At 72.3% G+C, this 55,419-nt stretch carries 55 protein-coding genes (2 of these 55 cut by a window edge); 18 read left to right on the top strand and 37 right to left on the bottom strand.

All coding sequences use genetic code 11. The features are described from left to right. The 5 genes from D0Z06_RS15920 to D0Z06_RS15900 form a co-directional block, all read left to right on the top strand. Nucleotides 1-851: the 3' portion of an NAD(P)/FAD-dependent oxidoreductase gene (locus D0Z06_RS15920; protein WP_199522350.1), read on the top strand. The gene continues 376 nt to the left of window position 1, outside the view; 851 of the gene's 1,227 nt are visible here — the last part of the coding sequence; its start codon lies off the left edge, out of view; its stop codon occupies nt 849-851. 87 nt (nt 852-938) lie between these two features. Further along, complete coding sequence (locus D0Z06_RS15915) at nt 939-1,418, top strand: STAS domain-containing protein (protein WP_158579998.1); 480 nt, start codon at nt 939-941, stop codon at nt 1,416-1,418. Between the two features lie 498 nt (nt 1,419-1,916). Further along, entirely contained in the window at nt 1,917-2,201 is a 285-nt protein-coding gene (locus tag D0Z06_RS15910; RefSeq protein WP_147332064.1) for an STAS domain-containing protein, read from the top strand. Continuing rightward, on the top strand, nt 2,198-2,557 hold the full coding sequence (locus D0Z06_RS15905; RefSeq protein ID WP_117378529.1) for a DUF488 domain-containing protein: 360 nt from the start codon (nt 2,198-2,200) through the stop codon (nt 2,555-2,557). Before D0Z06_RS15910 ends, D0Z06_RS15905 begins: the two co-directional genes overlap by 4 nt. A 45-nt stretch (nt 2,558-2,602) precedes the next feature. After that, a complete protein-coding gene (locus D0Z06_RS15900; protein WP_117378528.1) occupies nt 2,603-3,304 on the top strand; it encodes a hemerythrin domain-containing protein in 702 nt (233 codons plus the stop codon). Here the strand turns inward: D0Z06_RS15900 and D0Z06_RS15895 are convergent. Beyond that, nucleotides 3,285-3,527 carry a hypothetical protein gene (locus D0Z06_RS15895; RefSeq protein WP_117378527.1) on the bottom strand — a complete coding sequence of 81 codons (243 nt, stop codon included), beginning with the start codon at nt 3,525-3,527 and terminating at the stop codon, nt 3,285-3,287. The two genes, D0Z06_RS15900 and D0Z06_RS15895, sit on opposite strands and share 20 nt — an antisense overlap. Before the next feature lie 138 nt (nt 3,528-3,665). Between D0Z06_RS15895 and D0Z06_RS15890 the strand changes: the two genes are divergently transcribed. Continuing rightward, nucleotides 3,666-3,947, top strand: coding sequence for a hypothetical protein (locus D0Z06_RS15890; protein ID WP_117378526.1), 282 nt, complete (start codon nt 3,666-3,668; stop codon nt 3,945-3,947). Further along, nucleotides 3,944-4,483, top strand: coding sequence for a MarR family winged helix-turn-helix transcriptional regulator (locus D0Z06_RS15885; protein ID WP_233517728.1), 540 nt, complete (start codon nt 3,944-3,946; stop codon nt 4,481-4,483). Before D0Z06_RS15890 ends, D0Z06_RS15885 begins: the two co-directional genes overlap by 4 nt. Nucleotides 4,484-4,838: 355 nt before the next feature. Here the strand turns inward: D0Z06_RS15885 and D0Z06_RS15880 are convergent, their stop codons facing one another. Further along, on the bottom strand, nt 4,839-5,237 hold the full coding sequence (locus D0Z06_RS15880; protein WP_147332063.1) for a hypothetical protein: 399 nt from the start codon (nt 5,235-5,237) through the stop codon (nt 4,839-4,841). A 137-nt stretch (nt 5,238-5,374) separates the two neighbouring features. Here D0Z06_RS15880 and D0Z06_RS15875 point away from each other — a divergent pair, with 137 nt between their 5' ends. After that, nucleotides 5,375-6,637: a PucR family transcriptional regulator gene (locus tag D0Z06_RS15875; RefSeq protein WP_117378523.1), complete on the top strand. Its 1,263-nt coding sequence runs from the start codon at nt 5,375-5,377 to the stop codon at nt 6,635-6,637. 101 nt (nt 6,638-6,738) lie between these two features. Here the strand turns inward: D0Z06_RS15875 and D0Z06_RS15870 are convergent, their stop codons facing one another. From D0Z06_RS15870 to D0Z06_RS15840, 7 genes are all read right to left on the bottom strand, one after another. Next, nucleotides 6,739-7,467, bottom strand: coding sequence for a sulfite exporter TauE/SafE family protein (locus D0Z06_RS15870; RefSeq protein ID WP_117378522.1), 729 nt, complete (start codon nt 7,465-7,467; stop codon nt 6,739-6,741). Next, a complete protein-coding gene (locus D0Z06_RS15865; RefSeq protein WP_117378521.1) occupies nt 7,464-8,882 on the bottom strand; it encodes an amidase in 1,419 nt (472 codons plus the stop codon). Before D0Z06_RS15865 ends, D0Z06_RS15870 begins: the two co-directional genes overlap by 4 nt. Nucleotides 8,883-9,129: 247 nt before the next feature. Then, a complete protein-coding gene (locus D0Z06_RS15860) occupies nt 9,130-10,746 on the bottom strand; it encodes an ABC transporter substrate-binding protein (RefSeq protein ID WP_117378520.1) in 1,617 nt (538 codons plus the stop codon). A 261-nt stretch (nt 10,747-11,007) separates the two neighbouring features. Next, on the bottom strand, nt 11,008-12,012 hold the full coding sequence (locus tag D0Z06_RS15855) for an ABC transporter ATP-binding protein (RefSeq protein ID WP_117378519.1): 1,005 nt from the start codon (nt 12,010-12,012) through the stop codon (nt 11,008-11,010). After that, nucleotides 12,012-13,058 (bottom strand): ABC transporter ATP-binding protein, encoded by a 1,047-nt coding sequence (locus D0Z06_RS15850; RefSeq protein WP_117378518.1) that lies wholly within the window; start codon nt 13,056-13,058, stop codon nt 12,012-12,014. The genes D0Z06_RS15855 and D0Z06_RS15850 overlap by 1 nt, the downstream gene beginning before the upstream one ends. A gap of 8 nt (nt 13,059-13,066) precedes the next feature. Next, a complete protein-coding gene (locus D0Z06_RS15845) occupies nt 13,067-14,161 on the bottom strand; it encodes an ABC transporter permease (protein WP_117378517.1) in 1,095 nt (364 codons plus the stop codon). Continuing rightward, complete coding sequence (locus D0Z06_RS15840) at nt 14,154-15,107, bottom strand: ABC transporter permease (RefSeq protein WP_117378516.1); 954 nt, start codon at nt 15,105-15,107, stop codon at nt 14,154-14,156. Before D0Z06_RS15840 ends, D0Z06_RS15845 begins: the two co-directional genes overlap by 8 nt. Nucleotides 15,108-15,449: 342 nt before the next feature. Here D0Z06_RS15840 and D0Z06_RS15835 point away from each other — a divergent pair, with 342 nt between their 5' ends. Then, nucleotides 15,450-16,217: an SDR family oxidoreductase gene (locus D0Z06_RS15835; protein ID WP_117378515.1), complete on the top strand. Its 768-nt coding sequence runs from the start codon at nt 15,450-15,452 to the stop codon at nt 16,215-16,217. 55 nt (nt 16,218-16,272) lie between these two features. Here D0Z06_RS15835 and D0Z06_RS15830 read toward each other — a convergent pair whose 3' ends face one another. The 6 genes from D0Z06_RS15830 to D0Z06_RS15805 all read right to left on the bottom strand — a co-directional run bounded on the left by D0Z06_RS15830 (nt 16,273) and on the right by D0Z06_RS15805 (nt 24,212). Next, nucleotides 16,273-17,085: a MaoC/PaaZ C-terminal domain-containing protein gene (locus tag D0Z06_RS15830; protein ID WP_117378514.1), complete on the bottom strand. Its 813-nt coding sequence runs from the start codon at nt 17,083-17,085 to the stop codon at nt 16,273-16,275. A 76-nt stretch (nt 17,086-17,161) separates the two neighbouring features. Beyond that, nucleotides 17,162-18,274 carry an acyl-CoA dehydrogenase family protein gene (locus tag D0Z06_RS15825; protein ID WP_117378513.1) on the bottom strand — a complete coding sequence of 371 codons (1,113 nt, stop codon included), beginning with the start codon at nt 18,272-18,274 and terminating at the stop codon, nt 17,162-17,164. Between the two features lie 88 nt (nt 18,275-18,362). Further along, nucleotides 18,363-19,529: an acyl-CoA dehydrogenase family protein gene (locus tag D0Z06_RS15820; RefSeq protein ID WP_117378512.1), complete on the bottom strand. Its 1,167-nt coding sequence runs from the start codon at nt 19,527-19,529 to the stop codon at nt 18,363-18,365. A gap of 28 nt (nt 19,530-19,557) precedes the next feature. After that, on the bottom strand, nt 19,558-21,213 hold the full coding sequence (locus tag D0Z06_RS15815; RefSeq protein ID WP_117378511.1) for an AMP-binding protein: 1,656 nt from the start codon (nt 21,211-21,213) through the stop codon (nt 19,558-19,560). Continuing rightward, entirely contained in the window at nt 21,210-22,487 is a 1,278-nt protein-coding gene (locus D0Z06_RS15810) for an NADH:flavin oxidoreductase (protein WP_233517727.1), read from the bottom strand. Before D0Z06_RS15810 ends, D0Z06_RS15815 begins: the two co-directional genes overlap by 4 nt. 141 nt (nt 22,488-22,628) lie before the next feature. Next, nucleotides 22,629-24,212, bottom strand: coding sequence for an ABC transporter substrate-binding protein (locus D0Z06_RS15805; protein ID WP_199522349.1), 1,584 nt, complete (start codon nt 24,210-24,212; stop codon nt 22,629-22,631). Between the two features lie 293 nt (nt 24,213-24,505). Between D0Z06_RS15805 and D0Z06_RS15800 the strand changes: the two genes are divergently transcribed. Together D0Z06_RS15800 and D0Z06_RS15795 are read left to right on the top strand one after the other, a co-directional pair. Continuing rightward, nucleotides 24,506-26,149, top strand: a complete 1,644-nt coding sequence (locus D0Z06_RS15800; protein WP_117378510.1) for a class I adenylate-forming enzyme family protein — start codon at nt 24,506-24,508, stop codon at nt 26,147-26,149. Nucleotides 26,150-26,188: 39 nt separating this feature from the next. Beyond that, the gene (locus D0Z06_RS15795) at nt 26,189-27,175 is read left to right on the top strand and encodes a phosphotriesterase family protein (protein ID WP_117378509.1); all 987 of its coding nucleotides are present in this window, start codon (nt 26,189-26,191) and stop codon (nt 27,173-27,175) included. 322 nt (nt 27,176-27,497) lie between these two features. Here D0Z06_RS15795 and D0Z06_RS15790 read toward each other — a convergent pair whose 3' ends face one another. Genes D0Z06_RS15790 through D0Z06_RS15745 form a run of 10 tightly spaced genes read right to left on the bottom strand, consistent with a single transcriptional unit; the run spans nt 27,498 to nt 38,038 of the window. Then, entirely contained in the window at nt 27,498-28,628 is a 1,131-nt protein-coding gene (locus D0Z06_RS15790) for an acyl-CoA dehydrogenase family protein (RefSeq protein WP_117378508.1), read from the bottom strand. Nucleotides 28,629-28,630: 2 nt separating this feature from the next. After that, nucleotides 28,631-29,848 carry an acyl-CoA dehydrogenase family protein gene (locus tag D0Z06_RS15785; RefSeq protein ID WP_117378507.1) on the bottom strand — a complete coding sequence of 406 codons (1,218 nt, stop codon included), beginning with the start codon at nt 29,846-29,848 and terminating at the stop codon, nt 28,631-28,633. A 45-nt stretch (nt 29,849-29,893) separates the two neighbouring features. Continuing rightward, nucleotides 29,894-32,113 carry an acyl-CoA dehydrogenase gene (locus D0Z06_RS15780; protein WP_117378506.1) on the bottom strand — a complete coding sequence of 740 codons (2,220 nt, stop codon included), beginning with the start codon at nt 32,111-32,113 and terminating at the stop codon, nt 29,894-29,896. A 43-nt stretch (nt 32,114-32,156) separates the two neighbouring features. Continuing rightward, nucleotides 32,157-33,299, bottom strand: a complete 1,143-nt coding sequence (locus D0Z06_RS15775; protein ID WP_117378505.1) for a steroid 3-ketoacyl-CoA thiolase — start codon at nt 33,297-33,299, stop codon at nt 32,157-32,159. After that, the gene (locus tag D0Z06_RS15770; RefSeq protein WP_117378504.1) at nt 33,296-34,135 is read right to left on the bottom strand and encodes an SDR family NAD(P)-dependent oxidoreductase; all 840 of its coding nucleotides are present in this window, start codon (nt 34,133-34,135) and stop codon (nt 33,296-33,298) included. The genes D0Z06_RS15775 and D0Z06_RS15770 overlap by 4 nt, the downstream gene beginning before the upstream one ends. After that, on the bottom strand, nt 34,132-35,367 hold the full coding sequence (locus tag D0Z06_RS15765; protein WP_117378503.1) for a DegT/DnrJ/EryC1/StrS family aminotransferase: 1,236 nt from the start codon (nt 35,365-35,367) through the stop codon (nt 34,132-34,134). The genes D0Z06_RS15770 and D0Z06_RS15765 overlap by 4 nt, the downstream gene beginning before the upstream one ends. A 19-nt stretch (nt 35,368-35,386) precedes the next feature. After that, entirely contained in the window at nt 35,387-36,571 is a 1,185-nt protein-coding gene (locus D0Z06_RS15760) for a lipid-transfer protein (protein WP_117378502.1), read from the bottom strand. Further along, complete coding sequence (locus D0Z06_RS15755) at nt 36,568-37,011, bottom strand: hotdog family protein (protein ID WP_233517726.1); 444 nt, start codon at nt 37,009-37,011, stop codon at nt 36,568-36,570. The genes D0Z06_RS15760 and D0Z06_RS15755 overlap by 4 nt, the downstream gene beginning before the upstream one ends. Next, nucleotides 37,008-37,445: a Zn-ribbon domain-containing OB-fold protein gene (locus tag D0Z06_RS15750; RefSeq protein WP_117378501.1), complete on the bottom strand. Its 438-nt coding sequence runs from the start codon at nt 37,443-37,445 to the stop codon at nt 37,008-37,010. Before D0Z06_RS15750 ends, D0Z06_RS15755 begins: the two co-directional genes overlap by 4 nt. Continuing rightward, nucleotides 37,442-38,038, bottom strand: coding sequence for an FAS1-like dehydratase domain-containing protein (locus D0Z06_RS15745; protein WP_199522348.1), 597 nt, complete (start codon nt 38,036-38,038; stop codon nt 37,442-37,444). Before D0Z06_RS15745 ends, D0Z06_RS15750 begins: the two co-directional genes overlap by 4 nt. A gap of 50 nt (nt 38,039-38,088) precedes the next feature. On the opposite strand from D0Z06_RS15745, the gene D0Z06_RS15740 reads away from it, so the two are divergent. Continuing rightward, the gene (locus D0Z06_RS15740; protein WP_370453368.1) at nt 38,089-38,793 is read left to right on the top strand and encodes a TetR/AcrR family transcriptional regulator; all 705 of its coding nucleotides are present in this window, start codon (nt 38,089-38,091) and stop codon (nt 38,791-38,793) included. Between the two features lie 20 nt (nt 38,794-38,813). Here D0Z06_RS15740 and D0Z06_RS15735 read toward each other — a convergent pair whose 3' ends face one another. From D0Z06_RS15735 to D0Z06_RS15725, 3 genes are read right to left on the bottom strand one after another with little or no spacing between them, the layout of a single operon-like run. Further along, nucleotides 38,814-39,449, bottom strand: a complete 636-nt coding sequence (locus tag D0Z06_RS15735; RefSeq protein WP_117378499.1) for a PaaI family thioesterase — start codon at nt 39,447-39,449, stop codon at nt 38,814-38,816. Continuing rightward, nucleotides 39,446-40,318, bottom strand: a complete 873-nt coding sequence (locus D0Z06_RS15730; RefSeq protein WP_117378498.1) for a MaoC/PaaZ C-terminal domain-containing protein — start codon at nt 40,316-40,318, stop codon at nt 39,446-39,448. The genes D0Z06_RS15735 and D0Z06_RS15730 overlap by 4 nt, the downstream gene beginning before the upstream one ends. 4 nt (nt 40,319-40,322) lie before the next feature. Beyond that, nucleotides 40,323-41,483, bottom strand: coding sequence for a steroid 3-ketoacyl-CoA thiolase (locus D0Z06_RS15725; RefSeq protein ID WP_117378497.1), 1,161 nt, complete (start codon nt 41,481-41,483; stop codon nt 40,323-40,325). 276 nt (nt 41,484-41,759) lie between these two features. Between D0Z06_RS15725 and D0Z06_RS15720 the strand changes: the two genes are divergently transcribed. After that, nucleotides 41,760-42,692 (top strand): 3-oxoacyl-ACP reductase, encoded by a 933-nt coding sequence (locus D0Z06_RS15720; RefSeq protein WP_117378496.1) that lies wholly within the window; start codon nt 41,760-41,762, stop codon nt 42,690-42,692. A gap of 80 nt (nt 42,693-42,772) precedes the next feature. On the opposite strand, the gene D0Z06_RS15715 is transcribed toward D0Z06_RS15720, so the two are convergent. The 3 genes from D0Z06_RS15715 to D0Z06_RS15705 are packed head-to-tail and all read right to left on the bottom strand — an operon-like array spanning nt 42,773 to nt 44,710. Next, nucleotides 42,773-43,546 (bottom strand): SDR family oxidoreductase, encoded by a 774-nt coding sequence (locus tag D0Z06_RS15715; protein WP_117378495.1) that lies wholly within the window; start codon nt 43,544-43,546, stop codon nt 42,773-42,775. Nucleotides 43,547-43,574: 28 nt separating this feature from the next. Further along, a complete protein-coding gene (locus D0Z06_RS27170; RefSeq protein WP_117378494.1) occupies nt 43,575-43,997 on the bottom strand; it encodes an SDR family oxidoreductase in 423 nt (140 codons plus the stop codon). Between the two features lie 44 nt (nt 43,998-44,041). Beyond that, nucleotides 44,042-44,710 (bottom strand): TetR family transcriptional regulator, encoded by a 669-nt coding sequence (locus D0Z06_RS15705; protein ID WP_117378493.1) that lies wholly within the window; start codon nt 44,708-44,710, stop codon nt 44,042-44,044. 154 nt (nt 44,711-44,864) lie between these two features. Here D0Z06_RS15705 and D0Z06_RS15700 point away from each other — a divergent pair, with 154 nt between their 5' ends. Beyond that, nucleotides 44,865-46,412 (top strand): FAD-dependent oxidoreductase, encoded by a 1,548-nt coding sequence (locus tag D0Z06_RS15700; protein ID WP_199522345.1) that lies wholly within the window; start codon nt 44,865-44,867, stop codon nt 46,410-46,412. Nucleotides 46,413-46,475: 63 nt separating this feature from the next. Here the strand turns inward: D0Z06_RS15700 and hsaA are convergent, their stop codons facing one another. Further along, nucleotides 46,476-47,654 carry a 3-hydroxy-9,10-secoandrosta-1,3,5(10)-triene-9,17-dione monooxygenase oxygenase subunit gene (hsaA, locus tag D0Z06_RS15695; protein WP_117378492.1) on the bottom strand — a complete coding sequence of 393 codons (1,179 nt, stop codon included), beginning with the start codon at nt 47,652-47,654 and terminating at the stop codon, nt 46,476-46,478. Between the two features lie 163 nt (nt 47,655-47,817). Between hsaA and D0Z06_RS15690 the strand changes: the two genes are divergently transcribed. From D0Z06_RS15690 to D0Z06_RS15680, 3 genes are all read left to right on the top strand, one after another. Next, nucleotides 47,818-48,996 (top strand): Rieske 2Fe-2S domain-containing protein, encoded by a 1,179-nt coding sequence (locus D0Z06_RS15690; protein WP_117378491.1) that lies wholly within the window; start codon nt 47,818-47,820, stop codon nt 48,994-48,996. After that, the gene (locus tag D0Z06_RS15685) at nt 48,996-49,271 is read left to right on the top strand and encodes a ferredoxin (RefSeq protein WP_117378490.1); all 276 of its coding nucleotides are present in this window, start codon (nt 48,996-48,998) and stop codon (nt 49,269-49,271) included. Before D0Z06_RS15690 ends, D0Z06_RS15685 begins: the two co-directional genes overlap by 1 nt. 87 nt (nt 49,272-49,358) lie before the next feature. Further along, nucleotides 49,359-50,147 (top strand): SDR family NAD(P)-dependent oxidoreductase, encoded by a 789-nt coding sequence (locus tag D0Z06_RS15680; RefSeq protein ID WP_117378489.1) that lies wholly within the window; start codon nt 49,359-49,361, stop codon nt 50,145-50,147. A 7-nt stretch (nt 50,148-50,154) separates the two neighbouring features. Here the strand turns inward: D0Z06_RS15680 and D0Z06_RS15675 are convergent, their stop codons facing one another. After that, entirely contained in the window at nt 50,155-51,078 is a 924-nt protein-coding gene (locus D0Z06_RS15675) for a LysR substrate-binding domain-containing protein (RefSeq protein ID WP_117378488.1), read from the bottom strand. A 71-nt stretch (nt 51,079-51,149) separates the two neighbouring features. On the opposite strand from D0Z06_RS15675, the gene D0Z06_RS15670 reads away from it, so the two are divergent. Further along, complete coding sequence (locus tag D0Z06_RS15670) at nt 51,150-52,184, top strand: YeiH family protein (protein WP_117378487.1); 1,035 nt, start codon at nt 51,150-51,152, stop codon at nt 52,182-52,184. A gap of 138 nt (nt 52,185-52,322) precedes the next feature. Here D0Z06_RS15670 and D0Z06_RS15665 read toward each other — a convergent pair whose 3' ends face one another. The 4 genes in view from D0Z06_RS15665 to D0Z06_RS15650 are tightly spaced (at most 27 nt apart) and all read right to left on the bottom strand, a layout consistent with a single transcriptional unit that may run on beyond the window. Continuing rightward, the gene (locus D0Z06_RS15665; RefSeq protein WP_199522344.1) at nt 52,323-52,982 is read right to left on the bottom strand and encodes an SDR family NAD(P)-dependent oxidoreductase; all 660 of its coding nucleotides are present in this window, start codon (nt 52,980-52,982) and stop codon (nt 52,323-52,325) included. Beyond that, a complete protein-coding gene (locus D0Z06_RS15660; RefSeq protein WP_233517724.1) occupies nt 52,979-54,439 on the bottom strand; it encodes an FAD-dependent oxidoreductase in 1,461 nt (486 codons plus the stop codon). Before D0Z06_RS15660 ends, D0Z06_RS15665 begins: the two co-directional genes overlap by 4 nt. Before the next feature lie 17 nt (nt 54,440-54,456). After that, nucleotides 54,457-55,368 (bottom strand): VOC family protein, encoded by a 912-nt coding sequence (locus D0Z06_RS15655; protein WP_117378485.1) that lies wholly within the window; start codon nt 55,366-55,368, stop codon nt 54,457-54,459. Nucleotides 55,369-55,395: 27 nt separating this feature from the next. Beyond that, on the bottom strand, nt 55,396-55,419 hold the 3' end of the coding sequence (locus tag D0Z06_RS15650; RefSeq protein WP_117378484.1) for an acyl-CoA dehydrogenase family protein. The gene runs 1,161 nt beyond the window's last position; only the last 24 of its 1,185 coding nucleotides appear in the window; the start codon falls outside the window, past its right edge — the gene reads right to left on this strand; its stop codon occupies nt 55,396-55,398.

The raw sequence follows: 55,419 nt of genomic DNA, 5'->3' as shown, positions 1-55,419 counted from the left end.
CCCCGACCCACCGGGCGACCTCATTCCTGGCCTGCTTCCGCCACGAGCGGGAGGCCGGGCACCTCCGCACCGAGCTGGAGCGGATTCGCGACACCGGCCAGGACGTCCGCTTCGACCCGATCACCGCCCGGCAGGCCCGTGCGCTGGAGCCGACGCTCACCGACCAGGTCGGTGCGGCGGTGCAGCTCCACGGGCAGCGCTACCTGCACCCACCCGAGTACGTGCGCTCCCTGGCGCTGGCCGTCCGCGCCCGCGGCGGCGAGCTGGTCGAGGGCGTCGACGTGGCGACGCTGCAGGCCCGGATGGACGGGGCGACCGTCGTCACGACCACCGGCGAGCACCAGCGGCACGACGCCATCGTGGTCGCCACCGGCGCCGAACTCGGCCGGCTGGCCGGGCCGTTCGGCGTGCGGCAGCCGGTGCAGGCCGGCCGCGGCTACAGCTTCAGCGTGCCGGTGGAGCAGATGCCCCGCGGCCCGCTGTACTTCCCGGCCCAGCGGGTGGCCTGCACGCCGCTGGGCAGCCGGCTGCGGGTGGCCGGGATGATGGAGTTCCGCCGGCCCGACGAGCCGCTGGACCCCCGCCGCATCGCCGCCGTCGTCGATGCCGTCCGCCCCTTCCTGACCGCGGTGGACCTCGACGACCGGCGCAACGAGTGGGTCGGCTCCCGGCCGTGCACCCCCGACGGTCTGCCGCTGGCCGGCGCCACCGCCTCCCCGCGGGTGTTCGTCGCCGGCGGCCACGGCATGTGGGGCATCGTGCTCGGCCCCCTCACCGGGCAGCTGGTCGCCCAGACCGTGCTCAAGGGGGAGGCCCCACCCGAGCTGGCGCCGCTCGACCCGCTGCGCTGATCGTCCCGTGCCCCTACCCGTCGGCGGCCTACCGCCCCCTCCCACGGTCCGCCGGCGGGTAGGTCCCTGTGTTCACCTGGAGCCCCCGTGCTGCACTCCCCCGTCCACCGGTCCGCACCCGATACCGACCAGCTGCTGTCGGTCACCACCGTCCCCGACCCCCGCCCGGGCCGCGTGGTCGTCGAGGTCGCCGGCGAGGTCGACACCTGCACCGCCCCGGCGCTGGACCTCTGCCTGCACTCGCAGGCGACCCAGCCCGGCCTCCGCGAACTCGTCGTCTTCCTGGGGCAGGTGACCTTCCTCGGCGCCGCCGGGGTCACGGCGCTCGCCCGGACCGACCGCCGGTGCCGCATGCGCGGCGCCCGACTGGTCATCCGCACCGGTGGGCGGCCCGCCGTGCTCCGGTGCCTGCACCTGACCAGCCTGGCCGATCTCGTCGCCGTCGATCCGGCCGATGCCGACCCGCAGCCACGGAGACCACGGACCGGTGCACGGCCACGGACCACCCCGCGACGCCCGTCGACGCCGCGCCGCGGGACGGCCGCCACCGGTCACCACCTCAGGTGACGCCGGATGTGGCCACGTGCGTTTCCTCCCTGCCCCCACTCGGGCAGATTGCGGATCCGAACCGGCGAGGCGATCACCATCGAAGTCGCCTCGGCCGGTGAGGAGGTCCCCTGACCTCGTGGATCGGCCCAGTACGGCGACGCATCGGCGACCGGTCTTCGCGGTTACCACCGGCTCCTCTCGGGGTCCACTTCACCACGTGGCAAAACTATCGTGACACGATATTCTCATCTCGACGGTCGAACGCGGGCGTTGCATGTCGAGACGTTCTGCCGGCCGTGTCGCCGAGCGGGTCCGCCGCCAGGGAGGAAGCACGATGTCCGACGCGTCGACGTCCGGATCACCCACAGCCGCGACCGGTGATCCGGCGGCACACCCGACCGAGCAGGGAGGAGACCCTGCCTGCTGGTTGAACGATGTCTGCCCCGTGTGCGGCTCCGTTCCCGACGATCCGCGCGCCCGGCGCTGCCCGACGTGCGGCTCCCCCGGTCGGTCCGCATGACGACCGCATCCCGGCGCTGGACCTGCACCGAGACGGTCGACGTCCATCGGGCTGTCATCCGGGTCCACGGTCGTGTCGACAGGGCGGGCGCCGACCTGCTCCGCGGCACCATCCGAGCGTTGCAGCGGCAAGGTCACCGAAGCGTCACGCTCGTCCTGCCGGAGGCGACGGACGTCACGCAGGATGCTTCGGCCGTGCTGGCCGGCGTGGCCGACGAACTGGCCGACGGCCACGCGCAGCTCATCATCACCGACCGTTCGCCCCAGGTAGGCCGGCGTTGATCCGGACCGTCCGCGTGCACGAGCTCAAGCGCACCGACCGAGGGCGCCGATACCTCGTCGACCGACTGTGGCCACGGGGCGTGGCGAAGCGGAGCCTGCCACTGAGCGGCTGGTTGCCGGATGTCGCACCCAGCGACGAGCTGCGTCGGTGGTTCGGGCACGACGTCACACGATGGGCCGAGTTCCGACGCCGGTACACGGCCGAGCTCGACGCGCACCGCGATGCCTGGCTGCCGCTGCGCGATGCCGCGCGGAAACGTGACGTCCTCCTGCTGTACGCCGCCCGCGACCCGGAGCACAACAACGCCGTCGTGCTCCGGGAGTACCTGGCTCGGCAGGTCCGAGACGACCGATGAGCGTCTCCACCTGGAACTGACACATCGACCGCGGAGGGATCTGCGATGACTCGGACGAGGTCGGGACGTCGCCTGGCCGACGAACACGCCGGCCTTCTCGAGGAGGTGGACCGGCGTGTGCACCGCGCCCTCACGGCAGCCGACTCGGGACGACCCCACGTCCCGGAGCTGGAGTCCTTGGTCACCTACCTGCGCTGCGAGGTCATCGATGAAGCGGTGCACACCGAGAGCCTGCTCTACCCGCTCATCGCGGGCACGCCGTCAGCCGATCACGTCCCGGCGCTGACCCACGACCATCGTCGACTGCGAGACCTGATCGACGAGCTGGCACGAGTCGCGAACGGCGGCTCCCCGCAGCGGGATGCCGACCCGGTTCCGCTCCTGCTCGGGCTCCGCCGTGTACTGGCCGAGCACCTGCACGCCGAGCAAGCAGTGGTCGCTGCCATGACCGACGCGTGCATCGAGGACCTGCGGCAGCCACGACGCTCTCACGACTGGTTCGTCCTGACGGAGGGGTCTGTGGTCGACGTGGACCGGATGCCGTTCCGGGAGGACGAGGCACCGGCCGTACTGGACCGTCTCACGCGCCTGCGAGTCGGGGAAGAGGTCGAGGTCCGCTCGAGTCGTCACCTCGGCAGGCTGCGGGCGGCCTTCACCAGGCGTCGGATGTACACCGACTACGGCTGGGTCTACCTGGAGGAAGGGCCTCTGCGGTGGCGCGTGCAGATCACGCGACGGGGGTCATGACCGGCAGCTCGCCCGAGCCCCCGGACGCCTCGCCGACGACGCGGACGCAGCGCCGGTCCGGACACCGGGTCTGGTGCAGCTCCCGGCGAACCACCCGCACGTCGACGACGCGCTCGACCTCTGCGTCGCGGAACCGGTCGCCCACGCGGCACACCCGAGAAAGCCGGACCGACGCGATCACGGCGGCCGTCCGGCTCGTGATCGAGTCATCGTCGAGGGTCATGCCACGCTCGCGGCGAGCGGCTCCGAGATCGGACGTATATCGTATTGCGATGAATGACCGGCGCCCTGGGGCGACCGCGAGAACCAAGGTGACTGGACCGCTCCGCCGGGCCACCGTCCGAAGGGAAGATCGATCGGCATGACCGACGTCCTCGCCATCGAGCCGCAGGGCGAGCACCAGTTCGTCGTCCGCATGAGCCGGCGCGAGGAGACGGCCGAGTCCTGGTCCAACCTCTCTCCCGGCATCCTGGACGACCTGGGCGTCCGGGAGGACGACGAGGAAGTCCTGGTGCGACGAACCGTCGCCTACCTCCTCGAGCACCAGGACGTCGCCGACTTCCCTGACGTGGTCGAACTCGAGGACGTCGTCGCGACCTATGCCGACTACCTCGACGTGATCAGGTCCGCAACGAGTCGATGAGCGCCGACGTCGTTCGCCATCCTTCATCCATGGCCACCGGCACGGGGCCACATGGTGCCCCGCCAGCTGACCTGCCAGAGGACGTCGCCTCACTCGAGGAGCCCCTGACCAAGGAGGACTTCGAGGCGCTCGCCCGCTTCCGCTTCGCCATCCGACGGTACCTGCGCTTCAGCGAGGAGGTCGTCCGGAGCCACGACGTCACGCCACAGCAGTACCAGCTGCTCCTGGCGCTCAAGGGATTTCCCGGCCGGGAGTGGGCGACGATCCGAGAGCTGGCCGAGCGCCTGCAACTCCGGCACCACAGCGTCGTGGAGCTGGTGTCGCGGGCTCAGGGTCAGGGCTTGGTCCAGCGCTGCGCAGACCCCGACGACAGGAGGGTGGTGCGCGTGACTCTCACCGACGGGGGCGACCTGCTCCTCGGCCGGCTTGCCGCTCTGCACCGCGACGAGCTCCGCCGGATGGATGCCGCGCTCAGTCCGCCGACCTGGCATGACCCCGCCGATACGGTGCCACAGGAGTTGGGGCATCGGTGGTGAACGAATCGGCACCGGAGTGGCTGCTCGTCGACGACCACGCCGTCCTCGTCGAGCAGGTGACCCCCGTCCGGCATTCAATGGCCGATCAGCGGGCACGGCGCCACAGCGACGCTCGCTCCCTGTCGAACGGTGCTGAGCGACCGCGGGTCCGGCGGACCGGGAGCCGCCCGTCGTCGTAGCCGCGACATCCATCGGCGTGTACGACGCCGATGGCTCTGGTCGGCCACCGGAGGGCGGCAACCCATCACCTGAAGGCCGCCCGCAGGCCGGACACGGCTCGGCGGGCCGCCCGCGATCGCCCGCGCGGTGCCCGGTCTCCCCCACCGCCACAGCTCCGACGCCCGCCCGCTCGCCGCTACTCGGCCCGCGACTGGTCATCGCCGCCCTTCTCCCGAGGATTTCCCCGCTGAGTTCTGCTCAGGCGCCGGAGCCAGGGCTCCTCAGCTCCAAACCGTGCGACCGACCCGCGGTCGCCACCGCCTTGCCGTGGCCAGTGCCGCCACAGCATCCAGCCCAGCGCCGTGGTAGCGCCGACCGCGAGGCCGGCCGCCGGGGCACCGAAGACGATCAACAGGATCGCGATCCAGACACCGGCCACCACCGCGGCCGGCAGGTCGTCCAGGTCGTCCAGGTCGTAGGCGTCGCATCCACGCCGTCGCGCCGGCTGGGGGCCCGGCAGGACGGGTTCCTCGGCCTCGCTGGCCCAGAACCGTTCGATGTCGTCCCAGATCCGCTGTTCGTGACTGCTGAGCACCGTGCACCTCCTGCTGATCCGGACCATGCCCGCGGCGACGTCGACCCACCAGGGGCGGCGTCGGAGAGCTGGTGCATCCTGACGTTGCCGACCGCGGGCAAGGCGCCCCGCTCGACCGGTCGGTCCCAGGAGGGCAGATGACGAGCAACCGGCAACCTGCGGCCGGCGGACGGCCCGATGGGCAGGCTGCGCCCGACGACTGGCTGGCCGCGGTGGCGACGTCGGCGGCGAGCGCCGTGCACGCGCCCGTCGACCTGCTCGGCGAGTACCTGCCGATGCTCGCCGACGCCGCCATCCACGGGCGGCGTCCCGATGCGTGGGAGCTCGACGCCGTCCGGGAGCTCGGCCGGCACGCGGCCGCGCAGGGCGTGGGAGCCCGCCGCGCGGTCGACCTGTACCTGTCGGCGGCCTGGCGGCTGTGGCGCCGACTGCCCGTCGTCGTGCGCTCGAACGACCCGGAGAAGGTCCGCGCCGCCGCGGAGGCGGTGCTGCGCGTTCTCGACGACGCCGTCGGCGTGCTCGTCGACGGTCACCAGGCCGAACGCCGCGAGGCCATCCGCCGGGAGGAGGCGGTGCGGGCCGAGTTCGTCGACGACCTGCTCCGCGGGGACGCCGACGTGTCCCGGATGGTCGAACGCGCCGAACCGTTCGGCATCGACCTGGGCAAGCCCCACCACGTCGCGCTGGTGGCTCCGCGCGACGGCGAGGGCAACCTCGACCGCGCCGCTACCGCGCTCGAACGCGCTGTGGTCGACCGGTTCGGCGACCGTGAGGTGCTGGTGGCGACGAAGGACGGGCGCGTCGTCGTCCTCGTCCCCGCCGGCAGGACGCCCGCCGGGACCGCGCCACCGGAGGTCACGGCGCGCGGCGCGGACATCGGCGTCCTCCTGCAGCAGGATCTCCGGCGACTGCGGGTCCCCGGCCGCTGGCGGGTGGCCGCCGGGCGGGCGTTCCCCGGGGTCTGGGGCGTGCCCCGCAGCTACGAGGAGGCCCGCGAGGCGCTGGCCTTCGCCGACCGGCTGGGCCTGGACGACGACGTGGTGCACGCCCGCGAGCTGCTGGTGTACCGGGTGCTCGGCCGCGACCAGATGGCGATCGTGGACCTCGTCCGCGACGTCCTCGGCCCGCTGAGCCAGGTCCGCGGCGGCCCGCAGGTCCTGCTCGAGACCCTGCACGAGTACTTCGACGCCGGCGGCGTGGCCACCGAGGCCGCGCGGCGGCTGCACGTCTCGGTCCGCACCGTCACCTACCGGCTGGCCCGCGTGGCCCAGCTGACCGGGCACGGCGTGGCCCGGCCCGACCAGCGCTTCGCCCTGCAGGCGGCGGTGCTCGGCGCCCGGCTGCTCGAGTGGCCCACCAGGCCGCTGCCGGCAGCGGGAGCCGACGCCCGGTCGGGATGACCCCACCGGGCACCGTGCCGCCGTGAGCACCGCTCCTCCCGCGGTGCGGTCGTGCCGGGGGACGCGTGCGGGCGGGCCGGGCACCGTCCCGCCCGCGCGGGTCAGGCCACCGCCGCCGAGAGAGCGACGAGCGCGGTCACGGTCAACGTCGAGAGCACCACGCCCCGAAAGCGCTCGGGCGGGAGCAGGCCGAACAGGCGGTCACCGACCCACCACCCCGCCGGGACCCCTGCGACACCGGCGAGCACGGCCGTGGCGATCACCGGGTCGACGTGGCCGAGTGCGACGAACGCGACCACGGCCACCAGGTCCTGCGCGCAGAACACCACCTGCAGCGTCCCGCGGAAGCGGCGGGGCGGCAGGTGCAGTGCCTGGAGGGAGAGGACCACCGGGGGCCCGTTCATGCCCGTCGAGGTCAGCAGCATCCCGCTGACCACGCCGGCGCCGTACTGGGTGACCGCGCCGGCAGGTAGCGGGACCCGGACGAGGAGCAGACCGACGAGCAGCAGCAGACCGACGGCGATCACCAGTTCCAGGGACCGCTCGTCCAGCAGCGTCAGGGTCAGCAGCCCCAGGGGCATGCCCAGCAGGGCCGCCCCGGTGAGCCGCGCGGCGACCGGGGCCTCCACGTGCTGGCGCTCCCGGTACGAGGCGAGACCGGTCAGCACCAGGCCGACCATGGTTGTGACCACCACGGCCGCGACCGGGTCGATGATCACGGCCATCAGGGGGACGGCGACCAGCGCGAGCCCGAATCCCGTCACCGCCTGAGCCGCCGCGGCCACCGTGAAAACCAGCAGTGCCACGGCGCCGACGTCCAGCAGCGTCATCCCTGTGCGTAGCCCGGGGCTTGGAGGGGCCACGGCGCGGCCTGCTCCAGCTGACCGGCCAGCCTCAGCAGCAGCCCCTCCCCGCCCAGGTCGGTGACGAACTGGGCACCCACCGGGAGGCCGGCACCGTCGGTGCCGAAGGGCACCGACATCGCCGGCAGGCCAGTGACGTTGAACACGCTGGTGCACAGCGAGAACGTGGTGCCGTGCTCGTAGATCGTCTCGGGCCGCGTGGTGTCGAGGGTACCCAGCAGCGGCACCGGCTGGGCGACCGTCGGCAGGAGCAGCAGGTCGTGGTCGGCGAACTGCCGGCCCAGCCGCCAGCCGGCCTCCTGGGCGGCACGGAGCGCCTCGACCACCTGGACCCCGCTGATCGTCCGGCCGTGCTCGAGCAGCACCCGGGTGAACGGCTCGAGGTCGTCGTCCCGCAGTTGCCGACCCAGCTCGGCCGACCGCCGGTCGACGGTCGACACGAGGCTCGCCGCCATGATCGTGCCCGATGCGGCCATGACCTGGGCGGGGTCGTAGTCCAGGGTCACCTCGGCGACCGCGTGCCCGAGGTCCCGGCAGACGGTGGCGGCGCGCTCGACGGCGGCAGCGCAGTCCGGGTGGACCGGGATGCCGCCCGGAACGGCGGTGGCCCAGCCGATCCGCAGCCGGCCGGGAGGCCGAGCCACCTGCTCGAGGAAGGACCGGTCCGGGGTGGGTGCGCCCAGCGCGTCCCCCGGAACGGGCCCGGCGACGATGTCCAACAGCAGGGCGCTGTCCCGGACGGTCCTGGTCACCGCGTGGTGGGCCGTGACCGGGGAGGCCAGGGCACCGGAGTAGGGCCAGGTCGGCACGCGGCCGCGGCTGGGCTTGAGACCGAACAGGCCGCACATGGACGCCGGGATCCGGATGGACCCGCCGCCGTCGCTGCCGTGCGCGACCGGCACCATGCCGGCGGCCACGGCTGCCGCCGACCCCCCGCTCGACCCGCCGGTGGAGTACGCGGGGTTCCAGGGGTTGCGCGCCGGACCGTGGAGCACCGGCTCGGTGCTGGCGTTCTTGCCGAGCTCCGGGCTGTTCGTCATGCCGAGGACGACCATGCCGGCGCGCCGGTAGCGCGCCACCACCTCGCTGTCCCGGGTGGCGCGGGCCTCGGCGAAGAGCCGGCTGCCCCCCGTCCGCGGCAGTCCGGCGACGTCGGCGTCGAGGTCCTTGACCAGGGTGGGCACGCCGCGGAGCGGACCGTCGGGCAGACCGCGGTCGACCTCCGCCAGCGCCTCGTCGAAGCGGGTGGCCACCACCGCGTTGAGTCCGGGGTCGTACTTCTCGATCCGGCGGATGGCCTCCTCCACCACCTCACGGACGGAGATCTCGCCGCTCCGGATGCGCGCTGCGGTGGCGATCGCGTCGTTCGGCTCCGCTGTCATCTGCCTCACCTCTGCTGTGGGATCCGTCCGGGCGTCCATCGCTGCGCCGATGGCACGGTAGGGCCAGGTGCCCTGCGTCACGGTGGCTCTCCCGGTGGGCGGGACGGGCGGGTCCCAGGTCCGAACGGCCACGGGCCGGCTGCGAGCGGTCGCACGCAGCCGGCCCGTGCCCGCGTGGGCGGGAGTCAGAGGACGGGGGTCAGGCCCGGCCGTCCGGCTCCGCCGACGCGCTGGGTTCGTGGCTCGATCAGGAGCACTCCCCGATCCAGGCCTCGTCGAACAGGAGCATCCCCTCGTTGATCGGCTGGATGCCGTGCACGTCGTCCTGCCAGGGCACGAACGGGGTGACCGGGGACAGCGGGAGCACCGGCACGTCCTCCTGGTAGAGCTCCTCGATGCGGGTGACGACCTCCTGGCGGTCGTCCCCCTGAGTGCCCTGGAGCTCGGTGATCAGCGCGTCCATCTCCGGACTGGCGTACCCGCTGGCGTTGGACTGGGACTGGCTGTGGAAGCTGGTGTAGAGCCGCTGGAACGGGTCTTCCTCCGAGACCGACAGGCCCGACTGGGACATGTCGTAGTCCCGGCTGACGAACACGCGCTGGATGATGTCCGCCGTCGTCTGCAGCAGCTCGGTCTCCACGGTGAATCCGGCGTTCTCGAGCATGGCCTGCACCGCCAGCGCCTGGTCCCGGCCGGCCGGGGAGGCATTGCCGAGGTAACCGATGGTCCCGTCGAAGCCGTCGGCCTTGGCCTCCTCGACGAGGGCGCGCGCCTCCTCCACCTCGTTCGGCACCACCTCGACGTCCGGCGAGTGCCACCGGGAGAGGTCCGAGAACAGCGCCTTGCTCGCGATGTCCACACCTCCGTAAACCCGCTGGTCGAGGACGGCGGGATCGGTGGCGAGGGCGATGGCCTGCCGCACCCGCGGGTCGGCGGCCGGCCGCCCTTCGGCGTTGTTCAGCATGACCACGTTGCCGAGGTTCTGCACCGTCAGGTACCCCGAGTACCCCGCGTCCCGCGCCCGCTGGACCACCGCGGGATCCCGCAGCACCGTGACGTCCGCGCCGTCGGCCTCGAGGGTCTCGAACCGGGCGTCATCGTTGTTGAGCCAGACGAACCGCAGCTGGTCGAGAGGCAGGTCTCCGCCCCAGTAGTCGTCCCGGGCGTCGAGCACCAGCTCTTCCTGCGGGGCGTAGTCGGCCAGCGTGAACGGCCCGGCCCCGATCGGCTGGAACTCCTGACCTGCGATGGCGGCCGGCGCGACGATCATGCCGACCGCCTGGCCCAGCATGGCCGGGAACGTGGCCCACGGCGTGTTGAGGTCGAAGACGACGGTCCGGTCGTCCTCCGCCCGGACTCCGCCCAGGTTGGGGGCGATGACCGCGGCGTCGAAGCCGCGGTTGCCGAGATACCAGTTCACGCTGTCGACGACGGCCTGCGCGTTCAGCGGTGTCCCGTCGCTGAAGGTGACCCCGTCGCGGAGGGTGACCGTCCACTGCGTGAAGTCCTCGTTGGACGTCACGTCCTCGGCCAGGTGCGGCTCGAACTCCTGGGTCTCCGGGTCGTAGTGCACGAGGACGTCGTACACGGCCGCCAGTGCCGTGCCCCCCGAGTAGCCGGTGGCGATCGTCTCGGCCGGGTTGAGGCTTCGCGCCTCGGCGAAGTCGGCCAGGGTCAGCGTGCCCCCCTCGACCGGCTCGCCGCAGTCCTGCTGGTCGCCGATGACCCCGATCGTCGGCTCGGGCGATTCCGCGCTCGCGGTGCCCGCCGATCCGCTTCCGCCGTTGCCTCCGCACGCGGACAGCACGAGGGCACCGGCACCGATGGTGGCGACGAGACGCGCGGACAGCAATGATCTTGTCACGTAGTTCCTCCAACAGGACGGTCACGCGCCACCGACCGGATGCCCATGGGTGGCTGGTTGCCCCAGCGAAGCAACGGGACGAGCCCGGCACGGGCCCCATCTCGGTGAGTGGAATCACAGGTGGGCATCGGGCCGCGCCGGGGGTCCGCGACGACCTCCCTCCTGCTGGGCGCGCCCCGGACCGCTCCCAGGAACGAGCGGTGCCCCGGCCGAGCTCGGCCGGGGCACCGCTGTGGGAGGGGAGTCGCTACCGGTGGTGGATCAGGCCGCGGCGGAGGCGCCGGGGCCGGAGTTGTGGCAGGCCAGGAAGTGCCCCTCACCGACCTGCCGCAGCTGGGGCTCGACGGTCGCGCACTCCTCGGTGGCCAGCGGGCAACGGGGGCGGAACCGGCAGCCGCTGGGCGGGTTCAGCGGCGAGGGGAGCTCTCCGCCGGCCCGCTGCGCGCCCCCGATCGCGGTCTCCGAGGCGGTCGCCTCCGGCACCGACTCCAGCAGCAGCCGCGTGTAGGGGTGCAGGGCGCGCTCGGCCAGGTCACCGGCCGGCACCACCTCGCACACCTTGCCGAGGTACATGATCATGATGCGGTCGCTGATGTTCTTGACGACCGCGAGGTCGTGCGCGATGAACACCATGCTCAAGCCGTAGCGCTTCTTCGTGTCCTCGAGCAGGTTGAGGATCTGCGCCTGCACCGAGACGTCGAGGCTCGACACCGGCTCGTCGCAGATCAGCACCTGCGGATCGAGCATCAGCGCCCGGGCGATGCAGAGCCGCTGACACTGCCCGCCGGACAGCTCGTGCGGCCGGCGCTCCCACACCACCGCGGGGTCGAGACCCACCGCGCGCAGCACGACCTCGATCTGCTCGCGGGTGACCTCCCTGCCCCAGATCCTCGGCCCCTCGGCCACGAGGTCCTTGACCTTGCGGCGGGGGTTGAGCGAGGACACCGGGTCCTGGAAGATCATCTGCATCCTGGCCCGGCGCTCCCGGACGGTCTGCGCCGTCACCCCGGTCAGCTCCTCATCGCCCAGCCGCACCGATCCGGAGGTCGGCGGCGGCAGCTGCATCACCGCGCGTCCGGCACTGGACTTGCCGCACCCGGACTCGCCCAGGATCCCCAGGGTCTCCCCGTCGAGCAGGTCGAAGCTGATGCCCGAGACCGCGTGCACCGTGTGACCACCCTTCGCGGGGAACTGCACCACGAGGTCCTCGACCGCGAGGACGCGCTCGGTCTCCGGCCGCAGGTGCGCGACTCCACTCCCGGCCATCACTGTCCTCCTGCGTTGACGGGGTGGTAACAGGCGAAGGAGTGCCGCGGGTCGGCGACACCCCGGACCAGGGCGGCGTCCAGAACCGGGGGGGCCGCTGTGCAGTCGGGCTGCGCGTAGCGGCACCGGGGCGCGAACCGGCAGCCGACCGGGGGGGCGATCATGTTGGGCGGCGCGCCGTCGATCGCCGCCAGACGGACGTGCGGCGGCTGGTGCAGCCGCGGGATCGCTTCGAGCAGCGCCTCGGTGTAGGGGTGGTGCGGCACGTCGAACAACGTCGCCGCGTCCGCCGTCTCCGCCACCCGCCCTGCGTACATCACCGCTACCCGGTCGGCCCGGCCGGCGACGACACCGAGGTTGTGGCTGATCAGCATGATCGCCATCCCCAGCTCGTCCTGCAGCCGCTCCAGCAGGTCGAGGATCTGCTTCTGCACGGTCACGTCGAGTGCCGTGGTCGGCTCGTCGGCGATCAGCAGCGCCGGCTCGTTGGCCAGCGCCATCGCGATCACCACCCGTTGCCGCATGCCGCCGGAGAGCTCGTGGGGGTACTGGTCGAGCCGGCGCCGCGGTTCCGGGATGCCGACCAGGTTCAGCAGTTCCGCGGCGTGCGCCGCGGCCTGGGCCCGGTTCATCCCCCGGTGCTTGCGCAGGCTCTCGGTGAGGTGCACGCCGACCTTCTTGACCGGGTTGAGCGCGGTCATCGGGTCCTGGAACACCATGCCGACGTCGCCGCCCCACAGGTCGCGCAACGCGGTGGTGCTCAGCGCGTGCACGTCCTTGCCGGCGATGAGCACCCGGCCGGTGATGGTCATCGTCGGCCCGGTGGTGTACAGGCCCATGATCGTGCGACCGAGCACCGACTTCCCGGAACCGGATTCGCCGACGATCCCCAGCGTCTCCCCGCGACCCAGCGTGAAGGAGATGCCGTCGACGGCCTGCACGTCGCCCCGCGGCGTGTGGATCTGCGTCCGGAGATCGTCGACGACCAGCACCGGCGCCCCCGGCTCGGTGGACCGTTCCTGCAGCACGGCAGAGGTGGAGCTCATGACACTCCTCAGAGCTTCGCCTGGCGCGGGTCGAAGCGCTTGCGCGCCTTCTCCCCAAGCAGGTTCAACGAGAACACGGTCAGGAACAGCACGAGGCCCGGCACGAGGACGATGTGCGGGTGCTGCTCGAAGGCGTCGCCCTCACCCTCGGCGATCATGTTGCCCCAGGACGGGTCCGGGGGCTGGATCCCCAGGCCGAGGAAGCTCAGCGACGCCTCGGCGACGATCAGCACCGAGATCATCACCATGGCGTACGAGAGCAGCGGCAGCATGACGTTGGGCAGCAACTCGCGGGTCATGACCCGCATCCGGCTCGCCCCCATCGCGCGAGCCGCCAGCACGAACTCGCGCTGCACGAACGTCATCGTGCTGGCCCGGGCGATGCGGACGACGCTGGGCAGCGCCAGCAGCGCCAGCGCGAACGCCAGGTTGCGCAGGCTCGGGTCCAGGACGGTCGCCAGCGCGATCAGCAGGATCAGCGGGGGCACCGCGAGCAGCGAGTTGGTGAGGACGCCGATCACCGCGTCGGTGGCCTTGCGGAAGAAGCCCGACACGATCCCCAGCGCCGCACCCACGACCAGCCCGATAGCGACCGCACCCAGCGCCACGATGAGCGATGCGCGCGCCCCGTGCAGGACCCGGGAGAGCAGGTCGAGACCGAAGTTGTTGGTGCCGAGGGGGTACTCCGAGAACAGGTCCGGCCGGGCGAAGACCGGCGCGTCGAGGGTGCTCGCAAGATCCTGGTGCTCGCCCAGGGGCAGCACCGGCGCGAGCAGCGCGGCCAGCACCAGGAGCACCAGCCAACCGGCGCACAACCAGGACATCAGGTCGAAGCCCGCACCGAAGCGGCGCCGGAGCAGCCGCCCGACCCCGGCGTAGGCGAGGCCGAGGCCGGCCACGATGACGGCCAGCTGCAGCCAGCCGTTGGCGCCTCGCAGCGCCGCCACGCCGACCGCGATCCCCGCGACACCGAGCACAGCGAGCGCCGCCGCACCCCACGGTGACCCCGAGCGGCGCCGTCGGCGTCCGGGGGGCGAGGACACGGCCGCGTCCACCGCCTGACCGTAGGCAGGAGGCGTGGACACCTGGGTGAGCTCAGACATGGGCCCTCCTGATCCGTGGGTCGAGGACGCCGTAGGAGAGGTCGATCAGCAGGTTGGTGAGCACGTAGATCACCGCGATGACCAGGACCGCTCCCTGCACCATCGTGAAGTCGCCGGTGTTGGCCGCACCGATGACGAGCGACCCCATTCCGGGGAGGGCGAAGAGGTACTCGACGATCACGGTGCTGCCGATCAGCCGCCCGAGACTGATCCCCAGCAGGGTGACCATGGAGAACGACGAGGGGCGCAGGGCATCGCTGAGCAGGATGTGTCGCGCCGACATGCCCTTGGCCTTGGCGGCGAGGATGAAGTCCTCTTGCAGCGTGGTGATCAGGTCGTTGCGCAGGATGCGGGTGAACAGTGCCGTCTCGGCCAGCGCGATCACCAGCGCCGGGAGGAAGGCGTGGTACAGGTTGTCCCCCAGGCTGTCGCTGATCCGCACCCACTGCGCCCGCGGGAACCAGCCGAGCTGGTTGGCGAAGACCATGATGACCAGCAGGCCCGCCAGGAAGCTCGGCACCGACAGGACGCCGAAGGCGCTGGCGCTGATGATCCGGTCGGCCCGGCCCCCGGCCCGGTACGCCGACCACATCGCCAGTGGGATCGAGAAGACCAGCGCCATACCCAGGCCGAGCACGGCGAGTTCCACGCTCACCGGCAGGGCGGCGGCAACCCGGTCCAGCACGTCGGAGTACGGCGGAACGACGCTCTCCCCCAGATCGCCGGTGACCGCCGAGCCCAGCCAGTCGACGTACCGCACCGGCAGCGGGTCGTCCAGCCCCAGGTCCTCGCGGACTGCCGCGTACTCCGCCGGTTCGCGCCCCTCCCCCAGGATCACCACCGCCGGATCGTTGGGCAGCAGTGACACGAGCATGAACGTGCCGAAGCTGACGATCAGCAGCACCGCCGCGAGCTCGCCCGCTCTCTTCAGCAGGGTGCGGCCCATCGCGCCCTCCTTCCTTCTACCTCGTCGGGTACGGGCGCGGACGGGTGACCGCGGATCTCCCGGCTCCGGACACCGTGCTGCCGCGGTGCGAGCCTCGACCGGGCCCGCTCGCGAGCCTCAGGCTCTGCGTCCGGGCGCCAAGCGAAGCAAGCTCGACGACCGGAGGCGTGATCCATCCCACTGATCGGTACGACGTCCGCCACGGGCACGGTCCGTTCGCCGATCGGGATCCTGACGGGGCGCGAGGCCGGCCGTGGTCGGTATCCCGCTGACCGAGAGATCGACGTCGGGCCCCGGTGCGAGTTCCTACCCTGCGGTCAGCCATCGACGACGAGGACGGACATGAGCGCAGCGCTGAACTTCTCGGGACGGACGGTGCTGGTCACCGGCGGCACGAAGGGTATCGGCCGTGAGATCGCCGAGGCCTTCCTCGCTGCTGGTGCGGATGTCGTGGTGTGCGGGCGCGCCGAGCCCGAGCGACTGCCGGAAGGCGGAGGACGTGAGGCCGTCTTCGTCCCCACGGACGTCCGGGAGGCCGACCAGGCCACCGCGCTCGTGCAGGCGACCGTCGACCGGTTCGGCCGGCTCGACGTGCTGGTCAACAACGCCGGTGGCTCACCGGACGCCGACGCGGCGACGGTCTCGCCGCGCTTCGTCGAGAAGATCGTGGCGCTGAACCTGCTCGGGCCCTTCTACGTCGCCCAGGCGGCGAACGCGGTGATGCAGCTGCAGGACTCGGGCGGCGCGATCGTCAACATCGGCAGCGTCTCGGCGCACGACCCGCAGCCGGGCACGGCGGCCTACACCGCGGCGAAGGCTGGACTGCTCGCGCTCACCCGGGCGCTGGCCCTGGAATGGGCCCCGAAGGTCCGCGTCAACCACATCACCACCGGCCTGATCCGCACCGAGTCCGCGGCGTCGGTCTACGGCGAGGACGGCGGCGTCGCGGTGGCCGCCGTGATCCCCATGCAGCGCATGGCCGTGCCGGCGGACATCGCACGGACCTGCCTGTACCTCGCCAGTGATCTGGCCGGCTACGTGACCGGCTCGGACCTGGCCGTGCACGGTGGCGGTGAGCTGCCGGCCCGGTACCTCGCCACGCGCTCCTGACCCGGTTCTCGCGGTCTGCCCGCGGCCGTCGCGGCGGCCGCGGCCGGACCGGTGGTCAGCGGAAGCGGACCCGGCCGCCGGACACCACCGGGCGCTCGCCGTCGGTGACCTCGAAGGAGGCGGTACGGCCGTCCGGCCAGGCGGTCACCCCGAGGCGGTCACCCGGGAAGACGGGTGCACTGAACCGGCCGTCCAGCTCCACGAGGTCGGCCGGGTGCGTGCCCAGCGAGCGGGCCAGCTCCAGCGTGGTCGCGGCCAGCGTGCACAGGCCGTGCAGGAACGGCCGCGGCTGACCCGCGGCCTGCGCGGCGTCAGGGTCGATGTGCATGTGGTGCCGGTCACCGAGCAGCCGGTAGAGCGCCGCCTGGTTGGCGGCCGTGACGACCTCGGTCCGCAGACCGGCCGGCGTGTCAGGCCGTCCCGGGCTCGACGGGCCCCGCTCACCGCCGAATCCGCCGCAGCCCGGAGCGAACAGTGACCAGGTGGCGACGAACGCCTCGCTCTCCACGACCACCTCGAAGACCGCGGCCGTGCCCTTGTCCCACACGTCACCGACGCGGGCAGTCAGCTCCAGCCGGCCGGCGCGCGGCAGGGGCGCCAGCACCTCCAGCCGCTGGCTGCCGTGCACCGCCGTCCGGACGTCGAACGCAGCCTGACTGCCGAGCGCGTCCGGCGCCCACTGCGCGAGTGTCAGGGCGAAGGTCGGCAGCACCCGCAGCCGTTCCTCGAAGACGAGGTCCAGCTCCTGGGGGGTCGCTCCCACGGCGAGGGCGTAGAGGATCGCGTCCCGCTCGTCGTAGGACACCGCGCGGGTCCCCAGTTCCTGGCCCCGCCAGTCCCCTGCCGCGCGGGCGTGCGCCGCTGTCATCACATTCCTCCTCGTACCGGACTACCGGACTACTGGTGGGCGCCTGCGGACGTCGCATCGCGACCGACCGGAGCGGTCATCGCGAGCCCGTGCCGGCGGCCAGCACGGCGCCAAGGCGGGCCACGACGGCGCTCGGCCCGCCGAGCGTGCCGGCCAGCTGCTTTCCCCACAGGAAGTGCCGGTGCACCGGGTAGTCGGTGTCCACCCCGATCCCGCCGTGGACGTGCTGGACGCGGTGCACCACGTTGAGCCCGCCCTCACCGGCCCACCAGGCAGCCACGAGTGCGGCTGCCGCGGGGGCGGGCTCGCCGTCTCGGAGATCGGTGACGGCCTGCCAGAGCGTGACCCGGAGCGCGTCGAGCTCGATGTAGCAGTCGGCGAGCTGGTGCTGCACCGCCTGGAAGGTGCCCAGCGGCCGGCCGAACTGTTCGCGCTCGCGGACGTAGGTCGCCGCATGGCTCAGCGCGCCCTCGGCGACCCCGAGCTGCAGCGCGGCCACCGCGACCGAGGCCTGCTCCAGCACCGTTTGTAGGACACCGGTGCCGGGGAGAGCCAGCGACTCGGCCACCACTGCGTCGAGGTGGAGGTGACCGCTGCGGTCGTGGGTGGTGGTCTCCGCCGCCTCCCACTGCGCCCCGTCTGCGTCGGCCGCCACGAGGAACAACCCAGGGCCCTGCTCCGTGTCGGCGGAGACCAACGCCGCGGTGGCGCCGAACGGCGAGGGGACGACGGCCTTGGTGCCACTCAGCCTCCAGCGTTCGCCGTCGGGCTTCGCGGTGCAGCCCGGTCGTGCCGGTTCCGTACCGTCGAACTCCTCCAGCGCGACGGTCAGCCGAAGAGAGCCGTCGACCGCGCCGGGGAGCAGCCTGCCCCGCTGTTCAGGACTGCCGTGCGCGGCGACGGCGAGCGCCGCGACGACGGCCGGCCACAGCGGGACCGGGGCGACGACGCGGCCCTGCTCCTCCAGCAGCACGCACAGCCCGCCGAGTCCGAGGCCGGCGCCGCCGTCGGCCTCGGGCACGGCGACGCCGACGAGTCCGGCCTTGGCCAGTTCCGCCCAGAGCTGCTCGTCGATCCGGCTCTTCCCGGTCTCGACGGCACGGGCACGCGCCGGGGTGGCCCGGTCGGTGAATATCTCGCGCGCCAGGTCGCGGACCGCCTGGAGTTCCTCGCTCAGGGTGAAGTCCATCAGTGCGCGTCCTTCCTAGCCGGCCTGGCCATGTGCGGGCGGGTGAACGACGGCCGCCGCATCCCGCGCGGTGCGAACGCCGTTGCGCTCATGCCGTGCGCCGCGGCCGAGGCAGGCCGAGCCCCTGCGTGGCGACCATGTCGCGCAGGATCTCGTTGACGCCGCCACCGAAGGTGTTGACGATGCCCTGCCGGGAGAGCTGTTCCACCTGGCCCGCAAGGACCGCGCCGGGCGACTCCGGGCGGATCCGCCCGGCGGCGCCGAGGATGCCGGTGAGGACACGCTGGACCTCGATGTGCGTCTCGGTGCCGTAGACCTTGGCCGCGCCCGCGTCGGCGCCGGTCAGCGATCCCCGGGCGACGGCGCTGGCCATCTTCCAGTTCATCAACCGCATCGCCTCGAGCCTGGCGTACGTACGGGCGAGGTCGGCCTGCACCCAGGGCAGGTCGACAGCGCCGTTGTCACGAGCCCACTCCCGTACCTGCTCCCAGAGGGCGATCATCCGGCCGCCCAGCGCGGCCAGCCCGATCCGCTCGTGGTTGAGCTGTGTGGTCAGCAGACCCCAGCCCCCGTCGATCTCGCCGACGACGTTGCCCGCCGGCACGCGGATGCCGCTGTAGTACGTCGCCGTGACCAGCAGGCTGCCGACGGTCTGGATCGGGCTCCACGAGAAGCCGGGGTCGTCGGTGGGCACGATGACGATCGAGATGCCCTTGTGCCTGGGCGCTTCCGGGTCGGTGCGGCAGGCCAGCCACACGTAGTCGGCGGTGTTCGCACCACTGGTGAAGATCTTGCTCCCGTCGACGACGAACTCGTCGCCGTCGCGGACCGCACGGGTGGTCAGCGACGCGAGGTCGGTGCCGGCGGCGGGTTCGGTGTAGCCGATCGCGAAGACGATGTCGCCGGCGAGGATGCCGGGCAGGTATCGCTGCTTCTGCGCCTGCGAGCCGTGGCTCATCAACGTCGGGCCGACGGTGTTCACCGTGACGAACGGGAAGGGCAGCCCGGCCCGCTGCACCTCGTCGAAGAACACGTACTGCTCCTCGACCGAGCGGCCCTGGCCGCCGTACTCCACCGGCCAGCCGACGCCCAGCCACCCGTCGTCGCCGAGCCGCTTGACGACCTCGCGGAACCGCGGGCCGCCGACTCCCTGCTCCCCCACGCGGCGACGCTCGTCCTCGGGCAGCAGCCCGGTGAAGTACGAGCGGAGCTCTGCCCGCAGCGCCCGGTGGGCGGGGGTCTCCCGCAGATCCATCGATGGGTCTCCTCGCCTTCAGCGCCCGTCAGGGCAGGAAGCGCAGCCGGCCCGCGGCGGCGAACTCCTCGCGCAGCGCGGCCTTGTCGTCGTCGGTCATGAGCTCGTAGGACGGTCCGCCCCGGCCCACCCACCGGTACACCGCATCGGACGTCCGCCAGCCCTCGGCCTGCATCTCCTTCTTCCGGAGCTTGCCCGAGCCCGTCGTCGGCAGGCCGGCGGAGAGCCGCACGAAGCGGGGCGTGCCCTTGCTGCCCAGGTCCTCCTGCGCGGCGAGGAAGGCCGGCAGGCGCAGATCGGCGAAGGCGGTGCCGGCGGGCACCTCGACCGCGGCCATCACCTGGTCCCCCGAGCGGGGATCGGGGACGGCGAACACACCGGCCGCGAGGATCGCCGGATGCCGCCGCAGCACCCGCTCTGCGTGCAGCGCCGAGATGTTCTCACCGTCCACCCGGATCCAGTCGCCGGAGCGGCCGGCAAAGTAGACGTGACCGTCCTCGTCGACGTAACCGAGGTCGCCGGTCCAGTACCACCCGTGGCGGACCCGCTCGGCGTCGGCGGCGGGGTTCTTGTAGTAGCCCTCGAACGTCGCCGCGCCGGACTTGTTGACGATCTCCCCGATCGCCTCCTCGGCGTTGAGCACCCGGCCGTGTGGGTCCAGCCGAGCCGCAGGGCACTCCCGGCGCGTCTCCGGGTCGACGATGCACACGTCGTCGTGCGCGGGGCGCCCCAGCGCGGTCACCGGTCCCTCGGGAGCGAGCCGGATCAGGCCGGCCCCCTCGCTGGACCCGTACCCCTCGTACAGTTTCGCGCCGAAGCGGCGCTTGAACTCGGCCTGGTCCTCCGGGGACGCCTCCGTCCCGAACCCGTGGGTGAGCGGGTTGTCGGCGTCGTCGGGCCGCTCCGGCGTGGCCAGCACGTAGCCGATCGCCTTGCCGACGTAGGTGAAGTACGTGGCACCGTGGAAGCGGACGTCCGGGAGAAAACCCGATGCGGAGAACTTGGGGGTGAGGGCAACGCAGGCGCCGGCCACGAGCGACGGTGCCCACAACGCCATCAGGGCGTTGCCGTGGAACAGCGGCATGCAGCAGTAGCTGACGTCGTCGCGGTCGATGTCGAACTTCGCCGCGTTGGCCACGCCCAGACCGGTCAACCGGCCCTGCGAGCAGCGGACCGCCTTCGACGCTCCGGTGGTTCCGGAGGTGAACAGCAGCAGCATCTGCGTCTCCGGGGTGACCGCCGGGTCGATGCGCGGTTCACGGTCGGCGGCGGCCACCTCCTCGGCGTACGCCGGGTCGTCCACCAGCAGGAACCGGCTGCGGTCGACGCCGATGTCCAAGCCGTCGAGCAGCGCCAGCCCGGCGCGGTCGGTGACCACCAGCTGGCAGTCGGTGTGGCGCACCTCGGCCTCGAGGTACTCGCCCCGTCGCGTGGAGTTGATGCCCACGACGGAAGCGCCGGCCAGCGCCGCACCGCCCAGCCAGAACAGGTACTCCGGCACGTTGTCCAGGAGGACACCGACGTGGAACGGACCGTCGGTCCGCAGCGAGCGCAGCAGGTCGGCGCGGGCGGCGCTCTCCCGCACCACCTCGTCCCAGGTCCACGTCCGCTCGCGGGTGCGCAGGCCGGTGCGGGTGTCCCGTGCACGGTCGAGCAGCAGGCCGGCGACCGTTCCCCGGGTCACGCGCGGGCCTCCAGCCTCTCGGCCGCCTCCACCACCTGTGTCGCGTCGGCGGACGGGGGCTGCGCCGGCGGGCGTGCACCCGGCTGGGGGACGAGCACGCAGCGGGTGCCGCCGTAGATCTTGGTCATGCACTTGTTGTTGTGGTTGCACAGCGACCGGGTCCGTGCGTCGGCCTGCATGCGGTTGATCAGGTCGGGCTCGCGCAGCAGGGCCCGTCCCAGCGCGACGAACTCGAAGCCCTCGGCCATGGCGGTGTCCATGATCTGCCGGTCGGTGATGCCGCCGAGCAGGATCATCGGGAGCTTCACGTGCGACCGGATCTGCTTGGCGTCTTCGAGCAGGTAGCCGTCCCGGTAGGGGTAGGAGTGCAGGAACCGCGACCCGATCAACTTGATGCCGGTCTTGAGCGGTTCGGGCATCACGCCGGCGAACTCGTGCAGCGGGGCGTCGCCCTTGAAGAGGTACATGGGGTTGAGCAGCGAGCTGCCGGCGGTCATCTCCAGCGCGTCGACCGCCTCCGACTGCTCCAGCCACTGGGCGACCACGATGGCCTCGTCCAACCAGAACCCGCCGGGGTAGCCGTCGTCCATGTTCAGCTTCGCGATGATCGCGATCCGGTCGCCGACCGCCCGGCGCACTTCCCGCACCATCTCCAGTGCGAGGCGGGCGCGGTTCTCCAGGCTGCCGCCGTACTCGTCGTCGCGGTGGTTGAGCTTCGGGCTGAGGAACGAGCTGGCGAGGTAGTTGTGGCCGAGGTGGACCTCGACCGCGTCGAAGCCGGCCTCCGCGGCCATGGTGGCCGCGTCGCCGTGGTTCTTCACGATGCGGGCGAGGTCGTCGCGGGTGGCGACCTTGGTGAAGCTCAGCGTGGTCTTGTGGAAGTGCCGGCTGGGCGACAGGGCAGGCGCGCCGTTGGCCTTGGGGTTGCCCACCGGGCCGGCATGCCCGATCTGCGCGGAGATCGCGGCGCCCTCGGCGTGGACGGCGCCCGTGAGCTTGCGCAGCCCGGGCAGCGCCTCGGGTCGCCACAGGATCTGGTGCCGGTCGGTGCGGCCCTCCGGCGCGACGGCGCAGTAGGCCACGGTCGTCATGCCGACGCCGCCGGCGGCGTGCTGGACGTGGAAGTCGATCAGCCGGTCGGTCACCAGGCTCTTGTGGCTCATGCCCTCGTACGTGGCCGCCTTGATCGTGCGGTTGCGCAGGGTGACCGGCCCCAGCTTCGCCGGGGTGAACACGTCCGGCACCTCATGCCGGGCCTGCGGATCCTGGGTCACGGTCGTCTCCTCCACACCTGGGACGCCTCCACGGTCGGGAGGCTCGGAAAGCCCCGGCAGGCACTCGTCCCCCGGTCCTGCGGACGCTAGCCAGCGGCGGCCGAGGCGCCGGGATGCGATCCCGCTGATCGGGAGCCGGGCTCAGCTGCCGGCGTCCAGCCACGCGTCGTCGAGCAGGATCATGCTGTTGACGGTGCCCTCGGCGCCGTGGACGGCGTCGGACCAGACGAGGAACTCCGGGGTCGGTGCGAAGACCAGCGCGGGGACGTCGGTGTTCCACTGCTCCTGGATGCGGCCCATGATCTCGCGCTGCTCCTCTTCGGTCCCCGCCCCCTGGAACTCGGTGATCAGCGCGCTCATCTCCGGGGTGGTGGGCATGCCGACCGTGAGGTTGCCCTCCTCGTGCAGCGTCGCGTACATCCGCCCGTAAGGTCCGGCCTCGCGCCAGCTGATGCCCCAGCCGGCCACGTCGTAGTCGCGGTTCACCGCGACCCGGGCGATCTGGTCGGCGACCGTGGGGAGCAGCTCGGTCTCCACCTCGAACCCGACCGCCTCCAGGGAGGCCTGCACCGCCAGCGCGGTCGCGCGTGAGGCGGGGTCCGAGCCGTCCAGGTGGGTGATCCGGCCGTCGAAGCCGTCCGCCTTCGCCGCCTCGAGCAGCGCTCTCGCCGCCTCGGGGTCGTAGGGGAGGGGGTCGACGCCGGTGTGCCACCGGGAGTACTCGGGGAAGATCGCGTTGCTCGCGATGCCCGCGCCCTCGAAGGCGCGCTGCATGACCAGCTCGGGGTTCACCGCCTGGAACATCGCCTGGCGCACCCGTGGATCGGCACCGGGACGTCCCTCGCTCGCGTTGATCACGGCGACGTTGCCGAGGGCGACCAGGTTGAGGAAACCGGAGGTGCCCGCCGACAGGGCCTCGTCGACCAGGTCGGGCTCGCGCAGGAGCGTGGAGTCCAGATCGCCGGCCCGGAACGAGTCGTACCTGGCCTGCGGGTCGTTCACGTAGGCGATCCGGATGCGGTCCAGGTGGGGCCGGCCGTCCCAGTAGTCGTCACGGGCCTCGAGGACCATCTCCTCCTGGGGCGCATAGCTCACGAAGGTGAAGGCACCGGCGCCGACCGGCGTGAAGCTGTCGCCCTCGTCCGCGGACCGGGCGACGATCATGCCGGGTCCGGTGGTGAGCAGGTAGTCGAAGGTCGGCCACTCGGTGGCCAGCGTGAAGACGACGGTGCGGTCGTCGGGGGTGTCGATGCCGGTGACGTTGTTGGTGAACAGGCCCGCCTCGTCGGCGCCCGCGGCGACGTAGCGCTCCAGGCTCCACCTGACGGCCTCGGCGTCCAGCGGTGTCCCGTCGCTGAACGTGACGCCGTCGCGCAACGTCAGCGTCCAGACCGTGGCGTCCTCGTTCGCCTCGAGCGACTCCGCCAGCTGGGGTTCGACCGTGTTCGTCTCGCTGTCCCAGCGCATCAGGACGTCGTAGACGGCCGCCATCTCCAGGCCACCCGTGGACCCGGCGACGATGGTGACCGCCGGGTCGAGGCTGCGCGGCTCGGAATAGGACCCGAACGTCAGCGTGCCTCCCTCGACGGGAGCTCCCCCGGACCCGGCGCCGATGATGCCCACCTGGTACGGGTCCCCGGACCCCCGGTTCGGCGCTGCGCCGGCGCCGGACTCCGGGGAGGAACAGGCGGCGACCAGCAGGAGGAGCGTCGCCGCGCCAGCCACGGAGCGTGCCCGCCGGGCAGTCGTCAGCACAGTGAGAACCTCTTCCGTCGAGTCCGGGCCGGGCAGTCGCTGGCCGGCCTCGGAAGCTAGGCCGCGGATGAGCGGGCATCGGGCCGGGTCCCGCTGACCGGAAGGTGGCCGGCACGGCCACCTCGCCGGCGGCGCCACCGCGCTCTGGAGGCTGTCCCGGTGATCGGGATGCGTGGTCCGGCGGCCACCGGGAGGGCGAGGATGGCTTCCCCGTGTCCTGTCCCACAGCGTCCTGTCCCACAATCGCGACCCACGGAGTTTCGATGACGACCGCCGCAGATCCCCGGACCGCCGCTCTCGCGGTGATGGCCGGCCTCACCGGCCCGGGCGGGCCCTACGAGCTGGGCCGCGAGGACGTCCTCGGCACGGGCATGACGGTGTTCCGCAACCGGCACCGCTCGCTCGGCGAGGTGCTGGTCGACTCGCAGCGGCACGGCGACCGGGACTACGTCGTCACCGCCGGCTCCCGGCTCACCTTCCTCGAGCACGCCGCGCAGGTCGCCTCCCTGGCGCGGGTGCTGCGCGAGGAGCACGGCGTCGGCAAGGGCGACCGGGTGGCGATCCTGGCGGCCAACTGTCCCGAGTGGATCGTCTCGTTCTGGGCGGCGGTGGCGACCGGCGGGATCGCGGTCGGCTTCAACTCGCTGTGGTCGCGGAGCGAGATCGCCTACGCCCTCGAGCACAGCACGCCGAAGGTCGTCATCGCCGATGCCAAGCGTGCCGCCCTCATCGATGCCACCGACGCGACGGTGCTGTCCGTCGAGGACGACCTCGCTCGGCTCGTCGCCGCTCATCCCGGCGAGGCGCTGGCACCGGTCGAGGTCGCCGAGGACGATCCGGCGGTCATCCTCTACACCAGCGGCACCTCCGGCCGCCCCAAGGGCGCGGTGCACTCGCACCGGAACCTGACCTCGGTCATCGAGTACCACCGGATGAACGACGCGGCGGCCCAGGCCTTCGGCGACCCGACCGACCCGCGCGACCGCCGGTACCTGCTCACCTCACCGCTGTTCCACATCGCCAGCCTGCACAACCTGGCCGTGCCCCGTCTGGCGACGGGCAGCACCGCGGTGGTGCACCAGGGCGCGTTCGACGTCGACCGGGTGCTGCGGCTGATCGAGAAGGAGAAGGTCACCAACTGGGGCGCGGTGCCGACCATGGCGCACCGCCTGCTGCGGCACGGCGACCTGTCCCGCTACGACCTGTCCTCGCTCAGGGCCTTCTCCTTGGCGTCGGCGCCGTCGACACCGGAGTTCCAGGAACGGCTCCGGGAGGCCCTCCCCGTGGCCGAGCGCGCCCTGGTCGACAGCTACGGCTTGACCGAGTCCTGCACCGCGCTGACGGTCGCCACGCCCCTGGACCTCGCCGAGGCGCCCGGCACCCTGGGCCGGCCGATCGCCACCGTCGAGCTGGAGATACGCGACGAGGCGAACCGACCGGTGCCGGAGGGCGTCGAGGGCGAGATCTGCGTGCGCAGCCCCTTCAACATGCTCGGCTACTGGAACGACCCCGACGCCGCCGCCCGCAGCATCGACGCCGACCGGTGGCTGCACACCGGCGACATCGGCACCCTCGAGCAGGGCCGGGTCCGGCTGAGCGCCCGGCGGTCGGACCTGATCATCCGCGGTGGCGAGAACGTCTACCCGGCCGAGGTCGAGGGCGCGCTGGCCGAGCACCCAGCGGTACAGGAGTGCGTCGTGCTCGGCCGCCCCCACGAGGACCTCGGTCAGGAGGTGTCCGCGGTCGTCGTCCCCGATCCCACGCACCCGCTGACCGAGGCCGAGCTCGTCGAATTCCTCGGCGACCGGCTGGCTCGTTTCAAGGTGCCGACTCACTGGCGCCTGGCGACGACCCCCCTGCCGCGCAACGCGACCGGCAAGGTCATGCGCACCCGCGTCGAACTCTGACCGAGGCCGTAGATCCGCAGCTCGCTCCGGGAGTCAGTCATGCCCCAGGTCCAGACGGTCCGCGGCCCGGTGGACACCGCCGGCCTCGGTCAGGTGCTCATGCACGAGCACCTCTTCGTGCTCGACCCCGAGATCCAGCACAACCATCCCGAGGAGTGGGGCAGCGAGAGTGATCGCGTGGCGGATGCGGTCGCTCGGCTGATCGCGCTGGCCGGTACCGGGGTGCGGACGATCGTCGACCCGACCGTGTTGGGCATGGGCCGCTACATCCCGCGGATCCAGGAGATAGCCGCCCAGGTCGACCTCAACATCATCGTGGCAACCGGCTACTACACCTATGACCACCTCCCCTTCTACTTCCAGTACCGGGGACCCGCCCTCGCGGCGATCACGGGCACGGAGGTCCCCGATCCCATGGTGGACATGTTCGTCCGGGACATCGAGCAGGGGATCGCCGACACCGGTGTGCGGGCCGCGCTCCTCAAGTGCGCGATCGACCACCAGGGCATGACCTCCAACGTCGAACGCGTGCTGCGGGCGGTCGCGAGAGCACACCGCCGCACCGGTGCGCCGATCACCGTGCACACCCATCCAGGAAGCCGGCAGGGGTCGGCGGTGGCGCAGGTGCTCGCCGACGAGGGTGTCGACCCGCGACGCGTCGTGCTGGGGCACAGCGGTGACACCACGGACATCGCGCACTTGAGCGAGCTCGCCGACGCCGGGTTCACGCTGGGCATGGACCGGTTCGGCGTCTACCTGGAGACCTCGTTCGAGGACCGGGCCGGCACCGTGGCCGAGATGTGCCGCCGGGGCTTCGCCGAGCACATGGTGCTCTCCCACGACGCGGCCTGCTACTACGACGCGGTCCCCCCGGAGCTCGCCCCGATGTTCCCCGCGTGGCACTACACCCACATCCACGAGGAGGTGCTGCCGTACCTGCGGCAGCACGGGGTGACCGACGAGCAGGTCGAGACGATGCTCGTCGACAATCCACGCCGCTACTTCGAGAGCACCGGCCGTTACTGACCTCATCGCACCCGAGCCCTCATCGGCTGCGCGCCAAGCGACGCCGAAGGGGTGAGCACGACCGACGGGAGTCGGGCAGCGCGCCAGCGCAGGTCTGCGCGGCGTGCTGCTCGCGGCCCTACAGGAGCGGTAACGGGTCGGTGATCTCGTCGGGGGCAGTCCCCCATCCGGGCGTCACCCAACAGCGGAATGTCATAGCTCGTCGGCTCGACGTCGTCTGAGCACGAGCCCCCCGGGGACAGCGGCGCGTGCCGGTGACGTGCCGTGACCAGCGCCTCGGGGCGGACGACGCAGGCCGTCCGCCCCGCGGCGGGAGCGTCGATCAGGCTGGTGCGCCGATGTTCCCGCCGTGCTCGAGCGCATCACCCAGTTCGGCGACGACGGCGTCGGCGCTGCCCAGGGTGAAGGCGACCTGCCGGCCCCACAGGAAGTACCGGTGGATCGGGTAGTCGACGTCCGCGCCGATGCCGCCGTGCAGGTGTTGCGTCGCGTGGACCACCCGCAGTCCTCCGCGGGAGGCCCACCACTTGGCGACGAGCGAGGCGGCCTCGGCCTCCTCCTCCTGCCCGAGGTCCATCAGCCAGGCGGCCCGCTGCGTGGTGAGCCGGATGCTCTCGATGTCGAGGTGGGCATCGGCAGCACGGACGGCGACGGCCTGGTTCGTCGACAGCGGCCGACCGAACTGCACCCGCTCGGAGGTGTACCGGGCGGTCATCCGCAGCGCCTCGGAGCAGACGCCCAGCTGCACGGCCGACAGCGCCACACGGGCGCGTCGGCGGGTCCAGCGAGCGATCTCGGCGCCGTCCCCGGGCAGCACCTCGTCGGCCGAGACGGTCACCCCGTCGAGGTGCACGGCGGCGTAGCTCTCCCGGCTGGTGACGTCCAGCGGGCTGATGGTCACCCCGGGCCGGTCGGTCGGCACCATCGTCACGGCGATCTCCCCCGACGGCAGGCTGACCGGAACCAGCACGGCCGCGGCCACCCCGGCCGCCGGAACGGAGAGCAGGTGCCCGCTCAGCTGCAGTGCCCCGGCGTCCTCCTCGGCAGCGACGGTGACGGCGCGACCGGTGGGCGGATCGAAGGCGCCGGTCAGGACCACCGAGCCGTCCGCGAGGCCGGGCAGCCACCGCTCCACCTGCTCCGGGGTGCCGAAGGTGGCGATCGGCAACGCCGCGGTGGCCAGAGCCGCCCACAGCGGCACTGGCGCCACCCGGCGTCCCTGCTGCTCCAGCAGAGTGACCAATCCGAGCATCCCCATGCCGGCACCGCCGGCCTCCTCGGGTAGCGGGATGCCGAGCACGCCGGCGTCGGCGAGGATCCGCCACAGCTCGCGGTCGTGGCCGCTCTCGGCCGCCTCGACGTGGCGGACGCGCTCCGCGTCGGCGCGGTCGGAGAAGATCTTCTCCGTCAGGTCGCGTACGGCGACCAGGTCGTCGTCCAGTTCGAACTGCATCGTCAGTTGCTCCCACTCCTGGCCGGTGACTTCTGCTCGTCGCGGCGGCGGGCGGCCAACGTCATGCCGAGGGTCTTGGCCGCCACGATCTCCCGCATCACCTCGTTGGTGCCCCCACCGAAGGTGTTGTTCTGGGCCCTGCGGGCGAGGGTCTCCACCCGGCCCTGCAGCACGGCGCCGGGGCTGCCGGGGCGCAGCAGGCCCTGGGCGCCGAGCACGTCCTGCAGCCGCCCGTACGCGGTGACCACCGCCTCGGTGCCGAAGACCTTGGCGGCGGCGGAGTCGCCGCCCCCGAGGGTGTTGGCCGCGACGTCGGCGACCAGGCGGAGGTTGACGAGGTCGGCGGCGGAGAGCAGCGCGTAGACCTCGGCGAGCGTGCTGCGCACCCAGGGCACGTCGTAGAGGCGACCGGTGCCGGTCCGCTCCTCCTTGGCCCACGCCAGGACGCCGGAGAACAGCTCGTTGGCGATCCCGCCACGGGCGGCCAGCGCGACCCGCTCGTGATTGAGCTGGGATGTGATCAGCGGCCAGCCCGCGTCGAGCTCACCCACCACGTTGGTGATCGGCACGCGGACGTCCTCGTAGTACGTCGCAGAGGTGCTGATCCCACCGACGGTGTGGATCTCGGTGACCGAGAACCCGGGCGCCGACGTGGGCACGAGGACGACCGAGATGCCCTTGTGGCGAGGTGCGTCGGGGTCGGTGCGGACGGCGAGCCAGACCCAGTCGGCGTAGATGCCGGCGCTCGTGTAGATCTTGTTGCCGTTGATGACCAGCTCGTCCCCGTCGACGACGGCCCGGGTCTGTAGGGCGGCGAGGTCGGTGCCCGCGCCCGGCTCGGTGTAGCCGATGGCGAAGACCAGCGTCCCGGCCAGGATCCGGGGCAGGAAGAAGTCCTTCTGCTCCTGGGTCCCGTACTTCATCAGCGACGGGGCGACCGTGTTCAGCGTGACCAGGGACAGCGGCGCGTTGGCCCGGAGCACCTCGTCGTAGAAGACGAACAGGGCCTCCGGGTCCTCGCCGCGTCCGCCGTACTCCTCCGGCCACCCCAGACCCAGCCACCCGTCGCGGCCCATGCGCTGGTAGATCCGGTCGAACGTCGGACCGCCCTCGGTCTGGTCGACCAGGTCTCGGCGGTCCTGCTCGGTGATGATCTCGGCGAAGTACTCGCGCAGCTGCCGGCGCAGCGCCTTCGATTCCGGGGACAGGTCCATCTGCATGGGACGAGTGCTCCTTGGGAGGGGGTTGCGGATGGTGTGGGCGGGCTAGCGCGGCAGCCCGAGGATCCGCTGGGCGATGACGTTGAGCTGGATCTCGACCGTGCCGCCGCCGAACAGCACCGACGGCAACGCGATGTGGTCGAGGACGAGGTCCGCGGCCGGATCGACCGAGGATCCGGTCAGCGTGCCCAGCGGCCCGAGCAGGGTGAGGATCGCCCGCGAGCCCTCCCGCTGGGCGAGCGCGTTGTAGACCTTCTGCACGCTGATCTCCGCACCCGGCCGGGCACCGGCCAGCAGGGTTTGCACACTGCGCAGGTGCAACGCACCCAGGGACATCTCCCGGGCAGTGTTGCGGGCCAGTACCCGGACGGCCTCGATCCGGCTGGTGGCGTAGCGGCCCTCGTCGATGGCCCGCTTGACCAGCCGCGCGCCGCCGTGCGGCAACATGCCGCCCATGCTGACCCGCTCCTCGGTCAGCGTCGTCGTCGCCAGCTTCCAGCCCTCACCGGGCCGGCCCAGCAGGCAGTCGTCGGGTACGACCACGTCATCGAGGAAGACCTCGTTGAACTCGGCCATCCCGGTGGACTGCACCAGGGGTCGGACGTCGACGCCGGGCGTGCGCATGTCGACCAGGAAGTAGGAGATGCCCTTGTGCTTGGGCGCGTCCGGGTCGGTGCGGGCCAGGCACACGCCCCAGTCGGCCTCGTGGGCCGATGACGTCCACACCTTCTGACCGTTGAGCCGCCAGCCGCCTTCCACCTTCTCCGCCCGGGTGGACAGGCCGGCCAGGTCCGACCCGGCGCCGGGCTCGCTGAACAGCTGGCACCAGACGATCTCCCCGCGCAGCGTCGGAGCCAGGAAGCGCTCCTGCTGGGCCGGGGTCCCGCCGGCGAGGATCGTGGGCAACACCCATTCGCCGATGATCGTGGTGGGTTGCGGCAGATCGCGGCGGGAGAACTCGGCGGCGATGACGGCCTGCTCTTGGGGCCCGGCTCCGATGCCGTACGGCTTCGGGTAGTGCGGCGCGACCAGCCCGGCTTGAGCCAGCCGCGCCATCCGCGGACCGCCGCGGGCCGATGCCCACCCGGTGCTGCTCACCGGGTCCGGCGGCAAGGCGAGCACCTCGTCGAGCACCGCACCGACCTGGGCGCGCAGCTCGGGCAGCGCATCGGGGCCGACGAAGGAGAAGTCCCGCTCGGCGTCGAGCGCCACCTCGCCCAGCCGTCCTGCCCACTCTTCCTCGGTCCCCACCGAGGAGGCGATGCTGATCGCCCGCCGCCAGTAGAGGTGGACGTCGTGCTCCCAGGTGAAGCCGATGCCGCCGAGCAGGGTCACGCACTCCAGCGCGGCATCGATGGCGAGTGGCAGTGCCGTGAGCGCGGCCTGCGCGGCGGTCAGCCGCTGCTGCTCTGCCGGCTGCCCGGCCGAGCGGGCGGCATCCCACGCGGCGGCGGTGATCAGCTCGGTCCGGACGAGCAGCATCGCAGCCTTGTGCTGCACCGCCTGGAAACTGCCGATCGGCTTGCCGAACTGGACGCGGGTCTTCACGTACTCCACGGCGGTCGACAGGCACCAGCCGGCGAGCCCGCTGGCCTCCGCGGCCAGCAGCGCGGTGATGATCAGGTCCACCAGGTCCGGCTCGGGAGGGGGCAGGACCTCGTCGGCGGCAACCGCGTGCCCATCGAGCTCCAGCTGCCCGACCGACCGGGTGAGGTCGGTCCCGCTCTCGGTCCGCACCGTCCCCTCCGCCGCGCGTACTCGGAACCACACCGGCCCGTCGGCCCCCTCGGCGCGGACGACGACGACATCGGCTCCCGGCAGTCCCAGCACCGGCCCGGAAGCACCGCTCACCGTCCAGCCGTACTCGGCCGACTCGGCCCGCAGCCCGGGAGAGCGGACCAGCACCCCGGTCGCCCCGTCGGCGAACTCTGCCAGCAGCTCGTCCCGGAGGTCGCTCTCGCCGGCAGCGGCGACCACCGCGCTGGCGGTGACGGTCGGCACGTAGGGCCCGGGGACGAGCGCTCGGCCCAGCTGCTCCACGACCACAGCCAGCTCGGCGAGCCCGGCATCCGCGCCGCCGTGCTTCTCCGGGAGGTGCAGTGCGTGCAGCCCCTGGCGGAGCAGCGCTTCCCAGAACGCAGGACGCGCGCCGGCGGCCGAGTCGTCGAAGGTCGCGCGGGTGGACTCCATCGGCGCGGACCGCCGGGCGAACGCCGTGACGGAGTCGGCCAGCGCGCGCTGGTCGTCGGTGAGCGGTAGGGGCACGGCTGATTCCTCGTGGTGGTCGGGTCGGGAGCGCGGTACGGGTTCAGGTGCGCTCGAGGATCAGGCAGGTGGTCGCCGCCGACGCGCAGATCGCGACCATGGCGATCTGCTGGTCCCGCCGTTCGAGCTCGTCGATGGCGGTGGCGATCAACCGGATGCCCGTGGCGCCGGCCGGGTGGCCGAGGGCGATCGCGCCGCCGTTGACGTTGAGCTTGTCCTCGTCCACCCCGTGCACCCGGGCGAACGACATCGGCACCGAGGCGAACGCCTCGTTGACCTCGAACAGGTCGATGTCGCCAACTGACATGCCCGCGCGCTCCAGCAGCTTCCGGCCGGCGTCCACCGGGCCGTCCAGCATGAACTCCAGATCGCCGCCGATCACGCACTGGGCCAGCAGCCGCGCCCGTGGCGCGAGCCCCAGTGCCCGGGCCCGGTCCTCGGACATCAGCACGGCCGCGCTCCCGCCGTCGGTGACCTGCGAGGACGTGCCTGCGGTGTGCAGCCCGCCCTCGACCGTCGGCGCGAGCCGGGCCAGCGCCTCCATGCTGGTGTCGCGGAGCCCCTGGTCCCGATCGACCAGCTGCGGCCCCTCGCCGTCGGCGCCGGGCACCGTGACCGGGATGACCTGACGGTCGAGCCGCCCGTCGTCCCACGCCACCCGCGCCCGCTGCTGGGACCGCAACCCGAAGGCGTCGAGGTCCTCCCGCGAGAAGTTGCGCCGGCGGGCGATCCGGTCGGCGGCGGTGTACTGGTCGGGCATGTCCACCGACCAGTCGGCCGGCCGAGGGCTGTCGAAGCCGAAGCCCACCTTGGCGGTCAGCGGCACCCGGGACATCAGCTCGACACCGCAGGCCATGCCCACCTCGAGCGCACCGATGGCGATCTGGCCGGCCAGCAGTTGCACCGCCTGCGCCGCCGTGCCGCACTGCGCGTCGATCGTGGTGCAGCCGGTCTCGGTCGGCAGTCCCGCGTGCACCCACGCGGTGCGAGTGACGTTGCCGAACTGCTCCCCGATCGGGGTCACGCAGCCGCCGATCGTCTGCTCGACCAGCGCGGGGTCGAGGTCCAGCCGGTCCAGCACGCCGCGCTGCGCGGCCCCGAGGATCTCGGTGGCGTGCAGGCCGGAGAGCCACCCCGACCGCTTTCCGAACGGGGTGCGGGCGGCGTCGACGATCACGGGCTTCATCGCTGGATCTCCTCGCGCTTCCAGGGTTGCGCGTCCAGGCCACGCACGGTCAGGTTCCACTCCCGGATCAGGTCGAGGCTGACCGCGACCCGCCCGGTCACGTCCTCGGGGCACTCGCAGAGCGCCGTCGCCGCCTCCGTCATCTCCTCCAGCGCCTCGATCTCCGCTGGCAGGATCAGCTCGCCCACCAGGGCCACTGCCCCTTCGGTCAAGACGGCGGACTGCGGTTCGACCGTGTTCACCCGGATCCCGCTCCCGTACAGCTCGACGGCCATGAGGTTGGTGATCCGGTTCAGCGCCGCCTTCGAGGCCGCGTACACCCCCATGGCCGAACCGGGCGGGTGGACCGAGAACGGCGGGCCGGCCGAGAGCCGGGCACTGGCGCTGGACACGTTGACGATCCAGCCGCCGCCGGCCTGCCGCATGCCGGGAATCACCGCCTGCATGAGCTCCAGCGGAGCGTGCACGTTGACCTGGAAGGTGAGCAGCCGGCGCCGCAGCGGGTAGTCCGCCAGCGGCTGGTAGATCGCCGCCGCGGCGTTGTTGACCAGCACATCGATCGGTCCACCGAGCCGTTCGACCGCGGCAGGGACGATCCCCGCGACGTCATCGGGGTCGCTGAGATCGGCGGCGAGGAGCTCCACCCGGGTGCCGTGGCGCGACAGCCGCTCGGCGGTCTCCCTCAGCGACCCGCTGAGGGAACCGTGCGGCTCGAGCGTGCGGGCGGTCAGGACCACGTCGGCGCCCTCGGCGGCCAGCCGCTCGGCTACCGCGGCCCCGATGCCCCGGCTGGCGCCGGTCACCAGGGCCCGACGCCCGGTGAAGCGCCGGCTCATCGGTACCGCGCGGCGAACCGGTGGATGCTGTCTGCGATCCGCGCGACCTCGGCGTCACCGAGGCCGTGGCTCATGCCCAGTGTCATGCCGCGGGCGAAGACCGCATCAGCCTCGGGCAGGCCGCCCTCGGGCGTGCGGTGCTCGACGCCGGCCATCATCGGATGCCGGGTGATGTTGCCGCTCCACACCGTGCGGGTGTCGATGCCGCCGGCCTCGATCGCCTCCTGCAGCTCGCTGCGGGTGAACGGTGCATCCGCGTTGACCATCACGGGGTAGCAGAGCCAGGCGGTGTCCAGTTCTGGCGTCTCCACCGGCGTGGTGAAGAACTCCGGGTAGGCACCGTAGGCCGCGGTGTAGGCGGCGAACAGCTCCTTGCGGCGCTTGTAGTTGGCCTCCAGCTTGTCGAGCTGCACGACCCCGTAGGCGGCGCCCAGCTCGGAGGGCTCGAAGTTCCACGGCAGCACGTCGAAGATGAAGTCGTTGTCGTAGTCGACGCCGTCGAGGCTCTCGCGGAACACCCGGCCGGTGCCCGATGAGCCGAACAAGTTCGGCTCGGACCGGCGACCCCACCGGCGCAGCAGGAGAGCCCGGTCCCGGGCCTGCTCGTCGTCGACCAGGACCATCCCGCCGGTGCCGGCGCAGGTGATGATGTGCGCCATCGAGAAGCTGGTGACGCTGATGTCGGCGCGCGCACCGGTGGGGGTGCCGCGCAGTCGAGGCCCGAGAGCGTCGCAGGAGTCCTCGATGACCTTCAGGTCGTGCCGGTCGGCGATCTCGCGGATCGCGTCCCAGTCCGGGCAGTTGCCGGCCAGGTTCGGCATCAGGATCGCCCGGGTGCGGTCGGTCACCATCTCCTCGATGGCGGCGACGTCCACGTTGAAGGTCGCCGGTTGCACGTCGACGAAGACCGGCACCAGCCCGGCCCGCACGATCGGCGCCACATCGGTGGAGAAGGTCAGCGGAGAGGTGATGACCTCGCTGCCCCGGGGCAGCCCGAGCAGCTCGACGGCCAGGTAGAGGCCGGAGGACCCGGAGTTGCACATCACGCCGAGGGCCTTGCCGCTCAGCGCGGCGACCCGGGTCTCCATCTCGTGCACGTTCTTGCCGATGCGCAGTCCCTGGTGGCCGCTGCGCAGGACGTCGACGACGGCCCGGATCTCCTCCTCGCCGTGGGTGGCGCGCGCGTAGGTGATGCGGTCGGCCGGGTCCCCGGTCCGAACGGTCTCGGTCATCAGATCTCCCTGGGGTGGGTCAGCGGTCGGCAGTCAGGACGAGAGCGCTGTGCGGCACCGGCGAGCCACCCGTCACCAGCACGGTGTCGATCGGCTTGACCGGCTGGTTGACCGAGCTGCCCCGCACCAGCCGGACACCCTCGGCGATGCCGTTGACGCCGTGGATGTAGCCCTCGCCGAGCTGGCCACCGTGGGTGTTGACCGGCAGGCGGCCGTCGAGCTCGAGGTTGCCGTCGGCGATGAAGTCCTTGGCCTCACCGCGACCGCAGAAGCCGTACTCCTCCAGCTGGAGCAGCACCATGGGCGTGAAGGCGTCGTAGAGGATGGCGGCGTCGACGTGGTCCGGGCCGATCCCGGCCTGGCGCCACATCTGCTTCGCCACCAGTTCCACCTCGGGCATCCGGTCGATGTCCTCGCGGTAGTAGCTGCTCATCGAGATCTGCTGCGGGCCGACGCCCTGGGCCGCGGCGGAGATGACCGCCGGCGGGTGCGGCAGGTCGCGGGCCCGCTCGGTGCTGACGATGACCAGAGCCTGGCCTCCGTCGCTCTCCTGGCAGCAGTCGAGCAGCCGCAGCGGGTCGGCGATCAGCCGCGAGTTCTGGTGGTCCTCCAGGGTGATCGGCCGCTCGTAGAACCACGCCTTGGGGTTGTTCGCCGCGCGCTTGCGGGAGAGCACCGAGATCCGGCCGAAGTCCGCACTGGTGGCGCCGTACTTCTGCATGTAGAGCCGCGCCAGGAACGCCTCCTGCTGTGCCGGCGTCAGCAGCCCGTAGGGGTTGATCCAGTTGCGGTACTCCTGGTCGGTGTTCGCGGTGTAGGCGAAGGGAGGGGGCCCGGCGCCGAAGCGGTGCCCGGAGCGCTCGTTGAACGCCCGGTAGACCACGACCACGTCCGCGACACCGGTGGCCACCGCGAGGGCGGCCTGCTGCACCGGCGCGCATGCGCCGCCGCCACCGTGCGGGATGCGGCTGAAGAAGGACAGCTCCGGGATGCCGAGCGCGCGAGCCACGGCGATCTCCGGGTTGGTCTCCATGGTGAACAGGGCGAACCCGTCCACCTCCTCGACGCCGATCCGGGCGTCGTCGAGCGCGGCCAGCACGCTCTCGCAGGCCAGCCGCCATTCGCTGCGCCCGGACTTCTTGGAGAACTCCGTGGCCCCGATGCCGGCGATCGCGGCCTTCCCGCTGAACCCTCCCTCGTTCATCGTGCGTTCCCTCCTGTCGGGACCAGCGTCACGTCGGCGGTCACGTGCACGCCGCGGTCGTTCGAACCGAGCACCCGGAGAGTCACGGCGTCGCCGTCGACGCCGGTGACCTCACCGGTGAGGCGCATGGTGTCGCCGGGGAAGTTCGGGACACCCAGCCGTAGCGCGACGCGGGTGATGCGAGCTGCCGGCCCGGACCAGTCGGTGACGTAGCGGTCGATGAAACCGTTGGTCGAGTTGATGCTCATGAAGATGTCGGGAGTGCCGCGCTCCTGGGCTTTCCCCGGGTCGTGGTGCACGTCCTCGAAGTCTTGCGAGGCGATCGCGGTCGCCACGATCGTCGTCCGGTCCAGCGGCAGGTCCAGGGTGGGCAGCCGCCCCCCCACCTGGCAGTCGGGAAAGGTCACCGTGTCCCCCGGTGCGCTCGCGAGCTCGCTCACGCGGCGCCTCCTGAGGGACGGCGCAGCTGCGGGAGGACGTCGCCGTGCGCGTGCTCGGCGAAGCCCACCTCCAGCTCCATGCCCGGCTCCAGCTCCTCGTGCGGGATCCCGGTGATGTCGGCGACCAGCCGGGTGCCCTCCTCCAGGTCCACCAGCCCGACCGCCAGCGGGTATTCGAACGCCGGGTCCGGGGGGTGGTGGATGACCGTGTAGCTGTGCAGGGTGGCGCGGCGGGTGGACTCGACGGTGTCCCACACGAAGGAGCGGCACCGCGGGCACGACGGTGCCGGCGGGTGGCGCAGCGTCCGGCACTCGCCGCAGCGCTGGATCTCCAGCCGCCCTTCGCGCGCGGCGGTGAACCAGAACTCGTTGTCCTGCGTGATGATCAACCGCGGCACGGACGTGCGCGGGCCATCCTGACTGCGGTCGCTCATGCGTCGTCCTCCCCGGCCACCGGCTCCGCGGCCTTGGGCTCGAAACGGAGCAGTCGGAACCGCTCCTCCACGAGGAGCTCACCGGCCTGGTCCACGTACTTCTTGTGCAGGGTGAGGAAGCAGCCCTCGCCGAGCGCCGTGCGCTTGACCGGCGAGATCGACTCGATCGTGAAGTGCGCGGTCACGTGGTCGCCCGGACGCAGCTCGCGGTGGTACTCCTGCTCCACGTTGGTGGCGACCACCGAGGTGTACCCGGCCCGGTCGAGCAGGTTCAGCAACCGCGAGTAGGCGAAGTCCTCGACGATCCCCTCGCTCCGCAGCCGGTGAACTTCCCGCCACCGTCGGTAGCCGGCCATGACCCAGGTGGAGATCATCGCCGGCGGGCAGACGATTCCCTGCCGCCCGGTCTCGCGGGCCCGTGCGTCGTCCACGTAGACGGGATTGCGGTCGTCGTGTGCTTCGACCCAGTTGCGGATCATCGCCTCGTTGACCGCGTACCGCGCCACGCGCGGGGGTTCGGCCTCCAGGCCGACGAAGCCGGCCAGCTGTTCGGCCAAGCCGGGATGCGCCTCCGTGGTGCTCTCTGCCGTCACGCCGCCCCTTCCGCTGTATCGAGCAAGCGCTTGGTACGCTAACCGCAGACGTGGGCGACAAGCCCTCGAATCCCACTGGGCGGGACCGGCTCGCTCGCCGGCCGAACGAGGAGCGGACGACGCGGAAGGGACTGGCGGTGGGTGAGATCGGACCGCGACAGGAGGGCCCTCACGCGCCCGGGGACAGGCGCGCCGCCATCCTGGCACGCTCGGCGGAGCTGTTCGCGACCCGTGGTGTGGCTGCGACGACGGTCCGGCACATCGGCGAGGCCGCCGGGATGCTGTCCGGCAGCCTGTACCACCACTTCCCGTCCAAGGACGCCATCGTGGCCGAGGTGCTGGCGGTCTTCATGGCGGACATCCAGCGCCGCTTCGCCGAAGTCGCTCGCCGGGCGGGAACGCCGGAGGAGACGCTGCGCCGGCTGGTGCACGAAACGCTGGCCGTGATCGAGGAGCACCCGCACCCGACCGCGATGTACCAGAACGACCGCCAGTACCTGTGCGACCGCGGCCTGCTCGAGCCGGTCGACAGCGCGTCGCGCGCTGTGCGGAGCCACTGGATGAAGGCGCTGGAGGCTGGGATCGCCGACGGCACCTTCCGCGGTGACGTGCCGCCCGAGGTCTCCTACCGCGCCCTGCGCGACACGCTCTGGGCGACCATGCACTGGCCGAACCGGGCGAACTTCTCCACCGAGGAGTTCGCCGACCTGCTGGTCGACCTCTTCCTCCACGGCCTGCGCCGGCCCGCCGGCTGACCGACCCGGCAGACCACTCCTCACTGCGGGCGGGGCACCTGCTTGGCGATGAACAACCCCGCCGCGCTGACGCAGATCTCTCCGCCGGCGGTGATGGTGCCCTCGGTCCGGATCTTGCGCCCGTCCACCGACACCTGACGGGCGGTGACAGTGAGCGGCTGGAACAACGGCGTGGTCCGGTGATAGCGCAGCGTCAACTCGGCCGTCATCCCCGACGGGCCGGCCCAGTGGTTGGCCACGCCAAGGGTGTGGTCGAGCAGCAAGGCGGAGACCCCGCCGTGCACGAAGCCGGGCGGTCCCTGATACGGCAGGCCCAGCACCGTGGTGCCCTCGATGGCGCCGTCGTCACGCCCGGTGAGCGCGAGCGGTGGGGCGATGGCGTTCTCGGGCCCGGTCACCGGATCGTGCCGGGTGACCCCTTCGCCGGCCCACATGTCGACCATCCGGTCGGCCATGGTCGGGGCGTGCTGCTCGAGGTGGTCGGCGACGGCGTCGAGGCGGGCCGCCACGTCCTGCATCTCCGCGGCGCTGTTGCCACCGGTGTGCAGCAGCGCCGCGACCACCCGGCGGGCCGCCGCGACCGCGGCGTCCACGCCGGCGTTGTCCGGCGCGGCGGTGAGCCTCGGCCGCTGCGGCGCGGCCGCCTCCCGGCTCACGGCTGCACCGAGGCGGTCGCGTGCGTGAGCACCGGCGCATCGTCGCGCTCCGGGCAGACCGACGTCAGCCAGACGTCGTTCCCGTCCCGCCAGACGCTGGTCCGGATGGACTGCCCGGGGTACAGCGAGCCGGCGAAGCGCACCGACAGACCGGCCAGCCGGGTGGCGTCGCCGTCGAGCACCCCGTCGACCAGCGACTTCGCCACCAGCCCGAATGACGCGAGGCCGTGCAGGATCGGCTGCTCGAAACCGGCCTGCGCGGCGAACGCCGGATCGGCGTGCAGCGGGTTGAGGTCACCGTTCAGCCGGTAGAGCAGCGCCGTCTGCGGCGTCGTCACGGAGTCCAGCACCACGTCGGGGGCGCGATCGGGTCGCGACCTGCCCACCTCGGGGCCAGCCTCCCCGCCGAAACCGCCTTCCCCGCGGGCCCAGATCTGCATGGTGGTCGTCCACAACGGGGCGCCGTCGGCGGCGACCGCCGCCTGCTCCAGCTCGATCACGGCGGCCTTGCCCTTGTCCCACACGTTCGCCACGCGTGAACTCACGGTGGCCGTGCCCGATGCGGGGATCGGCCGGTGCACCGTCAGCGACTGGCCGCCGTGCAGGATCCGGCGCAGGTCGATGTCCACACCGGGCATGGACATCGCCGTCGGCGGCAGCTCACCGGCCGAGACGCCCTGACCGGCGACCATTGCGAACGTCGGGAGGACCTGCAGATCCCGTTCGAAGGTGTAGCGCAGCTCAGGATCGGTGTCCGCGCGTCTCCCGGCGCCGAGGCTGAGGTGGTAGAGCAGCACGTCGCGGGTCGTCCAGCGGGCCTCGCGGATGCTCGGCTCGGCCGAGAACGCCTCGTCGAGGTCGATGGGCACTGCGTCAGATCCGCTCGAGGATGGTGGCCGTCGAGTGGGCACCGCCGGCACACATGGTGACCAGTGCGGTCGACCTGTCGGCCCGCTCGAGTTCGTTGACCGCCTGCGTGATCAGGCGCGCGCCGGTCGAGCCGACCGCGTGACCCAGTGCGATGGCGCCGCCGTTCACGTTCACCTTGCCCATGTCGGCACCGTGGACCTGCGCCCAGGAGAGCACCACCGACGCGAACGCCTCGTTGATCTCGACCAGGTCGATGTCATCGAGCTTCATGCCGGCGCGGTCGAGCACGTGCGCGGTGGCCTCGACCGGCCCGTCCAGGTGGTAGTAGGGATCAGAGCCGACCATGCCGGAGGCGACGATCCGCGCCCGCGGCCGCAGCCCCAGTGCCCGCGCCCGGTCCTCGCTCATGAGCAGCACCGCGGCGGCGCCGTCGCTGATCTGCGAGGAGTTGCCGGCGGTGTGGATGCCGTCGGGCAGCACCGGCTTCAGGGAGGCCAGCTTCTCGGCGGTGGTCTCGCGCAGCCCCTGGTCGCGGGTGACGACGGCGGTCTCGCCGGTCGGCCCCTCCGCACCCATGACCGGAGCGGTCACTGGGACGATCTGCCCGGCGAAGCGGTCCTCGGCCCAGGCACGGGAGGCCTTCTGCTGCGAGGCGAGACCGAGGGCGTCGGCCTGCTCACGGGTGATACCGCGCTTCGCCGCGATCCGCTCGGCGGCGGTGAACTGGTCGGGCATGTCGAGGGTCCAACCGTCGGGGGCCGGGCTGCCGGTGCCCGGCGCCAGCGCGGAGCCGAGGAACACCCGGCTCATGGCCTCCACGCCGCAGCCGATGCCGACGTCGACGGCACCAGCAGCGATGAGGCCGGCGACCAGGTGCACCGCCTGCTGCGAGGAGCCGCACGCGCAGTCGATGCTGGTGCAGGCGGCGGAGTAGGGCAGACCGGCGTAGAGCCAGGCGTTGCGCGTGACGTTGTTGGACTGCTCCCCCGCCTGCGTCACGCAGCCACCGACGACCTGCCCGACGATCGCCGGGTCCAGGCCGTTGCGCTCGACCAGCGCTCTCTGCGCGATGCCGAGCAGCTCGGCCGGGTGCACCCCCGACAGGGCACCGCGCCGACGGCCGACGGGCGTACGGACGGCGTCGACGATGACGGCCTCGGCCATGACGTCCTCCTGGAGTGGTTCGTGCGCGGAATGTCCGACTCCGTCAAAACTAGAATCAATTACTACGAGGTGCAACGGCGTCGTCCCGGCCACTGGTACGCGGCGCCCCAGCCGTTGAATGCCGGTTCCGCTCATCCCAGCCAGCGGAACGAGGCCGGACGCGTGGCCTCGGCAGCGTCCTACGCTCCGCCGGCAGCCCGCCCGGCGGGCGCAGTCGAACGTCCGTCACGTGCGGCGGCCGCACCCCTCGGTGGCCGCTGGAAGAGGAGCAGCCCGGTGAACGAAGCGACCAGCCTGGAGGGCCGCACGGCCGTCGTCACAGGGGCCGGCGCGGGTCTCGGCCGCGCGGAAGTACTCGCCCTGGCCGCCCGCGGCGCGAACGTCGTCGTCAACGACGTCGGCTCGGCGGCGCACGACGTCGTCGCGGAGGTCGAGGCGCTCGGCCGCAAGGCCGTCGCGGTGACCGGCGACGTCGGCGACTGGGGCCTGGGCGAGCAGTTGGTGCAGGCCGCCGTCGACTCCTTCGGCAGCCTGGACATCGTCGTCAACAACGCCGGGATCACCCGCGACACCATGCTGTTCAACCTGTCCGAGCAGCAGTGGGACGACGTCATCCGGGTGCACCTGAAGGGCCACGCCTCGGTGTCGCGCGCCGCAGCGGTGCACTGGCGGCAGGCGTCCAAGGCCACCGGCGGACCGGTGTACGGGCGAGTGGTCAACACCGCGTCCGAGGCGTTCCTCTTTGGGTCGGCCGGCCAGGCCAACTACTCCGCAGCCAAGGCCGGGATTGTCGCGCTCACCCTCTCGACCTCCCAGGGGCTGTCCCGCTACGGCGTCACCGCCAACGCGATCTGCCCGCGGGCCCGCACCGGCATGACCGATGGCGTCTTCGCCGAGGCGGCCACCAGCGACGGGCTGGACATCCTCGCGCCCGAGCGGGTCGGCACGCTGGTCGGCTACCTCGCCTCGCCCGCCTCCCAGGGCATCAGCGGTCAGGTCTTCGTCGTCTACGGCGACTTCGTGGCGTTGCTGGCCCCGCCCACCGTGGAGAAAAAGTTTATCGCCGCCGACGGCACGTTCACCGTCGAGGAGCTCGACGAGCAGCTGACCGGGTACTTCAGCGGTCGCAGCCCGCGGCAGACTTTCTCGGCCTACGACATCGCCCGGCTGGACACCACCGGCGTCCAGAACGTGGCCGCCTCTCGCTGACCCCGTCCACCGGAGAGGGCCCCTGCCGCCGTCGGCGGCAGGGGCCCTCTCCGCGTGCTCGGAGCTGCCCGGCGAGCGGGTCAGAAGACGGCCGGGCCCCGCAGGCTGACCTCTGCGCCGCCGTCGACGTAGAGCACCTGGCCCGTCATGTGCGTGTTCGACGGACCGATCAGCCAGCTCAGCGCCTCGGCGATCACCTCCGGGCCGGCGTACCCGTTCAACGGCATGGGCACTGCGCGGTCCATGACCTGCTTCATCCGCTCGTCGGCGAACAGCGCGGCGCTCATCGGGGTGCGCACCACCCCGGGAGCGACGAGGTTCACCGGGATACCCGCGCCGGCCCACTCCGGGATGACGCAGTACCGCCGCACCCACCGGGCCAGAGCCGCCTTCGACGAGGGGTACAGCCGCTGCGGCCCCTCCCCCATCACCACCTCGGCCCGGGCAAGAGCGGCCGCCTCGTCGTCGGCCAGGCAGGCCGCCACGACCTCCTCATCGACCGGCTGGGTGCCCGAGATCGACCCCACGACGGCGGCACGCGGCGCGGCCGCTGCGGCCAGCGCCGGCCGCAGCCCCTCGGCCAGCGCGGTGACGCCGAAGAAGTTGACGCTCACCAGCGTCGGCGAGGGGACGTTGATCCCGGCGCAGGCGACCAGCCCGTCGAGCACTCCCCCGCATCGCTCGAGCACCGCCTCGACGGCATGGGTGCGCCCGGTAGGCGTGCCGAGATCGGCGCAGACGTCGGCGTCCTTCAGGTCGATCCCGATGACGGTGTCGCCCGCTCCGGTCAGCTGCTCGGCAAGGGCCTGGCCGATGCCGGAGGCGGAACCGGTGACTGCGATGCGGCGGGACATGGGTCTCCTGGGGTTCGTCGGCGGGCGATCAGATGTGGGACCCGCGGTCGACCCGCAGGTCGACGCCGGTGAGGTAGGAGGCGTCGTGCGACGCGGCAAAGGCGATCGTCGCCGCGATCTGCTCGGGCTGCGCCGGCCCCAGCGGCGAGCGGATGCGGGCGTAGTAGCCGAAGTCCAGCCCGTCGAGCTTGTCAAGAGCCGAGACAGCGCCGCGCACGGCGGCCACCACGGCGGCCTCGTCAGAGACGTCGGCGACGTGCAGAACAACCCGCCCCGGCCCGGACGCCGCCGCAACGGTGGCCGCCAGGCCTCGCTCGTTCGCGTCGACCGCGAACACGTCGGCGCCCTCGTCGACCAGTCGCAGCGCGGTCGCGCGACCGATGCCCGAGCCGGCGCCGGTGAGCAGCACATCGGTGCCGGCGAACCGGTCGCGGACGACCTCGTGGTCCATGGCTGCGCCCGTCTCCTCTCGCGTCGCCCGGCGAGAATCGGACGCTAACCGACCGGTTCGCTCCCGAGACGTGCGTTCCCGGTCATCGGGAGCTCGGCGTCCGCCTGCCTCGAACCCCGCCCGGCGAGCAACAGCCGGCAGGCGACCCGGAGGTCGGCCTCGGCGTCCGGGAGCGAGGTGCGGCCGTTGAGCGCGGACGTCAGCAGGCCGTACCAGCACTGCATGACCAGCCAGACCGCGGTGACGTCCTGCGCCGTCGGCTCCGGCGCCCCGAGCGCACGCAGGAGCAGGTCACGGGTGGTGCGGTCGCTGCGGGCCGCCTCCGGCACCCGGGCGGCATGGGCGGAGTTCTGCGCCTGCAGCAGCGCCTGGGCCAAGGTCGGCCGGTGGAAGAGCTGGCGGGTCGCGGCGACCAGCACGTCGTAGACCGCGTCCTCGGGGGCCTGTCCTGGACGCGGCGGCGAGGTCCGGGCGTCGAGGAGGTCGATCTGCTCGGCCATGACGGCCGCGAAGAGATAGGTCTTGGACGGGAAGTACCGGTAGAGGGTGCCGATGGCGACACCGGCTTCCTTGGCCACCTCGTGCATCTGCACTTCTTCCAGCCCCTTGACGGCAGCGAGGTCCGCTGCTGCCCGGAGGATGCGCCGGTGCCGCGCCTTCTGGCTCGGCGAGGTCGGCTCGGCCGCCTCGCGGGCCTCGGCGATCCTGGGCACTGTCTACCTCGCGATGTCGGGGCACGGACGGTCGGATGATACTGACCGGCACCGCATCCCCCCGCCGCCGTACCGCTGAACGGGATCGTGCCCACGACGCCTGCCGTGCGCCGGTTGAGTGCCCTGGAGCAGGCGGCGCACGGAGGAGGCACGGGTGGACGGACGGGATGCGGCGACCGATGCGCTGGAGTGCGAGTACGACGTGGTCGTCGTGGGATCCGGGGCCGGGGCGCTGACCGGAGCGTTCGTGGCAGCGGCTGGAGGACGGTCCGTCGTCGTCCTCGAGGCCACGGACCGCCTGGGCGGCACCTCGGCCTACTCCGGCGCTGCGTGCTGGCTGCCCGGCACGCAGGTGCAGGAGCGCGCCGGGATCGGCGACTCCTCCGAGGCGGCGCGGACCTACCTGCGGGCGCTGATCGGGGAGGGCACCGCCGCCCACCAGGACGCGTTCGTCGAGCACGCGCCGGTCCTGGTCGAATTCCTCGAGCGCGACCCCGCGATCGCCTTCGAGTGGCGCCCCTTCCCTGACTACTTCGCCGCTCCGGGCCGGATGGACGCCGGGCGGGCCATCAACCCTCTCGACCTTCCTGCCGCGGAACTGGGCGAGCTCGCCGCGCTGATCCGTCCGCCCGTGGACCGGGACCGGGCCGGTCGCGACCACGCGCGCTCCGCGCCCCTGAGTCAGGGGCGGGCGTTGATCGGAAGGCTGCTGCTGGCCTACGTCCGCGCGGGAGGGGCGATCCGCACAGGAGCGCGCGTGACCGACCTGCTCACCGATGACGGCCGCGTGGTCGGCGTCATGGCCATGACCGCCGACGGCCCGGTGGAGGTGCGCGCCCGGCACGGCGTGCTGCTGGCGGCCGGCGGCTTCGAGCGGAACACGGCCATGCGCGTCGCGCACGGGGTACCGGGCGCGGCCGAGTGGTCGATGGCCCCGGCGGAGGCCGCGGCCGGGGAGCCGATCGGCGCGGCGGTCGCCCTGGGTGCGGCCACCGACCTGCTCGACCAGGCGTGGTTGTGCCCCGGGATCCTGCATCCCGATGGCTCGGCTGCCTTCACGCTCGGTCTCCGCGGCGGATTGATCGTCGACGGCAACGGCCACCGGTACGCCGACGAGTCCCTGCCGTACGACCGGATGGGGCGGCAGATGGCGGCCGCGCCGGATCGTGTGCCGTCCTGGCTCGTCTTCGACTCCCGGACCGGCGGAGAGCTACCGGCCATCTCGCTGCCCCCGCTGCCGGCCGACGTGCACCTCGCCGCCGGCACGTGGGTTCGCGCCGGAACGCTCCAGGACCTCGCCGGGAGGATCGGCGTCCCGGCGGCGGCGCTGACCGCCACGGTCGACCGGTTCAACGGGTTCGCGGCCTCTGGCGTCGACGAGGACTTCGGGCGCGGTGACGACCCTTACGACCGGTTCTTCGCCGCTGGCGACGGACCCAACCCCTGTCTCGTCCCGGTGGACACCGCGCCGTACTTCGCCGCCCGCCTGGTGCTGAGCGATCTCGGCACCAAGGGAGGGCTGCGCACCGATCCGCATGCCCGGGTGCTGCGCGCCGACGGCGACGCGATCCCCGGGCTCTACGCCGCGGGCAACACCAGCGCCTCCATGGCGGGGCCGGTATACCCAGGCCCCGGCATCCCGATCGGGACCGCCATGGTGTTCAGCTCGCTCGCCGTGCGGGACATGACGGGGACGCCCTGATCCCCCTGCCCGCCGGCGGATGATCGGCGCCGGTCCCCACCTGGGGACGGGTGTCGATCCGGCTCAGATGAGGTTGTCCTCCACCGCCAGGCCGAAAGCGCCCTTGCCGTAGAGGGCGAGCGTGCGCTCGACGTCGTTGGCCACGTGCACGCTGCCGGCGTGCACGTCCCGCCAGGCACGCTCGATCGGGTTCCCCCTCCGCAGCGAGTTGCCGCCGGCCGTCTTGAAGAGCAGGTCCGCGGCCGCTAGGGAGCGCTCGGTGGCACGTACCTGGTCGCGGCGGGTGCGCAGTCGCAGCTCCATGGGGATGCCCTCCGCCGTGGCCGCGTTCCGGTGCAGCTCGCTCATGTTGCGGTCCATCTGCAACGTGGCCGCGTCGATCTCCGACGCCACCCGGGCGACGGCGACCTGCGCGAACGGGTCCTCGGCGAAGCGGCCACCACCCAGCGACAGGCGGACGCGGTCGCGCATCGCGGCGACATAGGAGTCGTAGCACCCCTGGACCGCGCCCAGGAGCGGAGCGGTGACCGCCGAGGTGAAGACGGCACCGAAGGGCATCCGGTACAGCGGGCCGGGGTTGGCCCGCTGCCCCGGCCCCCGCAACTGCGAGTGCTCGAAGTTGCGCAGCACCCGGTGCTCCGGCACGAAGGCGCCGGCGACCTCGATGTCGTTGCTGCCGGTCCCGCGCAGCCCCATCACGTCCCAGACGTCGTGCACCACGAAGTCCGTGCGAGGCACCAGCACGGTGAGGAAGTCCAGCGGCCGGCCGTGGACGCCGACCACCAGGGCTCCGAGCAAGGCCCAGCCGGCGTGATCGCAACCGGAGGAGAAGCTCCACCGGCCGGTCAGCTGGTAGCCACCGTCGACCTCGGTGAGGCGCCCCACCGGTGCGTAGCTGGATGCGACCAGGGTGTCCGGGTCGGGGACCCAGACGTCGTCCTGGGCGCCCTCCGGGAAGAGCGCGAGCTGCCATGGGTGGACTCCGACGACCGAGGTGACCCAGCCGGTGGAGCCGCATGCCCCCGCAACCGCCCGCACCACCCGGAAGAACTCGGTGGGGTCGCACTCCGCTCCTCCGTAGCGCTTGGGCTGCAGCATGCGGAAGACACCCGCGTCAACCAGTTCGGCCATCGTCTCGTCGGGCACCCGGCAGGTCTCCTCTGCCGCCACGGCACGATCGGCGATGCCGGGCAGCAGCGCGGCCACCCGGGCGTGCACCGTCGTCCCTCCGGTGTCGCTCATGCCGGTTCCTCCTCGCGCGTCGATGCGTGGCACGGATTCGATGGTGCGCCGCGGCGCGGCTCCGCCCTGCAGCCTTTCCGATGAGTGAGACGCGCCACCCCGTGCCGGGGCACCGGGCCTACGTTGGCGCTCGAGCACCAGCACTCGAGGGGATGGTCGGGGAATGACCGCTGTGCAGGACAGGGACGGGATCCGCCGCATCGAGGCCGAGGCGGCACCGGCACGATTCGCGCGTGGTTGGCACTGCCTCGGGCTGATCCGCGACTTCGCCGACGGCACGCCGCACTCCATCCGGGCGTTCGGGCAGAAGCTCGTCGTCTTCCAGGGCGAGGACGGCTCCGTCAACGTCCTCGACGCCTACTGCCGGCACATGGGTGGCGATCTGTCGCAGGGCACCGTGAAGGGCAACGAGGTCGCCTGCCCGTTCCACGACTGGCGCTGGGGCGGCGACGGCAGGTGCAAGCAGATCCCCTACAGCCGGCGGGTACCCCTGCGGGCGCGGACGGCTGCCTGGCCGACCCTGCAGCAGGACGGGATGCTCTTCGTCTGGAACGACCCGGAAGGCAACCCTCCGCCGGCCGACGTCACGATCCCGCGCATCGAGGGCGCGACCAGTGACGAGTGGACCGACTGGCGCTGGTACTACACCGTGGTGGACACCAACTGCCGTGAGGTCATCGACAACATCGTCGACATGGCGCACTTCTTCTACGTGCACGGCTCGTTCCCGACCTACTTCAAGACGATCTTCGAGGGTCCGGTCGCCACGCAGATCCAGAACGGCGTGGGGCGGGAGGACGTCCGCCCACCGGCCAAGGAGGGACAGCCCAAGCTCATCGGCAACACGTCGGTGGCCGCCTACCACGGACCGTCGTTCATGATCGACGACCTGACCTACCACTACGACAACATGGACCTCGAGTCCGTGCTGATCAACTGCCACTACCCCATCGACGCCAACTCGTTCGTCCTGCAGTACGGCGTGATCGTCAAGCGCTCCGAGCACCTGCCCGGAGACGCCGCCGAGAAGTTGGCCATCGGAACGGGTGACTTCATCCGGCAGGGCTTCGAGCAGGACGTCGAGATCTGGAAGAACAAGACCCGGATCGACAACCCGCTGCTGTGCGAGGAGGACGGCCCCGTGTACCAGCTGCGACGCTGGTACGAGCAGTTCTACGTCGACGTCGCCGATGTCACGCCGGAGATGGTCGAGCGGTTCGAGTACGAGATGGACACCAGCAAGCCCAACGAGGCGTGGCGCCGGGAGGTCGAGGCGAACCTCGCCCGCCGGGCAGCCGCCGAGGACACGCCGGCTGCCTGGGCAGCGGGTCAGTCGGTCTGATGGCGGTGCGGCCGGACAACCGGCTCCTCGACACCCCGATGCAGGAGGTCACCTGCCGGCGCTGCGCGGCGCGGGTCGAGGTGCGCAAGGGTAGCTGGCACCAGACCAGCGTCCAGTGGAACGCCGACGCCCTCACCGCCTGCGAGGAACGCCGCGCCGCCACCGCGGGACCCGGACCCAACGGGGACTTCTTCGAGGCCTGCGCGTCGCTGCGGGCTTCGATCGCCGAGGCCGCCACCTCCGGGCTGATCCCGGTCCTCGACGACGGTTACTGAATCGACGACCACGACGATCGCGCCCCCGTCGGTCCGGCTCCCGGGCCGGCTGGGGCACCTTCGCGCGCCGAGGAAAGAAGGTTCGCCATGATCGACGCTGCCACCTACGGCCCTTGGGCGGTCATCGCCGGCGGCTCCGAGGGCGTGGGTGCAGCGTTCGCCCAGCAGCTCGCGGACGCCGGGATCAACCTGGTGCTCATCGCCCGCAAGCCCGGGCCGCTCGCCGAGACCGCTGACGCGGTACGGGCGAAGGGCGTGACGGTCCGGACCCTCGAGCTGGACCTGCTCGATCCCGGCGCGGTAAAGGCCATCCGGGAGGCCACCGACGACGTCGAGGTCGGGCTGCTGGTCTTCAACGCCGGGGCGAACAGCTACGGGAGCGACTTCGTCGACGGTGACCTGGAGCGCTTCCAGGGGGTCATCGACCTCAACATCACCGCCCAGCTCGCCCTCACCCACCACTTCGGGGGGCGGATGAAGCTGCGCGGGCGCGGCGGGATCCTGCTCGTCGGCTCCCTGGCCGGTTACCTGGGCACCGCCCACACCGCGGTCTACTCGGCGGCCAAGGCCTTCGGGCGGGTGTTCGCCGAAGGGCTCTGGCTGGAGCTCCGCGAGCACGGGGTGCACGTCCTGGAACTGGTGCTGGGCGTCACCCGCACGCCGGCGATGGAGCGGGCCGGGTTGGACTTCTCCGTCCCGGGGCTGATCGTGGCCGAGCCCGACGACGTCGCACGAGAGGGCCTGGCGCACCTGCCCCACGGTCCGGTGTGGATCGCCGGAGGCAACGACGCGGTCGCGGCCAAGCGCAGCGGTCCCGAACGCGCCGCGCTGCTGGAGAAGGCGCACGCCGGCCACCAGCGGCTGATCGGTCGCTGACCGGGGATCAACGGTTCCGCGGGACCGCGGCCCGGCGCTGCGCGATGCGGACCAGGTCCCCGGCCTCCCCGTCCAGCCGCCGTGGCCCGGCCCAGACCGCGGTCAGCTCCCGGCGCAGGTCCACGCCCGTGACCGGCACCCGGTGCAGTTCGCCCGCGGCGACGGAAGCGGCCACCGCCAGCGCGCTGAGCACCGCGGGCGGCCCACCGGCCACCACGCTCAGCCGCACGGCGGCGTTGCTGGTCAGGGCCAGCGCCGGCTCCGCCATCGCGGCCGGTCCGCCGAGCGCGGCCTCCAGCGCGGTGCGGGTGCCCGACCCCGTCTCGCGCACCACCAGCGGCGTGGCGGCCAGCTCGGCTGCCGGGACCGGCGCGCGCCGGCGGGCCCAGGGGTGGCCGGGGTGCACGACGACCACCAGCTCGTCGGCACCGACCGGTGCCCGGTGCAGGCCGCCGGGCAGCTCGGGAGACTCCACGAAGCCGACGTCGTAGCCACCGGCCGCTACCCCGGCGGCGACCTCCGCCGAGTTCTGCACGGCCAGCGCCACGCGCACCTCCGGGTGGTGCCGTCGCAGTTCGGCGAGCCAGACCGGCACCAGGTACTCCGCCACGGTCATGCTCGCGGCGATGCCGAGCCGGTGGCCGCCACCGGCTCGCAGGGCCTCGAGCCCGGTGCTGAGCCGGTCCGCGGCATCCAGCACGCCTCGCGCCCAGTCCACGACCAGGGCGCCCTCGGGCGTGAGGGTCGACCCGCGGGCCGAGCGCCGCAGCACCCGCACCCCGCTGGCGCGCTCGAACCGGGCGACCGCACGGCTGGCATTGGGCTGGGCCATGCCCACGGCGCGAGCGCCGGCCCCCAGGCTGCCGTGCTCGGACACGCTGACGATCAGCTCGAGCAACCGGAGGTCACCCCAGCTGACCTGCGCTGCCATATCACCAGCATATGGAGCCATGTCCGGTCGGTGGCTACCGGTGCCCGCAGCTCGGGACCACCCTCGGTGGCATGGATCCCTCTGCCGCCGGCGTCCACCCTGCCGCCGTGCACCGCGGCCCGGAAGGCGGGCGGTGGCACACGCTGCCGGGCCTGACCCTGTGCGCAGCAGCGGTGGTCACCTCCTTCGTCGTGCAGCGGGTCGTGCCGTCGGTCAGCGTGCTGATCATCGCGATCGGGCTGGGGGTGCTCCTGGCGAACGTCGTCCGGCTGCCGGCGACGGTGCAGCCGGGCCTCGCCTTCTCCGCGAAGCGGCTGCTGCGCCTGGGCATCGTGCTCCTGGGCCTGCAGCTGCTGCTCGGCGACGTCCTCGGGCTGGGCACCGGGATGCTGGGGGTGGTGGTGGCGATCGTGGCGGGAGGTATCGGTTCGACCCTGCTGGTCGGCCGCCTCCTGGGCGTCGGCGCCACCCAGCGACTGCTCATCGCCTGCGGCTTCTCGATCTGCGGGGCCGCCGCCGTCGCAGCGGTCGACGGCGTGGTCGATGCCGACGAGGAGGAGGTCGTCACCGCCGTCGCGCTGGTCGTGCTCTTCGGCACGCTGATGCTCCCGCTGGTGCCGCTGACCGCCGCCGGATTGGGCCTGTCCGAGCACGTCGGCGGGCTCTGGGCGGGTGGCGCGATCCACGAGGTGGCCCAGGTGGTCGCGGCCGGCGGCACGATGGGTGCGGGCGCGCTGACGGTGGCAGTGGTGGTCAAGCTCGCGCGGGTCCTGATGCTCGCCCCGGTGATCGCAGCGGTGAGCTGGCAGCGACGGCGTCAGCCGGCCGGCGGGCCGGAGGGGCGGCGTCCGCCGCTGGTGCCGCTGTTCGTCGTCGGCTTCCTGGCCATGGTGGTGGTCCGGTCCACCGGGATCGTCCCCGGGGCGGTGCTGCACGTGGCCGGAGCCGTCCAGGTGGGCCTGCTGTCCGCCGCCATGTTCGCGCTGGGCTGCGGGGTGCGGCTCAGCTCCCTCCGCCGGGTCGGGCCACGTCCGCTGCTGCTCGCGCTGGTCTCCACCGTCGTGGTCGCGAGCGTCTCGCTGGGCGGTGTGCTCCTGATCCCCTGACTCCGGTCAGGCGCCCTGGGCATCGGCGGTCACACGTGCGAACCGCCGTCGAGCCGGAACTCCGTCCCGTTGAGGTAGGCGCCGTCGGCGGACCCGGCGAAGGCGATCGCCGCGGCCAGGTCCTCCGGCTTGCCCGGCTTACCCCACAGCGGGTACGTACGGGCGTACTAGGAGACGTCGACCCCTTCGAATCCGCTCCTTGTTCATCGTCAGCGGCGTGGCCACCCCACCCGGCGACACGGGAACCACCCGGATCCGGCGCGGCGCCAGCTCGGCGGCCAGGCTCACCGCGAACGACAGCAGCGCGCCCTTGGAGGCCGCGTAGTCGGTCATGCCCGGGTGCGCCTTCGTGGCCGCGGTCGAGGTGGTCAGCACGATCACGCCGGTGCGGTCGGGGATGTGCGGCAGCAGCTCCCGGCACAGCGTGACCGGTGCGAAGAGGTTGATCGCCAGCAGCCAGCGGTAGTCGTCGAGATCGAGCGTCTCCATCGGCGTGGTCCGGAGCGTCCCGGCCACGTTGGCCAGCACGTCGACCCGGCCCACTTCGGCCACCCCGGCCGCTGCCGCGGCCACCACGACCTCCTCGGTCGAGAGGTCGGCGGAGTGGCACATCAGCCGCGCGGGATCCGCCACCAGCTCGCAGGTCGCCGCCAGCCCCTCCGCGTCCCGGTCGACGGCGAAGACCGTCGCCCCCTCGGCCACCAGCCGGACCGCGGTCGCCCGGCCGATCCCGGAGCCCGCCCCGGTGAGGAACACCCGCTTGCCCTCGTAGCGGTCCATCGCCTGCCTCTCCGTCATGGTCGCCGGTCCGCGCCTGTCGCGGCCGCCCGGCCGGCGCGCCGGCCGAAGAAGGTGCCGTCACCCAGCGACGTCCCGCTGATGTATCCCTCGCCGTGGATCCCGGCGCTGGCCCGCCCGGCGGCGAACAGCCCGCGGATCTCCGTCCCGGACACGTCGAGCACGGCGCCGTCGACGGTGGTGTGCAGGCCGCCGAGGGTGAAGCCGGCCGCGCCGGTTCCCTGCGGCGTGGCGTCGCGACCGCTGGCGAACCCCAGCCGGGGGTCCAGCGCGGCGAACGGTGGCTCCAGCGGGCGGAGCCACTCCGCGTTCTTGTGGAACAGCGGGTCCTCCCCCGCGGCGGCATGCCGGTTGTAGACCATGACCGTCGCCTCCAGCGCCCCGGCCGGGATGCCGAGTTCGGCCTCCAGCTCGGCGATGGTCTCGGCGGCGTACCGGGGACGAACCCCCCAGAGATCGCCGGCCGGGATCGACTCCCACCCGGCCTCGTCGACGACCACCCACCACGGGCCGGGCTGGTGCTTCACGGCCGCCGAGCTGAACAGACCCGGGTAGACGTCCTCGTTGATGAACCGCTGACCGACCGCGTTGACCAGCACACCGCGCACCGCCGCCGCCGGAAGCGCGGTCAGCGCCACCTGCACCGAGCCCATCCGGCGGGTCGCCGCGCCGAGCGCGGTGGCCATGCGGATGCCGCTGCCGTCGTCGCCACCGTCGCTGACCTTGCCGTGGCCGAGCAGCACCGGGGCATGCGCGGCGAGCATCGCCTCGTCGTCGACGAAGCCCCCGGTCGTGAGGACGACGCCGCGTCGCGCGCGGAAGGCCACGTCCGCGCCGAAGCGGCGGGCGGTCACGCCGGCCACCCGCCCGTCCTCGACCACCAGGGCAGCGGCACGGACGTCGTTCTCGATCCGGGCCCCGGCCCCGCACACGGCGCCGACGAGCCGCTCCATGAGCAGCCCGCCGGCGAACCCCGGGGCGGCCGGGCGGTGCCCGCGCGGGACCGGCCGGGCCTGGTGGTCGTAGGGCCAAGCGTTCTCACCCAGCCACATGAGACCGTCGGTGGTCAGCGGCATCCAGGTGGGCGCGTCGAACAGCGTCTCCTGGAAGGGCACACCAAGAGCGCGGAACCACTCGAAGTGCTCGACGCTGCCCTCGCAGTACAGCCGCAGCTTCTCCTCGTCGGCGTGCGGGCCGAGCGCTGCCCGCAGGTAGGCGAACATCGACTCGGCGTCGTCGTCGAAGCCGCAGGCCTTCTGCACCGAGGTGCCGCCGCCGAGGTAGAGCTCGCCGCCGGACTGCGCCGAGGAGCCACCGGGGCCGGACGCGCGCTCCAGCACGAGCACCGACGCGCCGGCGGCGGCCGCCTCGACGGCGGCCGCCGCACCGGCACAGCCGAGGCCGACGACGAGGACGTCGGCCTCGGCCTCGGCCCGTTCGATCGCCGAGGCCTGCACCGGGGCGACCGAACGGCTCACTTCCGCGGGACGAACGCGGCCAGGGGCTCCGAGCCCGACCAGTCGTGGCCCCAGTAGCTGTCGGCGGTGATCTCCTCGGCGGTGTAGGAGGATTCGTCGACCAGCATGCCCTCGCAGCCGTACTCGATGTCCCACCCGCCGGGGGCACGCACGTAGAACGACACCATCTTGTCGTTGGTGTGCCGACCCAGCGTCGACGACAGGGAGAAGCCGGCCCGGTTCACGTTGTCCAGCGCACGGCCCACGGCGTCCAGCGTGTCGACCTCGACCATCAGGTGCACCAGGCCCGGCGGCTCACCGTGGGGTGCCGGCGCGATGGCCAGGCTGTGGTGACGCTGGTTGACCCCCATGAACCGAACCCGCCGCGACGACGTCGGCCCGCCGAGGCGCATGGCACCGCGCGGCTTGAAGCCGAGCACCTCGCAGTAGAACGCCACGGTCTCGTCAGGGCAGGTGGTGGGGAGCACGACGTGCCCCATCCCCTGCCCCCCCGTCACGAACCGCTGGGCCTGTCCCGTGAGCAGCGGCGAGTGGTCGAGGATCGGCGCGAAGAACACCTCGACGGGAGTGCCGGACGGGTCCTGGAAGGCGATCGCCTCCTCGACGCCGCGGTCGTCGCACTCCTCGCGGGACAGCTCCTTGACGGCAACCCCGGACGCCTCGACGGCACGGCCGACCGCGGCCAGCGCGAACTGGTCACGGACCTCCCAGCCGACCGCGCGGACGTGGTCGTGCTCGCCGGGCACCACGATCAGCCGGGCGCGGCGTTCGTCCATCCGCAGGTACAACGCGTCCGGGTTGGGGCCGCTGCCGACCGCGAAGCCGAGGGCGCCGACGGTCAGCTCCCGCCAGCGGTCGATGTCGGTGGTCTGGACCTCGAGGTATCCGAGGCCACGGATCTGGGTCATGTGCTGTCTCCGTTCGAGATGGGCGGGTCAGATCATCGAGCGCATCGGACC

The organism is Geodermatophilus marinus (assembly GCF_003428645.1).
GTDB lineage: Bacteria > Actinomycetota > Actinomycetes > Mycobacteriales > Geodermatophilaceae > Geodermatophilus.
This window is presented reverse-complemented; position numbering and strand designations above follow the sequence as displayed.

Bases quoted from the DNA above. Each gene is read 5' to 3' on its own strand.
- D0Z06_RS15910 (WP_147332064.1), top strand. From the start codon at position 1,917: ATGACGACCGCATCCCGGCGCTGGACCTGCACCGAGACGGTCGACGTC.
- D0Z06_RS15900 (WP_117378528.1), top strand. From the start codon at position 2,603: ATGACTCGGACGAGGTCGGGACGTCGCCTGGCCGACGAACACGCCGGC.
- D0Z06_RS15895 (WP_117378527.1), bottom strand. From the start codon at position 3,527: ATGACCCTCGACGATGACTCGATCACGAGCCGGACGGCCGCCGTGATC.
- D0Z06_RS15890 (WP_117378526.1), top strand. From the start codon at position 3,666: ATGACCGACGTCCTCGCCATCGAGCCGCAGGGCGAGCACCAGTTCGTC.
- D0Z06_RS15885 (WP_233517728.1), top strand. From the start codon at position 3,944: ATGAGCGCCGACGTCGTTCGCCATCCTTCATCCATGGCCACCGGCACG.
- D0Z06_RS15875 (WP_117378523.1), top strand. From the start codon at position 5,375: ATGACGAGCAACCGGCAACCTGCGGCCGGCGGACGGCCCGATGGGCAG.
- D0Z06_RS15870 (WP_117378522.1), bottom strand. From the start codon at position 7,467: ATGACGCTGCTGGACGTCGGCGCCGTGGCACTGCTGGTTTTCACGGTG.
- D0Z06_RS15865 (WP_117378521.1), bottom strand. From the start codon at position 8,882: ATGACAGCGGAGCCGAACGACGCGATCGCCACCGCAGCGCGCATCCGG.
- D0Z06_RS15855 (WP_117378519.1), bottom strand. From the start codon at position 12,012: ATGGCCGGGAGTGGAGTCGCGCACCTGCGGCCGGAGACCGAGCGCGTC.
- D0Z06_RS15850 (WP_117378518.1), bottom strand. From the start codon at position 13,058: ATGAGCTCCACCTCTGCCGTGCTGCAGGAACGGTCCACCGAGCCGGGG.
- D0Z06_RS15845 (WP_117378517.1), bottom strand. From the start codon at position 14,161: ATGTCTGAGCTCACCCAGGTGTCCACGCCTCCTGCCTACGGTCAGGCG.
- D0Z06_RS15840 (WP_117378516.1), bottom strand. From the start codon at position 15,107: ATGGGCCGCACCCTGCTGAAGAGAGCGGGCGAGCTCGCGGCGGTGCTG.
- D0Z06_RS15835 (WP_117378515.1), top strand. From the start codon at position 15,450: ATGAGCGCAGCGCTGAACTTCTCGGGACGGACGGTGCTGGTCACCGGC.
- D0Z06_RS15830 (WP_117378514.1), bottom strand. From the start codon at position 17,085: ATGACAGCGGCGCACGCCCGCGCGGCAGGGGACTGGCGGGGCCAGGAA.
- D0Z06_RS15825 (WP_117378513.1), bottom strand. From the start codon at position 18,274: ATGGACTTCACCCTGAGCGAGGAACTCCAGGCGGTCCGCGACCTGGCG.
- D0Z06_RS15820 (WP_117378512.1), bottom strand. From the start codon at position 19,529: ATGGATCTGCGGGAGACCCCCGCCCACCGGGCGCTGCGGGCAGAGCTC.
- D0Z06_RS15800 (WP_117378510.1), top strand. From the start codon at position 24,506: ATGACGACCGCCGCAGATCCCCGGACCGCCGCTCTCGCGGTGATGGCC.
- D0Z06_RS15795 (WP_117378509.1), top strand. From the start codon at position 26,189: ATGCCCCAGGTCCAGACGGTCCGCGGCCCGGTGGACACCGCCGGCCTC.
- D0Z06_RS15790 (WP_117378508.1), bottom strand. From the start codon at position 28,628: ATGCAGTTCGAACTGGACGACGACCTGGTCGCCGTACGCGACCTGACG.
- D0Z06_RS15785 (WP_117378507.1), bottom strand. From the start codon at position 29,848: ATGCAGATGGACCTGTCCCCGGAATCGAAGGCGCTGCGCCGGCAGCTG.
- D0Z06_RS15775 (WP_117378505.1), bottom strand. From the start codon at position 33,299: ATGAAGCCCGTGATCGTCGACGCCGCCCGCACCCCGTTCGGAAAGCGG.
- D0Z06_RS15770 (WP_117378504.1), bottom strand. From the start codon at position 34,135: ATGAGCCGGCGCTTCACCGGGCGTCGGGCCCTGGTGACCGGCGCCAGC.
- D0Z06_RS15765 (WP_117378503.1), bottom strand. From the start codon at position 35,367: ATGACCGAGACCGTTCGGACCGGGGACCCGGCCGACCGCATCACCTAC.
- D0Z06_RS15760 (WP_117378502.1), bottom strand. From the start codon at position 36,571: ATGAACGAGGGAGGGTTCAGCGGGAAGGCCGCGATCGCCGGCATCGGG.
- D0Z06_RS15750 (WP_117378501.1), bottom strand. From the start codon at position 37,445: ATGAGCGACCGCAGTCAGGATGGCCCGCGCACGTCCGTGCCGCGGTTG.
- D0Z06_RS15725 (WP_117378497.1), bottom strand. From the start codon at position 41,483: ATGGCCGAGGCCGTCATCGTCGACGCCGTCCGTACGCCCGTCGGCCGT.
- D0Z06_RS15715 (WP_117378495.1), bottom strand. From the start codon at position 43,546: ATGTCCCGCCGCATCGCAGTCACCGGTTCCGCCTCCGGCATCGGCCAG.
- D0Z06_RS27170 (WP_117378494.1), bottom strand. From the start codon at position 43,997: ATGGACCACGAGGTCGTCCGCGACCGGTTCGCCGGCACCGATGTGCTG.
- hsaA (WP_117378492.1), bottom strand. From the start codon at position 47,654: ATGAGCGACACCGGAGGGACGACGGTGCACGCCCGGGTGGCCGCGCTG.
- D0Z06_RS15690 (WP_117378491.1), top strand. From the start codon at position 47,818: ATGACCGCTGTGCAGGACAGGGACGGGATCCGCCGCATCGAGGCCGAG.
- D0Z06_RS15685 (WP_117378490.1), top strand. From the start codon at position 48,996: ATGGCGGTGCGGCCGGACAACCGGCTCCTCGACACCCCGATGCAGGAG.
- D0Z06_RS15680 (WP_117378489.1), top strand. From the start codon at position 49,359: ATGATCGACGCTGCCACCTACGGCCCTTGGGCGGTCATCGCCGGCGGC.
- D0Z06_RS15675 (WP_117378488.1), bottom strand. From the start codon at position 51,078: ATGGCAGCGCAGGTCAGCTGGGGTGACCTCCGGTTGCTCGAGCTGATC.
- D0Z06_RS15670 (WP_117378487.1), top strand. From the start codon at position 51,150: ATGGATCCCTCTGCCGCCGGCGTCCACCCTGCCGCCGTGCACCGCGGC.
- D0Z06_RS15665 (WP_199522344.1), bottom strand. From the start codon at position 52,982: ATGACGGAGAGGCAGGCGATGGACCGCTACGAGGGCAAGCGGGTGTTC.
- D0Z06_RS15655 (WP_117378485.1), bottom strand. From the start codon at position 55,368: ATGACCCAGATCCGTGGCCTCGGATACCTCGAGGTCCAGACCACCGAC.